31 protein-coding genes and 1 tRNA gene are annotated in these 40,625 nt (G+C 45.7%); 25 read left to right on the top strand and 7 right to left on the bottom strand.

Annotated elements, in window-relative coordinates:
* The first annotated feature begins 382 nt into the window (after positions 1-382).
* Positions 383-1,819: an FAD-dependent oxidoreductase gene (locus ABLA76_RS10120; RefSeq protein WP_348987830.1), complete on the top strand. Its 1,437-nt coding sequence runs from the start codon at positions 383-385 to the stop codon at positions 1,817-1,819.
* 88 nt (positions 1,820-1,907) lie between these two features.
* On the opposite strand, the gene ABLA76_RS10125 is transcribed toward ABLA76_RS10120, so the two are convergent.
* Positions 1,908-5,288 (bottom strand): indolepyruvate ferredoxin oxidoreductase family protein, encoded by a 3,381-nt coding sequence (locus ABLA76_RS10125; RefSeq protein ID WP_348987831.1) that lies wholly within the window; start codon positions 5,286-5,288, stop codon positions 1,908-1,910.
* Between the two features lie 384 nt (positions 5,289-5,672).
* Here ABLA76_RS10125 and ABLA76_RS10130 point away from each other — a divergent pair.
* Positions 5,673-5,748 (top strand) — tRNA-Gly (locus ABLA76_RS10130).
* 781 nt (positions 5,749-6,529) lie between these two features.
* Here ABLA76_RS10130 and queG read toward each other — a convergent pair.
* A complete protein-coding gene (gene queG / locus ABLA76_RS10135; RefSeq protein ID WP_285808790.1) occupies positions 6,530-7,687 on the bottom strand; it encodes a tRNA epoxyqueuosine(34) reductase QueG in 1,158 nt (385 codons plus the stop codon).
* A gap of 205 nt (positions 7,688-7,892) precedes the next feature.
* Here queG and tsaE point away from each other — a divergent pair, with 205 nt between their 5' ends.
* The 18 genes from tsaE (at position 7,893) to cysQ (ending at position 25,590) form a co-directional block, all read left to right on the top strand.
* On the top strand, positions 7,893-8,357 hold the full coding sequence (tsaE, locus tag ABLA76_RS10140) for a tRNA (adenosine(37)-N6)-threonylcarbamoyltransferase complex ATPase subunit type 1 TsaE (protein ID WP_348987832.1): 465 nt from the start codon (positions 7,893-7,895) through the stop codon (positions 8,355-8,357).
* A gap of 17 nt (positions 8,358-8,374) precedes the next feature.
* Positions 8,375-9,688 carry an N-acetylmuramoyl-L-alanine amidase AmiB gene (gene amiB / locus ABLA76_RS10145; RefSeq protein ID WP_348987844.1) on the top strand — a complete coding sequence of 438 codons (1,314 nt, stop codon included), beginning with the start codon at positions 8,375-8,377 and terminating at the stop codon, positions 9,686-9,688.
* A gap of 60 nt (positions 9,689-9,748) precedes the next feature.
* Positions 9,749-11,614: a DNA mismatch repair endonuclease MutL gene (gene mutL, locus ABLA76_RS10150; RefSeq protein ID WP_348987833.1), complete on the top strand. Its 1,866-nt coding sequence runs from the start codon at positions 9,749-9,751 to the stop codon at positions 11,612-11,614.
* Positions 11,607-12,548 carry a tRNA (adenosine(37)-N6)-dimethylallyltransferase MiaA gene (miaA, locus tag ABLA76_RS10155; protein WP_348987834.1) on the top strand — a complete coding sequence of 314 codons (942 nt, stop codon included), beginning with the start codon at positions 11,607-11,609 and terminating at the stop codon, positions 12,546-12,548. Before mutL ends, miaA begins: the two co-directional genes overlap by 8 nt.
* A 121-nt stretch (positions 12,549-12,669) precedes the next feature.
* Positions 12,670-12,972, top strand: coding sequence for an RNA chaperone Hfq (gene hfq, locus ABLA76_RS10160; protein WP_047766282.1), 303 nt, complete (start codon positions 12,670-12,672; stop codon positions 12,970-12,972).
* Positions 12,973-13,067: 95 nt separating this feature from the next.
* Positions 13,068-14,348, top strand: a complete 1,281-nt coding sequence (gene hflX / locus ABLA76_RS10165) for a ribosome rescue GTPase HflX (protein ID WP_047766281.1) — start codon at positions 13,068-13,070, stop codon at positions 14,346-14,348.
* Between the two features lie 322 nt (positions 14,349-14,670).
* On the top strand, positions 14,671-15,882 hold the full coding sequence (hflK, locus tag ABLA76_RS10170) for an FtsH protease activity modulator HflK (protein ID WP_047766280.1): 1,212 nt from the start codon (positions 14,671-14,673) through the stop codon (positions 15,880-15,882).
* 2 nt (positions 15,883-15,884) lie between these two features.
* On the top strand, positions 15,885-16,874 hold the full coding sequence (gene hflC / locus ABLA76_RS10175) for a protease modulator HflC (protein WP_348987835.1): 990 nt from the start codon (positions 15,885-15,887) through the stop codon (positions 16,872-16,874).
* A gap of 191 nt (positions 16,875-17,065) precedes the next feature.
* Positions 17,066-18,364, top strand: a complete 1,299-nt coding sequence (locus tag ABLA76_RS10180) for an adenylosuccinate synthase (RefSeq protein ID WP_348987836.1) — start codon at positions 17,066-17,068, stop codon at positions 18,362-18,364.
* Between the two features lie 177 nt (positions 18,365-18,541).
* A complete protein-coding gene (nsrR, locus tag ABLA76_RS10185) occupies positions 18,542-18,961 on the top strand; it encodes a nitric oxide-sensing transcriptional repressor NsrR (RefSeq protein WP_047766277.1) in 420 nt (139 codons plus the stop codon).
* Positions 18,962-19,005: 44 nt separating this feature from the next.
* Positions 19,006-21,453, top strand: coding sequence for a ribonuclease R (gene rnr, locus ABLA76_RS10190; RefSeq protein ID WP_348987837.1), 2,448 nt, complete (start codon positions 19,006-19,008; stop codon positions 21,451-21,453).
* Positions 21,454-21,559: 106 nt separating this feature from the next.
* Positions 21,560-22,297 carry a 23S rRNA (guanosine(2251)-2'-O)-methyltransferase RlmB gene (gene rlmB / locus ABLA76_RS10195; protein ID WP_348987838.1) on the top strand — a complete coding sequence of 246 codons (738 nt, stop codon included), beginning with the start codon at positions 21,560-21,562 and terminating at the stop codon, positions 22,295-22,297.
* A 132-nt stretch (positions 22,298-22,429) separates the two neighbouring features.
* Positions 22,430-22,828 (top strand): 30S ribosomal protein S6, encoded by a 399-nt coding sequence (gene rpsF, locus ABLA76_RS10200; RefSeq protein ID WP_047766274.1) that lies wholly within the window; start codon positions 22,430-22,432, stop codon positions 22,826-22,828.
* Positions 22,829-22,833: 5 nt separating this feature from the next.
* A complete protein-coding gene (gene priB, locus ABLA76_RS10205; protein ID WP_047766273.1) occupies positions 22,834-23,151 on the top strand; it encodes a primosomal replication protein N in 318 nt (105 codons plus the stop codon).
* A 4-nt stretch (positions 23,152-23,155) separates the two neighbouring features.
* The gene (rpsR, locus tag ABLA76_RS10210; protein ID WP_000135199.1) at positions 23,156-23,383 is read left to right on the top strand and encodes a 30S ribosomal protein S18; all 228 of its coding nucleotides are present in this window, start codon (positions 23,156-23,158) and stop codon (positions 23,381-23,383) included.
* A gap of 38 nt (positions 23,384-23,421) precedes the next feature.
* Positions 23,422-23,874: a 50S ribosomal protein L9 gene (gene rplI, locus ABLA76_RS10215; protein ID WP_047766272.1), complete on the top strand. Its 453-nt coding sequence runs from the start codon at positions 23,422-23,424 to the stop codon at positions 23,872-23,874.
* A gap of 212 nt (positions 23,875-24,086) precedes the next feature.
* A complete protein-coding gene (locus tag ABLA76_RS10220) occupies positions 24,087-24,707 on the top strand; it encodes a peptidylprolyl isomerase (RefSeq protein ID WP_348987839.1) in 621 nt (206 codons plus the stop codon).
* A gap of 139 nt (positions 24,708-24,846) precedes the next feature.
* A complete protein-coding gene (gene cysQ, locus ABLA76_RS10225) occupies positions 24,847-25,590 on the top strand; it encodes a 3'(2'),5'-bisphosphate nucleotidase CysQ (RefSeq protein ID WP_348987845.1) in 744 nt (247 codons plus the stop codon).
* Between the two features lie 74 nt (positions 25,591-25,664).
* Here the strand turns inward: cysQ and ABLA76_RS10230 are convergent, their stop codons facing one another.
* On the bottom strand, positions 25,665-26,222 hold the full coding sequence (locus ABLA76_RS10230; RefSeq protein WP_348987846.1) for a YtfJ family protein: 558 nt from the start codon (positions 26,220-26,222) through the stop codon (positions 25,665-25,667).
* 339 nt (positions 26,223-26,561) lie between these two features.
* Here ABLA76_RS10230 and ABLA76_RS10235 point away from each other — a divergent pair, with 339 nt between their 5' ends.
* Positions 26,562-26,768: a DUF1107 domain-containing protein gene (locus tag ABLA76_RS10235; RefSeq protein ID WP_047766268.1), complete on the top strand. Its 207-nt coding sequence runs from the start codon at positions 26,562-26,564 to the stop codon at positions 26,766-26,768.
* Positions 26,769-26,872: 104 nt separating this feature from the next.
* Here ABLA76_RS10235 and msrA read toward each other — a convergent pair whose 3' ends face one another.
* Positions 26,873-27,520, bottom strand: a complete 648-nt coding sequence (gene msrA / locus ABLA76_RS10240; protein WP_047766267.1) for a peptide-methionine (S)-S-oxide reductase MsrA — start codon at positions 27,518-27,520, stop codon at positions 26,873-26,875.
* 138 nt (positions 27,521-27,658) lie between these two features.
* Between msrA and ABLA76_RS10245 the strand changes: the two genes are divergently transcribed.
* The 3 genes from ABLA76_RS10245 to ABLA76_RS10255 are packed head-to-tail and all read left to right on the top strand — an operon-like array spanning position 27,659 to position 33,533.
* The gene (locus tag ABLA76_RS10245; protein ID WP_047766266.1) at positions 27,659-29,401 is read left to right on the top strand and encodes an autotransporter assembly complex family protein; all 1,743 of its coding nucleotides are present in this window, start codon (positions 27,659-27,661) and stop codon (positions 29,399-29,401) included.
* The gene (locus ABLA76_RS10250; RefSeq protein ID WP_348987840.1) at positions 29,398-33,183 is read left to right on the top strand and encodes a translocation/assembly module TamB domain-containing protein; all 3,786 of its coding nucleotides are present in this window, start codon (positions 29,398-29,400) and stop codon (positions 33,181-33,183) included. The genes ABLA76_RS10245 and ABLA76_RS10250 overlap by 4 nt, the downstream gene beginning before the upstream one ends.
* Positions 33,184-33,185: 2 nt before the next feature.
* Entirely contained in the window at positions 33,186-33,533 is a 348-nt protein-coding gene (locus ABLA76_RS10255; RefSeq protein ID WP_047766264.1) for a gamma-glutamylcyclotransferase, read from the top strand.
* A 90-nt stretch (positions 33,534-33,623) separates the two neighbouring features.
* Here the strand turns inward: ABLA76_RS10255 and ppa are convergent, their stop codons facing one another.
* The 3 genes from ppa to fbp all read right to left on the bottom strand — a co-directional run bounded on the left by ppa (position 33,624) and on the right by fbp (position 39,049).
* Positions 33,624-34,154 carry an inorganic diphosphatase gene (gene ppa / locus ABLA76_RS10260; protein WP_285808774.1) on the bottom strand — a complete coding sequence of 177 codons (531 nt, stop codon included), beginning with the start codon at positions 34,152-34,154 and terminating at the stop codon, positions 33,624-33,626.
* Between the two features lie 168 nt (positions 34,155-34,322).
* Positions 34,323-37,646 (bottom strand): inverse autotransporter beta domain-containing protein, encoded by a 3,324-nt coding sequence (locus tag ABLA76_RS10265; protein ID WP_348987841.1) that lies wholly within the window; start codon positions 37,644-37,646, stop codon positions 34,323-34,325.
* Positions 37,647-38,044: 398 nt separating this feature from the next.
* Complete coding sequence (fbp, locus tag ABLA76_RS10270; RefSeq protein WP_348987842.1) at positions 38,045-39,049, bottom strand: class 1 fructose-bisphosphatase; 1,005 nt, start codon at positions 39,047-39,049, stop codon at positions 38,045-38,047.
* 184 nt (positions 39,050-39,233) lie between these two features.
* On the opposite strand from fbp, the gene mpl reads away from it, so the two are divergent.
* The gene (gene mpl, locus ABLA76_RS10275) at positions 39,234-40,604 is read left to right on the top strand and encodes a UDP-N-acetylmuramate:L-alanyl-gamma-D-glutamyl-meso-diaminopimelate ligase (protein ID WP_348987843.1); all 1,371 of its coding nucleotides are present in this window, start codon (positions 39,234-39,236) and stop codon (positions 40,602-40,604) included.
* Positions 40,605-40,625: the final 21 nt, after the last annotated feature.

Consider the following 40,625-nt stretch of genomic DNA (forward strand, 5'->3'; position numbering starts at 1 on the left):
TCTCGTTTCCCGCTCCAAATTCAAGACTGTAGATTGCTAGCAAGGTCTGCAAGTCATAAGAAAAGCGCCTAAGCGCGTTTTTTTTGTTTTCAAAATTCCAACCAAAGCCAACAACTTTCTGAATATTCAGCGGTACTGAGATTTGCTCAGTAACAATGTTACGATTCTGTCATATTCATGTTGACGAATATTAAAATCCTTTGGTAGATTGAATTGTTCGTTATAATCACTTATCGAAATCAATTTGACGTGATCTCCCTGCAATGGGAGTGAACGTATGATGGAAGCTCTCCATAATCCAGTTGTCTGCAAAGCATCTCTAATCTGTCCTTAAGGGTTTCTTAAGGATGTTTATCTGTCAATGTGAACAAGGATAGAGCCGATGAAGTATGATGTTATTGTTGTAGGATCTGGTGCCATTGCAGGTTCAATTGCTTATGAACTGGCTAGTCGCCAATTGAAAATATGCAGGTTGGGACGTCTTGATCGTAGCAATGCAGCGTCAAAAGCTGCGGGGGCAATGAATGGCTGTTTTGGTGAAGTGACCAGCGGGCTGATTGCGAGCGATTATGGAAAACTGAAACTCAAAATGGATTGTATCGCGAAAGCGCGTTGGTCAATATGGGCACAGCGTTTAATCGCATCTTCGGGAGATCCCCGTCCTTTATTTACTGCAAAAGGTACTCATGTCATTCTCAATACCGCAGGAATGGCTGCTGTTGATAGTGTTAATTATGATGCGATAGAAAGTATTCTTCGTGAATATAATGAACCCTATGAGGTTGTCGATCCGCAATCGATTAAGGGAATGAAAGCTAACGATTTGGTACGTTCGCTCAAAGGAATTTATATTTCAGAAGAAAATGCCCTTAATTCTCATATATTGCTTGAAATGCTGGATGCTGCTTTTCTCAAGGAAGGGGGAGAACTTATTGATAATAATGTTAAACGTGTTCTTACAGAAAAGGGGGCTATAACCGGTGTTGAAACCATCGACGGAGCGCGTTTTACAGCAAATAAAGTAGTGATTGCAGCAGGAGTGCAGTCACTTGATATATTATCAGACCAGCTTTCTATCGTGCAGAAGATCCCTCCGCTTTTTGCGGGTCATGGAGTTTCTGTTTTACTCAAAGTTAAAAATCCCGATGATTTACCAACATCAGTTATTCGAACACCTAACCGCGCATTTGCTTGTGGATTACATTGTGTTCCGCGTGGTGATGGTATTCTCTACGTTGGTGCGACCAATCTTGTATTCAGCCAACCTCGTAAATATGCAACAGTTGCTACCACACAGTTCCTTTTAGAATGCGCTTACAATCAGATAAACGTTGATTTATTTGCATCTGAGATTATTGCTGTTCAAGTGGGCAATCGACCCATCTCAGCAGATGGCTTTCCCTTGATTGGGGAGTGTGGCATAGATGGGTTGTGGCTTGTGACGGGAACATATCGGGACGGTTTGCATCAATCTCCGCTTTTAGCGGATTATGTTGCAAATGCACTTATGGGGCGACCTAATCTGGATATTGATCTGGGGGATTTTATACCTATCCGTCGGCCCTTAGTGGGACTTAACCGAGAGAAAACTATTTTAGAAGCGGCGCAGCAAACAGTCGCGATGGGTTATGAATATCTCTGGAATATTAAGCCAGGATGGGATGAATTAATCCATGAAGGTTTATACAATAAGTATCGTGCTCACGTTGAATCTATTGATACGATCTATACGCCTCCTCCTGATTTGGTTGCATTCTCTTGCAATGATGAGCAGATAACTAAGCGGTTACGTGATTACTATCGTGTTTGGAAGGGATAGTGTTTGGAAGGCATGAACATTGTATCTATAGTTACTCGCTGTTCGAAAAGTGTTGGACATCATTATTGATAATGTCCAACACGCTTTATCACATCACTTTTTGTAATTCTTTCAGCAATATTTCCTTACGTTCCATCATGTTTTTCATCGCTTTTTGTTTCACATGCCCAAAACCGCGCACCTGATTGGGAAGCTCCGCAATTTGCCGACAGATTGCCAAATTATTGCGTTCCATTTTTTCGATTAAAAAATCAATTAATCGCTCATACTCAAGCAGCAGATTTCTTTCCTGTTTACGCTCTTCCTGATAGCCAAAAATATCAAAAACAGTGCCTCGTAGCGATTTACATGCGGCAAGAAAGCGGAATACAGGGACGATCCACAAGCCATATTCCTTTTTTCCTCGTTGGCCTGTACGGGGATCTTTGCGACTGAAGAGAGGAAGGCTAAGGTGAAAGCGGAGGGTATCTGTATTATCAAATTGTGAGCGGAGCTTATCGAAAAAACCGGTTTTGACGTAGAGTCGGGCGACTTCATATTCATCTTTATACGCCATTAACTTGAATAAGTTTTCAGCAACGGATTGAGTGATTTCTTCTGTATCGATCTGTTGAGCCACCATTTGAACCTGAGCAATACGGTTGAGATAACGCATCGCATATCTTTCATTTTGATAATCAACCAGAAATTGATACCGATGCATAATGAGATCGTCCAGACTTTTTATATTTTCTTGCGGCATAATATTGAGGTGTTTTTGCAGAATATCGGGTTGGGCTGCCGCGATGCGGCCCAGACAGAAAGCTCGTCGGGCATTATCTGCTGAGGCTCCCAGTTCTTGCATCGCATTGTTGATGGCAGTTAATGTGATTGGAATCTTGCCGAGCTGCCAGGCATAACCCATTAATATGATATTGGTTTGGTCTTTGTCACCGACCAGATGTGCAGCCATGATTTCTGCATCAATGGCGTGTAATACTTGTGTATGTTGACTCAGGGTGTCCAGCATTTTGGGGTGATCCAAATCCAGCATAGGGGAGCGAAGCATAGTGCCGACTTGGGTTTCATGGGTGTTCAGTATGCATTTTGTTGATCCCCTTGACATCACTTCCCGTGCATTTTGCCCCGTTGCAGCCACCAAATCGGCGGCGATAACCAGATTAGCGCGCCCGCGATCAATCCTGACTTGATGCAGTTTATCCTGGTCATGGCATAGCCGAATATGGGTTATGGCTTCCCCGCCTTTTTGCGCAAATCCGGTAAAATTGAGCAGACTGACAAAGCAGCCGTCTAATTGCGCCGCATTGGCAAGTAGATGTCCTGCGGTGACGATACCAGTACCGCCGATACCGACTAACAGGATTTCATAAGGTATTTCGGCAGAAGCCAGTGTCGGTTGAGGTAGTTTGTGGATAATTTTATCTAACTCAGTCTGTGTGATGATCTTACTGAGATCCGCACGTGGGTTGGCATTTTCGACAGTGATAAAGCTGGGGCAGAATCCTTTCAGGCAGGACAGATCTGAATTGCAAACGTGTTGGTCTATCTTGCGTTTAGTGCCTAAAGGCGTTTTGACTGGAATTACGGCCAGGCAATTTGATTGTATTTGACAGTCACCACATCCCTCACAGACTAATTCATTGATGACGGCGCGCCGCGTTACTTTTGGCGCTAAACCCCGTTTTCTTTTACGACGTAATTCTGTGGCACAGGCTTGATCGTAGATGAGCACTGTGACGCCAACGATATCCCGAAGACGTTTCTGTACATCCTCCAGATAATCTCGTTCATAGAGTTTCACATTGGCAGGAAGGCAATTTTTATCTTTATATTTATCAAGATCATTTGTCACGACAACCACTTCTTTTACGCCTTCTGCCAGCATTAAAGAAACCATTTGTGCCAGAGTGATATTCCCATCCAGCGGTTGTCCACCTGTCATCGCCACCGCATCATTGAACAGCAATTTGTAAGTAATGTGGCTTCCTGCGGCGACTGATTGGCGAATGGCTAAGTGACCAGAATGGAAGTAGGTGCCATCTCCCAGATTTTGAAAGACATGGGAGCGATTGACAAATGGGGCATGTCCTATCCAGTCAACACCTTCTCCCCCCATTGGCAAAAGGCCGTTTCCGGTATTGCGATCCATCCATGTCGCCATAATATGGCATCCAATACCAGGTTGAGCTTGGCTATCGTCTGGTAAGCGAGTTGAAGTGCTATGGGGGCATCCAGCGCAAAAATAAGGTGTGCGTTTGGGTAAAGTTGCATCGTGCTGAATGGGCGTCGTTGACCATTCGGGTGGCACGGAGAGAAATAAATGGAATTGTTGTAACCATCCAGAAAGTGGGGCGGCAACCCGTGAAGGGCGTAGTTCAACGTCAGCGGGTAACAATTTCTGACCAAGCTGGTTATGCTTACCTATCAGATTGGTCATTTTCTGTAATTTAACCAATTGATGAGCCAGCAGCATCTCAACGATGGCGGCTTTTTCTTCAATAATAAAAATATGACTGACTTGGGTAGCTAGCTCGCTGAGCAGCGGTGATAAAGGATAAACCAAACGGATATGGAGAAAAGCGACGCCTTGTTGGGCCAGATCAGAAGGTGTAAGGCCCCCGACACGCAGGGCTTCCATAACATCCTTATGGGCCTTACCCACCGTTACCAACAAAGCGTGTGGATGTTCGCAGGGGGCGAGCAGGTAATCAATGGGGTTAAGTTTAGCAAACTCTTCGACGGCTTTTAGTTTATAGGCCAATCGCTTTTCAATCTGTGGGCCGGGGAGATCCGGCCAGCGCCAATGCAACCCATCGGGTCCAGGATCAACGTGGGGCACTTTATAATCAGGAAATGGCTTGCTTTCTCTGACGGCACCGCTTTCCACAACTTCACTGATTGCTTTAAAGCCAAACCATGCGCCGCTGACACGTGATGCCGCCCAGCCCCATAAACCGACACTCATATAATCGGCAACTGATGCCGGGTGCAAAACAGGCATACTCCATGCCATCATCGCGAGATCAGATTGGTGGGACATGGACGAAGAGACACAGCCGTGATCGTCTCCGACGATAACCAGCACACCCCCGTTTGGCGAGGAGCCGTAAGCATTGCCATGTTTAAGTGCATCACCGGAACGATCGACGCCTGGCCCTTTGCCGTACCACATACCAAAAACGCCGTTAACCTGTCTGTCAGGGTCTGTTTCGACTTTTTGTGTACCTATCAGTGCATCGGCTGCGAGATCTTCATTGACGGCAGGTTGAAAGCGAATGTTGGCTTGGATAAGTTCTTTGCTGTGTTGCCATAATGTTTGATCTAAGCGGGCTAAAGGAGAGCCACGATAACCTGAAACTAACCCCGCTGTGTTGAGATTGTGGATTTCATCCAACTTAGCTTGAGCGAGTAGAAGGTCAACCAGCGCCTCAGTGCCCGTGACAAATTTAGATTGATAATATCGAGCCATGTTCCTGACCCTCTCTTAAGAGAATAATTATCTAATTAACAACGAAAATTATTGTTAATCTATTTCCATAAAATCGTTAGAACAAGCACAAATCTTATTAGATGTTAGTTAATTGTTTACTTAATGTTAACTTCGTGCTGTTTGGTATTCCAGACAACTGTCGGGGTTATGGTAGGAATTTTTTGTGTCAAACGGGAGTGAATATCTTTTGAGCGTTTAACTCGGAAGTAAAAGCAAAGGGCTTGCCATCTTATCTGAACGCGTTCATAATGGCGCCCGTTCCTGATATGCAGGCTCTAAGAATGACCTATAACTCATAAGGTTAACAGGTATTCAAAATCAGCATTCAGGCATCTCAGGCTAATAATATTAGCTGTCAGCGACGCGGGAATAGCTCAGTTGGTAGAGCACAACCTTGCCAAGGTTGGGGTCGCGAGTTCGAGTCTCGTTTCCCGCTCCAATTTCCTCCATTTTGTTATCTTCTTTCTATAAAAATCTCGTTCAAGACAGATACTGTATCTCCTGTCGAAAGGGTCAGGTTGGTGTAGGATGTGGTTGGGTTAGCGTTTGCTTCAAGGCATCTCCAATATGAGTTGTTTTATGCAGGTGTCCCCTTATCAGACGTTAAGGTGCCTTTATAAGCAGTCCGATTGGGAAGCGTCCAGCACATTATTGGTTGAGAAGATAAGCGTACTTTAATTTGGGGCATAGAGACGCAGCTGGTAAGGCATAATGCGTAAGGAAAAGTGTCAGCGTGAAATGTTGGCACTTATTGCAAGCCTCACCAAAAATAAATTGACGATAAAGCCTTGCTATCCTGCTCCAACAGGTCCATAATGCCGCCTCATTTTTGAATGGGCAGAGGAAAATTTCTCCACTAGCGTCTAGAATGGATGAGTGGGCTATTGCCTTGCTGCTGATTTCTGGTGTTCGAGACTAGAACTCAATTCTTGTTTTTTATCCACAGTTTTTAACATTATCACTCTATTGAGTCACCTGATGATGCTCTACTTGTTACACAGAGTTATCCACAGGAGGATTCTTTGTGTTTGGTTTTCTTGACTTATCATTCACAACAACAGTTCAAACTTAACTTATTGATTAATTAAAGTAATTAACCTAATTTAAAAATAACATGATCAACATTTATTCTCTGTTTGTTAGTTGATCAGCAAAGTATTTTTATTTTATTCACAAGGAAATAAACGGTTTTTTTTACCATAAAACCGGATGGTTGATTATTAGGCGTCTCTGGGTAAGCCTTTGGTTATTGCCCTTATTAATCGTTTTTGTTGTGAGGTTTGAACCTCAATGGCATTCGCATTGCGGCGGGTCATTTGCTGGGCGATCGCCCAGTGGATATGTTCATCCAAAACTTCACTTAAGCCGAACTTTTTTTCCAACGCTAACACGATGTCATCTTGATACGGTGCATTACCTAAGGCGACGGAAATGTTGCGCAACCAGCGCAGATATCCAATACGGCGAATTGCCGAGCCTTCCGTGATACGCAGAAACTTCTCCTCGCTCCAATTGAATAGATCTAATAGCTCAGGAGTATGCAGTACGGCACGTGGGCTAAAATCAGCTTCATCTGTTAATTGAGAAAAACGGTTCCAGGGGCAAATAAGCTGGCAATCATCGCAGCCATAAATCCGGTTACCCATCAGTGGGCGCAGTTCTTCTGGAATAACACCTTCCAATTCAATGGTCAGATATGAGATGCAGCGTCGGGCATCAATGGTGTCAGGCGCAACAATAGCCCCCGTTGGGCAAGTTGTCATGCAGGCTACGCAGCGTCCGCATTGCTCCTCTTGTGGAACATCAATCGGCAGGGGAAGATTAATCAGCAATTCACCGAGGAAAAACCAGGAACCCGATTCACGATTTAATATAAGTGAGTGTTTACCAACCCAACCAAGCCCCGCTTTTGCTGCCAGTGGGCGTTCCATAATCGGAGCGGAATCGACAAAAGGACGAAAATTCAAAGTTCCCTGATATTCATGAGTGCTGCAATATTCTTGGATCTTGTCGCCCAGTTTTTTGAGACGCTGACGTAGCAGTTTGTGATAATCCCGGCCCAACGAATAGCGACTAATATAACCCATTTGCGGATTGTTAAGCGTACTGGCAAACGCGGCTTTAGCAGGCAGATAATTCATGCGTACGCTGATAACCCGCAAAGTCCCCGGCAGAAGCTCATGGGGACGGGCGCGCATCATGCCGTGACGCGCCATCCAGTCCATTTCGCCATGATATTGCTTATCAAGCCATTCTTGTAATCTCGGCTCTTCTGCCGATAAGTCCGTATCACAGATGCCGACTTGCTGGAAGCCAAGGGAAAGGCCCCATTGCTTGATGTTTGTTGCCAGAAGATTCAGATCGAGGGGGGTTGCCATGAAATATCAAATGACTGCTGAAAGAGAGGCGTTAGCTTAACACAGAGGGAATTGAATACAAAAAATGTAGCATGTAGTTGTTACGGTAGCACAGAAGAGACTAAATGATAATGTCTGAATTATGTTATGGTTACTGGTTAATCTATTTAACTGATATTCTACCTGACTAGTTTCTCATTCAATAAATCAAAACAGATATTTTTCAATGAAAGAACTCGTTTTATCACTCCCAAATGAAAATGCCACAGTTGCATTGGGTAATGCAGTGGCGGCAGTTGGCGATCGCGGCTATGTTATTTATCTGTATGGCGATCTTGGTGCAGGAAAAACCACATTCAGCCGTGGTTTTCTGCAAGCTCTCGGCCATCAGGGGCATGTGAAAAGTCCGACTTATACGTTAGTCGAGCCTTATGCCTTACAACCACGGCCTGTCTACCATTTCGATCTTTACCGTCTGGCTGATCCTGAAGAGCTGGAATTTATGGGGATCCGGGATTATTTCCATCAGGACGCTATTTGTCTGGTGGAGTGGCCTCAGCAGGGCACTGGCGTTTTGCCTGATGCAGATATTGAGTTGCACCTGAGTTATGACAGTGAAGGGCGCCAGGCTCGTTTTGTTGCGTCATCTCAATATGGTGAAAGTCTGTTGGATAATTTGAAGTCCTTATGAAGGAATACCCGACTATGATGAATGCCTTTTTCGTGGATGTGATAAAAAAATGGCGTGCCTATTGGGTAATGGCCTGTGTTTTGTTTTTCATGTTAAATCAGCTGGTTATGACGGCAGCATCTGCGGCTACGCTGTCGAATATTCATGTGAAGAATGATCCATCTGAGTCCGTAGTAACGTTGGAATTCACCGGCGGGCATCCTGATTATCGGTTCTTTCTTTTGCATTCTCCTGAACGGTTGGTGGTGGATATTCGCCAAGCCAGTAAGATTGTTGGATTACCGATGATTTTATCCGGCCAGAATCTGGTAAAACAGATACGTTCCAGCCAGCCATCTGATGCACATCATCAGCGCGTGGTGTTGGAATTAGCACATAAGGCTACAGTGACATCTACGGTGAAAAATGTCGGCAATCAATCGCAAGTGATGATGACACTGAAAGCCAATGGAGTGGCGAATAACTCATCGGTATCGAATAAGCCGGCCTTAAAAAATGAAAGTAAGCGCTTGCTTACAAATAATGCTCCCCTGACGGAAAAAGAAACTAAGCCAGTATCGAATCACCGTGAGCAAGGTGTGAAGAAACAGGCAGCTCAATCTGCGCAAGGAAGAGCATTCCACCCAGTTGTCGTTGCCATTGATGCGGGGCATGGCGGGCAAGATCCTGGGGCGATTGGGCAACGGGGGCTGAAAGAAAAGAATGTCACTATTAATGTTGCTCGTAAATTGGAAGCCCTTTTGCGCAATGATCCCATGTTCACGCCGGTGTTGACGCGAAATGGCGATTATTTTATCTCTGTGGCAGGGCGTTCTGAAGTCGCCCGTAAACATAAAGCCAATATACTGGTATCCATTCATGCCGATGCCGCTCCTAATCGCGGTGCCAGAGGTGCTTCTGTATGGGTGCTCTCCAACCGACGTGCAAACAGTGAATTGGGGAACTGGCTGGAACAGCATGAAAAACAATCGGAATTACTGGGCGGTGCGGGAGATGCTCTCGCCAACGGCACTGATCCTTATCTGAGTAAGGCCGTGCTGGATTTGCAATTTGGGCATTCACAACGGGTTGGCTATGATGTTGCCATGCAGGTATTGAGCCAGCTAACCAGAATTGGTTCCCTGCATAAACGTACACCAGAACATGCAAGCCTTGGTGTTTTGCGCTCGCCGGATATTCCGTCCATTTTAGTGGAAACGGGCTTTATCAGTAATGTGTCTGAAGAAACGTTATTAGGCTCCAATCAGTATCAGGAGAAACTGGCACAGGCCATTCATTTGGGATTACGTCACTATTTTCTGGCTAACCCGTTGCAGTCTGCACCAAAGTAACTAAATATACGCCTATCAGAATAGGTTTGACAGGCTCTGAATTGTAAGTAAGGTCACATTATGGCTATCAAGATATTACCCCCACAATTGGCAAACCAGATTGCTGCGGGTGAAGTGGTTGAACGCCCTTCTTCTGTAGTGAAAGAGTTGGTGGAAAATAGCCTTGATGCCGGTGCAACCCGTATTGATATTGATATTGAACGGGGTGGCGCAAAGCTTATCCGTATCCGCGATAATGGCTGTGGGATAGCCAAACAGGATTTGATGCTGGCACTGGCGCGCCATGCGACCAGTAAAATTGCTTCATTGGATGATTTGGAAGCGATTGCCAGCATGGGGTTCCGTGGGGAAGCCTTAGCGAGTATCAGCTCGGTTTCAAGGCTGACATTAACTTCCCGTCCTGAAAGTCAGGCAGAAGCGTGGCAATCTTATGCCGAAGGCCGTGATATGGAGGTCACGGTAAAACCTGCCGCTCATCCTGTGGGGACAACGGTTGAAGTGTTGGATCTGTTTTATAACACGCCTGCCCGTCGAAAATTCCTGAGAACAGAAAAAACGGAATTTGGCCATATTGATGAAATCGTGCGTCGTATCGCTTTGGCGCGGTTGGATGTCGCCATTAACCTGAATCACAATGGGAAATTGATGCGCCAGTACCGTCCCGCTAAAGAGGAATCTCAGCATGAACGGCGTCTGGCAGCCATTTGTGGAACCGCTTTTGTGCAACAGGCGCTGGCGTTGTCATGGCAGCATGATTCCTTGTCTATTAAGGGCTGGGTTGTCGATCCGGTGAATCCGGCCGTGAGCGAGATCCAATATTGCTATGTCAATGGGCGCATGATGCGGGATCGCCTGCTTAATCATGCGATTCGTCAAGCTTATCAGGATTTGATTAAGGGTGAGCAACAACCCGCTTATGTTTTGTATCTCGAAATCGATCCACGACAGGTGGATGTCAATGTACATCCGGCCAAACATGAAGTGCGTTTCCATCAAGCCCGCCTGGTACATGATTTTATTTATCAGGGGGTGGCTGCGGTATTGAAACAACGCGGCACGGGAGATGAACTGGCGCTTGGTTGTCAGGAGAGTGTTACAAGCTGGGTGCCGGAGAATCGCCCTTCTGCGGGAGAAAACCATTTTACCCGTAAGCGTGTTGAACAAGCGGATGAGGCCTCTTCACGACGTCATGAGCATCATGATCGTGGTATGCAACAAATACATCATGGGGAAAGCTACCAGAAAAAACAGGGGGAGTTGTACCAAAAAATGATGCAATTCTCCCCGGAAGAAAAACGCCCATTATTTCCAGAGCGGGGTGCGCGGGAAGGTGTATCGGTTTCTGCGACTCCTGTGCCATCGGGGCAGGGGAAACATAGCTTTGGAAAAGTATTGTGTATCTATGCAGGTTGTTATGCTTTGCTCGAATCGCCATTGGGAATCGGGCTGCTTTCTCTGCCAGTTGCTGGGCGCTGGCTGAAACAGGCGCAACTGACCCCCGGAGAACAGGGGCTGAAATCCCAGCCATTATTGATCCCGCTGAAACTTGCTCTCAATCAGTCAGAAATGCATGTCTTAAAGCAGAATAGTGACTTGTTAAAGACTTTTGGTATTGAATCGACAGTCGCACATGGAAAAGTAACCATTCATGCGGTATCGTTGCCTCTGCGTCAACAGAACCTGCCGAAACTCTTGCCGGAACTGTTGGGTTATCTTGGGGAACAGTCAGCCGCTTCTGTTGAGCAAGTTGCCAGTTGGCTTTCCCGTCACGTGGATAGTGAGCATGAAACGTGGAACATCGCGCAAGCTGTCCAGCTTTTGGCTGATGTCGAACGCCTTTGCCCTCAGCTGGTGGGATCGCCGCCGGATGGGTTATTACAGTTAATTGATTTACAAGCAGTGGTGGCATTCCTTAATCATGAGTGATTTAAAAACTCAACACCTGCCGACAGCCATTTTTATCATGGGACCGACGGCTTCAGGGAAAACGGCGTTATCGATCGCCTTGCGCTGGCATCTTCCGGTTGAATTAATCAGTGTCGATTCTGCGTTAATTTATCGTGGAATGGATATTGGGACAGCAAAACCTTCCGCAGAAGAGCAGGCACTGGCACCTCATCGTTTGATCGATATTCTTGACCCTGCGGCAGTCTATTCTGCTGCTGATTTTCGCCGTGATGCATTGCAAGAAATGGCTGAAATCACGGCGGCTGGGAGAATACCACTCCTGGTTGGTGGAACCATGCTATATTTCAAAGCATTGTTGGAAGGATTATCGCCTTTACCTTCCGCAGAGCCTGAGATGAGGGCGCAGATTGAACAACAGGCCGCAGAGCTAGGATGGGACGAATTACATCGACAATTACAGGAAATTGATCCCGTTTCTGCGGCAAGGATTCATCCTAATGATCCACAACGTCTTACTCGTGCACTGGAAGTTTTTCGGATTTCGGGTAAAACTCTAACGGAGTTGACTGAAACGTCTGGAGAAATATTGCCTTATCGAGTTCATCAATTTGCGATCGCGCCGACAAGTCGTGAAATGTTGCATCAGCGTATCGCAGCCCGTTTTGAACAAATGATCAAATCAGGGTTTGAAGATGAGGTAAAAGCACTTTATGCTCGTAGTGATTTGCATACCGATTTACCCTCCATTCGTTGTGTTGGTTATCGTCAGATGTGGTCTTACCTCGCGGGCGAAATCTCTCATGATGAGATGGTTTACCGTGGTATCTGTGCGACACGCCAATTGGCGAAGCGTCAGATCACGTGGCTCAGGAGTTGGGACAATGTGGCGTGGTTGGATAGCGATCAACCTAAACAAAACCTAAACACAGTCATGCAGGTTGTTAGTACATAAATTCATTGATTGTGTACAATTGATCAGTACCAGTGATCAATACAAAGTGTCATTTTTGAGTAGTTAATTTTTCGAACCAACAGGTTCTTAGTGAAAAACAACAAAATAAGGAAAATATAGAATGGCTAAGGGGCAATCTCTGCAAGATCCATTCCTGAACGCTTTACGACGTGAAAGGGTCCCGGTTTCTATTTATTTGGTCAATGGCATCAAATTACAGGGTCAGATTGAATCTTTTGACCAGTTTGTCATTTTACTGAAGAACACGGTGAGCCAGATGGTTTATAAGCATGCCATCTCTACTGTTGTACCTTCCCGTCCAGTGTCTCATCATGGTAACAACCCGAATGTGCCGACTGGCGTTGGTAATTATCATGCTGGCACGAACTCGGCAGTACAACAGGAAAGCGATGGCGCTGAATAAATCAGCCGCCGTGCCTGAAAATAAAAACATAGGTAGGGAGACTTTACCTATGTTTTTTCTTATTGGATTTTTACTCAGCCTGAGGGGTTGCACCGTTGTTTGATCGTTATGAAGGCGGAGAGTTAGCCGTTCTGGTGCATGTTTTCTTCTCACAGGAAAAAGATACGGAAAATCTCAGTGAATTCGAGTCATTGGTAACTTCCGCAGGTGTTTCTCCTGTGCAGATTGTAACCGGAAGCCGGAAGGCACCTCATCCGAAATATTTTGTCGGAGAGGGCAAGGCAGAGGAAATTGCTGAAGCTGTCAAAAACAGCGGTGCAGATGTGGTGTTATTTAACCATACCCTCAGTCCTGCTCAGGAACGTAATCTTGAACGCTTGTGTCAATGCCGTGTCGTTGATCGCACGGGCGTGATTCTGGATATTTTTGCCCAACGGGCAAGGACGCACGAAGGCAAGTTGCAAGTCGAACTGGCACAGTTGCGTCATCTGTCCACCCGTCTGGTTCGAGGCTGGACTCACCTTGAACGCCAAAAAGGGGGGATCGGGCTGCGTGGGCCTGGGGAAACCCAGTTGGAAAGTGACCGCCGTATGCTGCGTGACAAAATCAAACAGATTTTGGGGCGCCTCAACAAAGTTGAAAAGCAGCGTGAACAGGGGCGTCAGGCACGTAATAAAGCCGATATCCCCACCGTCTCTCTTGTCGGTTACACCAATGCCGGAAAGTCCAGTCTATTCAATAAAATCACTTCTGCCGATGTTTATGCGGCTGACCAGCTTTTTGCCACTCTGGATCCGACATTGCGCCGAATAGAGGTGGATGATGTTGGTACGGTTGTTTTGGCTGATACAGTTGGTTTTATCCGCCATTTACCCCATGATTTGGTGGCAGCGTTCAAGGCGACTTTGCAGGAAACTCGGCAGGCGAGATTATTACTGCATGTGGTTGATGCGGCTGATCCTCGCTTCGATGAAAACATTATCGCTGTTGACTGTGTTCTTGAAGAGATTGAATCCAATGAGATCCCTTCGCTGATGGTGATGAATAAAATCGATATGTTAGAAGATTTTATTCCCCGCATTGATCGTGATGAAGAAAATCGTCCGGTCAGAGTTTGGTTATCTGCACAAACCGGCGCAGGTATTCCTTTATTATTGCAGGCATTGACTGAGCGCCTTTCAGGTGAAATTGCGCACTATAAATTGCATCTTCCACCTGAAGCAGGGCGTTTGCGTAGCCGTTTTTATCAGCTTCAGGCCATTGAACGTGAATGGATGGAAGAAAATGGCCAGGTTGGTGTTGAAGTCAGGATGCCAATGGTCGATTGGCGCCGTCTGTGCAAACAAGAACCAAAATTACCCGACTATGTTGTCTGATTGATTGGCGCAGGACAACAAACAAGGTATCATTTTATCCGTCATTTCAAGGTGCTTATAGTGATGGAGTGGCAGAGATGAAATGGCGGTGATGAAATGACTGTGCCAGAATTGCAGTAACAGGATCAGCACTGTCAAAAGTTATCACCCAATAATATTGGTTGCTTACAAAAACGATGAAGTTCGTCGTTTCTGCCCACGGAGGCCGTTGTCAAACCTGTCAGGGACAGGCAACGGTCTGTGAAGTGGGAAGCCTCACCCATCTGGGTGGAGAGCAGTCACCTCTGAAAAACCAGTAAAAACTAGAAAGTGGAGCTAAAACATGGCGTGGAATCAGCCCGGTAATAACGGACAAGACCGCGACCCGTGGGGAAGCAGCAATAATAATGGCGGCAACTCCGGCGGCAACAATAAAGGTGGTCGTAACCGTGGGGCAACTGATCTCGACGATCTGTTCCGTAAGCTGAGTGAAAAACTCGGTGGTCTCGGTGGAAACAAAGGTGGAAATGGTTCTGGGCAGAACCCTAAACTTGGCGGGCGTCTTATTGGCCTTGCCGTTGCTGCTGCAATTGCTGTTTGGGTTGTAAGTGGTTTTTATACGATTAAAGAATCGGACCGTGGTGTCGTTACTCGATTTGGTAAGTTTAGTCATGTTGTACAGCCCGGCTTGAATTGGAAAATGACGTTTATCGATCAAGTCAGGCCTGTTAACATTGAGTCTGTGCGCGATTTGGCAACGACCGGTGCCATGCTGACCTCAGATGAAAACGTTGTATTGGCTGAAATGAACGTCCAATACCGCGTGACTGATCCATCCGCTTATCTCTTCAGCGTTACCAATCCTGATGATAGCTTGCGTCAAGCTACAGACAGTGCCGTGCGCGGTGTTGTTGGTAAATATTCGATGGAAACCAACCTGACGGAAGGACGTACTGTTGTCCGTAACGATACTCAGAAAGTGCTGGAAGAGACGATCCGTCCATACCATATGGGCATTACTGTGGTCGATGTAAACTTCCAGGCCGCCCGTCCGCCAGAAGAGGTTAAAGCTGCATTCGATGATGTGATCGCAGCACGTGAACAGAAGCAGCAAACCATTCGTGAATCTCGAGCTTACGAGAACGAAGTATTACCTAAAGCGAAAGGTGAAGCGCAGCGTATTATTGAAGATGCCAAAGCCTATAAAGTTAGCGCGGTATTAAATGCGAAGGGTGAAGTGGCGAGTTTTGCCAAAATCTTACCTGAATATAAGGCGGCGCCAGAAATTACGCGTGAACGTTTGTATATCGAGACGATGGAACGTGTGTTGAGCAATACACGTAAAGTCATTGCAAGCGACAAGAGTAACAACGTGCTGTTATTGCCATTAGATAACGTGGTGAAAGATCAGGCGAAAGTTCAGCAACATATATCCAGTAACACGGCAGTGCAGAAAATGATCCGTCAGAATCAACCTACGCCACAACGGGAATCTAACACTTATGGTGGTAGCGATAACCTGCGCGGTGATTCGGTCAGAACAGGGAGACCATAATCATGCGTAATTCATTCATTGTTGTAATTATTGCGGTATTGGTTGTTCTCTATTCATCAATCTTTACTGTAAAAGAAGGTGAACGTGGCATTGTACTGCGTTTTAGTAAGGTTGTACGTGATGCAGAGAATAAACCGATCATTTATGAGCCGGGCCTGCATTTCAAAATTCCGTTTGTAGAAACAGTTAAAACCCTTGATGCCCGTATCCAGACGTTGGATATCAAGGCTGACCGTTTCCTGACACGTGAAAATAAGGACCTGATCGTTGATTCTTATTTGAAGTGGCGCATTAATGATTTCAGCCGTTACTATCTGGCTACCGGTGGCGGTGATATTAACCGGGCTGAAATAATGCTGAGACGTAAATTCAGTGACCGCTTGCGTTCTGAAATTGGTCGTCTTGATGTGCGCGGTATTGTGACTGATTCCCGTGGTCGTTTAACTACCGATGTGCGTGATGCCCTGAACCAGGGGACTCACGAAGAGAATGATGCAACAGATGTCGATACTGCCATTGCATCGGCTGCGGCCTTGGTAGAAAAAGAGACGAAAGGCAAGCAACCTGCCATCAATCCAAACAGTATGGCGGCGTTAGGTATTGAGGTTGTTGACGTTCGTATCAAACAGATCAACTTGCCACAGGAAATTTCAGAAGCGATTTACCAGCGTATGCGTGCTGACCGTGAAGCCGAAGCGCGTCTCCTGCGTTCCGAAGGTTCGGAAGAAGCGGAAAAGATCCGGGCTGCTGCTGATAAAACAGCAACTGAAATCAGGGCAGAAGCACAGAGTGAAGCACTGGTTTTACATGGTGAAGGTGATGCGGAAGCCACAAAACTCTTTGCGGATGCATTCAATCAGGACCCCGAATTCTATGCATTTATCCGTAGCCTGCGTGCTTACGAGAAGAGCTTCAAGAATGACGGTAATGATGTCATGGTACTCAGTCCAGATACTGACTTCTTCCGTTATATGAAAGCACCAGCGAAGTAATGTCCTCTTAACTTACTGTAAGCCACTGTAAAAAAAAGACAGTGGCTTTTATATACCGCTATAATTACCAATTGTTTATTTATCTCCCTATTTATATAACTAAACGAAATAACAAGAAGTAATAAAAAATACTGAAAGGTGCTAAATGAGATGGTAGAATCCATTTTTAAGCAACCGAGTGAACTTTTGAAATGGGTAAGAACGTTGTCGTATTGGGCACCCAATGGGGTGACGAGGGCAAGGGTAAAATCGTCGACTTGCTGACTGAACGGGCTAAATACGTAGTTCGTTATCAAGGGGGCCATAACGCGGGCCATACACTAGTCATCAACGGTGAAAAAACCGTTCTCCACTTAATTCCATCCGGGATCTTACGTGAAAATGTCATTAGCATTATCGCAAATGGGGTCGTTTTAGCACCAGATGCTTTGATGAAAGAGATGAAAGAGCTTGAATCACGTGGGATCCCTGTACGTGAGCGCCTGCTTATTTCTGAAGCTTGTCCGCTGATCCTGCCTTACCATGTTGCATTGGATAACGCCCGCGAAAAAGCGCGTGGAGCCAAGGCGATTGGTACAACAGGTCGTGGTATTGGTCCTGCGTACGAAGACAAAGTCGCACGCCGTGGCTTGCGTGTGGGTGATCTGTTTGATAAAGAAACTTTCGCTGTCAAACTGAAAGAAATCATCGACTACCACAACTTCCAGTTAGTTAACTACTACAAAGAACCTGCCGTTGATTACCAGAAAACCTTAGATGACATTTTGGCTGTTGCCGATATCCTGACGGGCATGGTAGTTGACGTTTCTGACTTGCTGTATAAAGCAACCCAGAAAGGTGAATTGGTAATGTTTGAAGGTGCGCAGGGTACTCTGTTGGATATCGACCACGGTACTTATCCTTATGTGACTTCTTCCAACACCACTGCGGGTGGCGTTGCAACGGGTTCTGGCCTGGGTCCACGTTATGTTGATTATGTACTGGGTATCATCAAGGCTTACTCTACTCGTGTAGGGGCCGGCCCATTCCCCACTGAGCTGTTTGATGAAACAGGTGAATACCTGCGTCAGAAAGGTCAGGAATTTGGCGCGACGACAGGTCGTAGCCGTCGTACTGGCTGGTTGGATATGGTAGCTATTCGTCGCGCGATCCAAATCAACTCTCTGTCTGGCTTCTGCATGACCAAACTGGATGTGCTGGATGGCTTGAAAGAAGTGAAAATCTGCGTGGGTTATCGCCTGCCTGATGGCACGGTCATTGACACGACGCCACTGGCCGCAGAAAACTGGGAAGGTCTTGAAGCAGTCTATGAAGCCCTGCCTGGTTGGGATGACAGTACTTTTGGCGTGAAAGATCACAGCCAGTTGCCACAAGCAGCATTGAACTACATCAAACGTGTAGAAGAGCTGACAGGCGTTCCTGTTGATATTATTTCTACAGGCCCAGATCGTGCGGAAACCATGATCCTGCGTGATCCCTTTGATGCTTAATCGATAGATTTACCTTTTATGCGCACATGACCGGGCTTATTGCCCGGTTTTTGTTTTCTCCCGTTTTGCTTAATTTTTAAAATACCCACATAATGATGATTAACTAACGAAAACCAATAAACATACATTTTTTGGTGCCAAATAAGCTCCGTTATATTCAGTCTCCCAGAGGTGAGTGTGCAGTTAACCAGTTTTACCGATTATGGATTACGTGCTTTGATTTATATGGCCTCTCTACCAGAAGGCCAAATGACGAGTATTACAGAAGTCACTGAAGTTTATGGTGTCTCACGTAACCATATGGTAAAAATTATCAATCAGCTGAGTCATTTAGGATTAGTGAATGCTGTCAGGGGGAAAAATGGCGGCATCAGTTTAGGGAAACCTGCCAACGAGATCAAAATTGGTGATGTAGTTCGCTCATTAGAACCTCTGTCATTGGTTAACTGTAGTGCCTGTCAAATCACGCCTGCATGTCGCTTAAAGTCGGTCTTGAATCAAGCGGTAGAAAATTTTTTGGAAGAGTTGGATAAACATACTGTGGCCGATATGGTCAAAGACAATCGTCCCCTTTATCAATTACTTTTGGTTAAGTGACGCAAGGGGATAAACAGCTTGCTGATGACAATAGAGGAATGATGATGTCAAAAGATCCTTTTCAGGAACGAGAAGCTGCAAAATACGAATCTCCTATCCCAAGCCGTGAATACATCTTGGATATCATTTCTAAACACGCCACGCCGGTAAGCCGTCAGGAACTCGCACAGGAACTTCAGTTAACCACTCCAGATGCACTGGAAGCACTGCGCCGCCGTTTGCGGGCAATGGAACGTGATGGGCAGTTGGTTTTTACCCGCCGGCAATGTTATGCGTTACCAGAGCGGCTGGATTTATTGAAAGGCACGGTGATTGGACACCGCGATGGCTATGGTTTTCTGCGTGTGGAAGGCCATAAAGAAGACTATTACCTGCCAGCCGACCAGATGAAAATGGCGATCCACGGCGAGGTGGTACTGGCACAGCCCTTGCAACCAGACAGAAAAGGTCGCGTTGAAGTGCGTATCGTGCGGGTTTTGGAACCCAAGAATAGCCAGATTGTTGGCCGGTATTTTATGGATGCTGGTATGGGATTTGTCGTCCCTGATGATAGCCGTCTCTGTTTCGATATCTTGATCCCAAAAGAAGCAACTTGCGGGGCAAGAATGGGGAATGTCGTGGTGGTTGAATTGACAAATCGCCCGACTCGTCGGACTAAAGCCATCGGTAAAATTGTTGAAGTGCTGGGTGAAACCATGGGAACGAACATGGCGGTTGAGATCGCACTACGTACCCATGAAATTCCCCATAGCTGGCCTCCGATGGTAGAAAAACAGATTGCGGGTTTGGCTGAACATGTACCGGAATCGGCCAAACAAGGCCGTGTAGATTTACGAGCGTTGCCGTTGGTGACGATTGATGGCGAAGATGCACGAGACTTTGATGATGCGGTGTATTGCGAAAGAAAACGGGGTGGCGGTTGGCGATTGTGGGTAGCGATTGCTGATGTCAGCTACTATGTTCGCCCGCAAACCGCTTTGGATATGGAAGCACGCAGCCGTGGTAACTCGGTTTACTTCCCATCCCAGGTTGTCCCCATGCTGCCGGAAGTACTGTCTAACGGATTGTGCTCCCTCAATCCAGAAGTTGATCGCCTGTGTATGGTGTGTGAAATGACGGTCTCCGACCAGGGCAAGCTCTCTTCCTACAAGTTTTATGAAGCGGTGATGAATTCACACGCCCGTTTGACCTATACCAAAGTCTGGAAGATTTTGCAGGGGGATCAAGAGTTGCGTGAGCACTATAAGCCGCTGGTGCAACCTATTGAATATCTGCATGAGCTTTATCAGGCACTGGAACAAGCGCGTGAACAGCGTGGCGCTATTTCGTTTGAATCGGAAGAAGCCAAGTTTATCTTTAATGCAGAGCGTCGCATTGAGCGCATAGAACCCGTGGTACGCAACGATGCGCATAAACTTATCGAAGAGTGTATGATCTTGGCGAATATTGCCGCAGCCCGTTTTGTTGAAAAACACCATGAGCCAGCGTTATATCGCATCCATGATCGACCAAGAGAAGAGAGTATCCTGAACCTGCGTTCAGTCTTCAATGAGTTAGGATTGAGTTTGTTGGGTGGCCTGACGCCAGAACCGAAAGATTATGCGCAATTGATGAAACAAGTCGCGGATCGACCCGATCACGAGTTACTGCAAACGATGCTGTTGCGCTCTATGAAGCAGGCGATCTATGAGCCGGAGAATCGGGGGCATTTTGGTTTAGCATTGCGCTCTTATTCTCATTTCACTTCGCCAATCCGCCGCTACCCTGATTTGGCTTTGCATCGTGCGATTAAGTACTTATTGGCACAAGAAAATGGTGTTATTGAGCATAACGGGACGCCAACAGGGGGTTGGCACAACGATATGGAGCAAATGCTGCAATTGGGTGACCACTGTTCCATGACTGAGCGCCGTGCTGACGAAGCGACAAGGGATGTGGCCGACTGGCTGAAATGTGATTTCATGCAAGATCAGGTGGGTAATGTTTTTACCGGATTGATTACCAGCGTGACAGGTTTCGGTTTCTTTGTTCGCTTAAATGATCTGTTTATTGATGGCTTGGTACATGTTTCGACGTTGAATAACGATTATTATCGATATGATAACGTCGGCCAGCGTTTGATTGGTGAGTCTTCTGGAACAACTTATCGCCTCGGTGATGAAGTCGAGATTCGGGTAGAAGCGGTTCATATGGATGAACGCAATATTGATTTTGCCTTACTTTCAACAACCCGTACAGCGCGTAATCAAGGCAAGACGGCACGCGATAAGGCGAAAAAAGGTACGCCAGAGCGTAAAAGTGGTAAAAAAGGTCGTGATCATAAAAAATCAGCCAATTTTGAGTCAGATAGCGCCTTTCGTAAAAAGAAAAGTACGGAAAAGCCTAAAGAATCTAAGCCAGGTAAAAAGAAAAAACCGTCAAGCAAGACTCAAAAAATTACGGCAAAACTGAAAGCGAAGCGTGCGAAAAAAACGCAAGCTGATCACGAGTAAAAACGAGCCGGTAAAAATTAATCCGTACAATCATCAAACAGGGCGGCTTCTGCCGCCCACTATTTTCGGTATCTTAAAGATATTAGTGAGTCAGGTATCAGTCGTCATGAGTGAAATTATCTACGGTATCCATGCCGTTAAAGCCTTGTTGGAGCGCGATCCACAACGTTTCATGGAAGTTTATGTGTTGAAAGGGCGTGAAGATCGCCGTTTAACCCCATTATTGCAGGAGTTGGAAAGTACCGGTATCGCAGTACAAATTGCCAACCGCCAATGGTTGGATGCCCAAACAGAAGGGGCCGTCCATCAAGGGATCATTGCTCGAGTCAAGCCAGGACGTCAGTATCAGGAAAATGATCTGCCGGATTTGTTATCTCGGCGGGAGCGCCCGTTTCTGCTGGTACTGGATGGTGTCACTGATCCCCATAACCTGGGTGCTTGCTTGCGTACCGCAGATGCGGCGGGGGTTGATGCCGTTATTGTTCCCCGTGATCGTTCTGCACAATTGAATGCTACCGCCAAAAAAGTGGCCTGTGGTGCGGCAGAAAGTGTACCGCTGATCCGTGTGACTAACCTTGCCCGAACCCTGCGTTTACTGCAAGAACACAATGTTTGGATTGTCGGAACGGCGGGTGAAGCCACGCATGATTTATACGAAAGCAAGTTGACGGGACCGATGGCGCTGGTGATGGGCGCGGAAGGTGAGGGAATGCGTCGATTGACGCGCGAACATTGTGACGAATTGATCAGTATTCCCATGGCGGGTTCAGTCTCTTCTTTGAATGTATCGGTTGCAACAGGGGTATGCTTGTTTGAAATTGTGCGCCAGAGAAGTGCCCGGTAATTCTTTATTGAGTTTTTTGTATTGTACGGGTATAGTGACGCGTCGATTTTTCAGCCGTACTAAACACGTTCCTTGCCTCCATGGGCCACGGCTGACCCTGACAGGAGGCTGAATAATCCGTAAGGAGCAATAATGCGTCATTACGAAATCGTTTTTATGGTTCACCCTGACCAAAGCGAACAGGTTCCGGGCATGATCGAGCGTTACAGTGCGACTATCACTAACGCGCAAGGTCAGATTCACCGTCTGGAAGACTGGGGTCGTCGTCAACTGGCTTACCCAATCAACAAACTGCACAAGGCTCACTACGTTCTGATGAACGTTGAAGCGCCACAAGAAGCGATTGATGAGCTGGAAACTAACTTCCGCTTCAACGACGCCGTTATCCGCAGCATGGTTATGCGCGTTAAGCACGCAGTAACTGAAGCATCACCAATGGTTAAGGCTAAAGACGAACGTCGCGGCCGTGATCTGGTCTTGGAAGAAGACTTGGTTGATGATGCTGATGAAGCTGGGGATTCTGAAGAGTAATTACCGTGACAACCAATCGTTTGGTGCTCACAGGCACAGTGTGCAAGGCACCGATACGAAAAGTCAGTCCATCTGGTATTCCACATTGTCAGTTTGTGCTTGAACATCGTTCACAGCAACAGGAAGCCGGATTCAGCAGGCAATCATGGTGCAGAATGCCCGTTATTGCCAGCGGACAGTTGTTACAGGAATATACTCGCAGTATAACGGTCGGCAGTCGAATAACTGTTTCAGGATTCATTAATGCCCACTATGGGCGCAATGGTCTTAGCAAACTGGTTCTACATGCCGAGCAGATTGAATTGATAGATTCTGGAGACTAGCCAAATGGCACGTTATTTCCGTCGTCGCAAGTTCTGCCGCTTCACCGCGGAAGGCGTACAAGAGATCGATTATAAAGATATTGCTACGCTGAAAAACTACATTACCGAAAGCGGTAAAATTGTACCAAGCCGTATTACTGGCACTCGTGCAAAATACCAGCGTCAGCTCGCTCGTGCTATCAAGCGTGCGCGCTATCTGTCTCTGTTGCCTTACACTGATCGTCATCAGTAATAGGCTCAGTCCATTAACGACTCTGAGAGGATAAGGTAATGCAAATTATTCTGCTTGATAAAGTAGCGAACCTGGGTAGCCTGGGTGACCAAGTTAACGTTAAAGCGGGTTATGCCCGTAACTTCTTAGTCCCACAGGGCAAAGCTGTTCCTGCCACTAAGAAAAACATCGAATTCTTCGAAGCTCGTCGTGCTGAACTGGAAGCTAAACTGGCTGACGTTCTGGCAGCAGCGCAAGCTCGTGCAGATAAAATCAACGCACTGGGTTCTGTCACTATCGCTTCTAAAGCGGGTGACGAAGGTAAACTGTTCGGTTCTATCGGTACTCGTGATATTGCTGATGCAGTGACTGCGGCTGGCGTTGAAGTATCTAAGAGCGAAGTTCGCCTGTCTAACGGCGTTCTGCGTACTGTTGGTGAACACGAAGTTCACTTCCAGGTACACAGCGATGTATTCGCACAATTGAACGTTAACATTGTTCCAGAAGCTTAATCGTTGATTAACTGAAGAACATGTGACAAAAAACGCCGGCAATGCCGGCGTTTTTTGTTTTGTGCCGAAAAAACTGCCCTAAATATCAGGCTCAGCAGTAGTTATACGCCAATAATTGGTGTTTACATTATTATTACCCACCTTCACGCGTTTACCCATCCGGACGGTGCTGTTATGCTTGAGTTTTCACTCATTTAATAACAGGTACTTTCATGACAAAACCTTCTTTTGAGTCTATTGAAGCGCGGGCAAGTTACGGTATTGGTTTGCAGGTTGGGCAGCAGTTACAGGAATCGGGTTTACAAGGGTTAGAACCCGCAGCCCTGTTGGCAGGACTGTGTGATGCGCTGGAAAGCCGTTCCCCTGCTATTCCTGTAGAAGAGCTGCATCGTGCGCTACGTGAAATTCATGAACGTGCTGATAGTGTTCGTCGTGAACGTCAGCAGGCGATGGCAGAAGAAGGCAAAAAATTTCTGGCAGACAATATTCAGCGTGAAGGCGTAAGCAGTACTGAGTCTGGCCTACAGTTTTCTGTCCTGACACAAGGTGAAGGCGCTATTCCTGCCCGTACTGACCGTGTTCGCGTTCACTATACCGGCCGCCTGATCGATGGCACTGTCTTTGATAGTTCAGTACAGCGCGGTACACCAGCTGAATTTCCTGTTAGTGGTGTGATTCCGGGTTGGATTGAAGCGTTGACCTTGATGCCAGTCGGTTCCAAATGGGAACTCTATATTCCGCACAATCTGGCTTATGGTGAGCGTGGGGCAGGTGCATCCATTCCACCTTATAGCACGCTGATTTTTGAAGTGGAATTATTGGAAATTCTGTAACTTATTGAATAGCCGGTTAACCGGCTATTTTTTAGATGTATTTGGGAATGATGAATAAAATATTCGCCATTCCGGTAAAAAATGCGTTAAAAATGGTGCTTCAAATGGTATAGCCAAACAACAAACGCAGAGGTGTATGATGCTACAACAGATCTGCCAATTGGCACGGGAAGCAGGCGCGGCGATCATGGAGGTCTATCAGGCTGAGAAACCGTTGCAAGTAAAGCATAAAATGGATGATTCACCTGTTACTGCTGCGGATATTGCCGCTCATAAGATCATTAAAGCGGGATTGTTGCGCATTGCACCTGATATCCCGTTGTTATCAGAAGAAGATCCACCTGCATGGGAAGAGCGGAAAAATTGGCAGCGTTATTGGCTGGTTGATCCATTGGATGGCACGAAAGAATTTATTCGCCGCAATGGTGAATTTACCGTCAATATCGCATTGGTAGAAAATGGTGTACCTGTGATGGGGGTTGTCTATGTCCCGGTACAGAATGTCTTATATTTAGGGCAAGGGCGCCAGGCATGGAAAGAGACCAATGGTCAGATGCTTCCTATTAAAATTATGCAGGCGAAGCCTCCCGTTGTGGTAGTCAGCCGTTCTCACAAGGACGATGAGGAATTGCAAGACTATCTTTCCCAGCTAGGGATACACAATACACTTGAGGTAGGATCTTCACTTAAATTTTGTATGGTTGCCGAGGGAAAAGCCCAACTTTATCCACGCTTTGGGCCGACTAATATCTGGGATACGGGTGCCGGCCATGCCATTGCTATTGCTGCTGGGGCACATGTGACGGACTGGGAAGGGAAAACCCTCAATTACACGCCGCGTGAATCTTTCCTGAACCCAGGGTTCAGAGTCAGCGTTTTTTAATACGAAAGCGATAATGTGAAGGTGATAATGGCTCACAATGGGAGAACCATTATCACTGTACGGTATTGAATAGGCTATTTTTCCAATTCTTCTTTAATTAGGCTGATAACGTGTGTAATGTCTTCGTCACTTAATTTGCCATCTTTGACGAATTTCACCTTACCGTTTTTATCCAGCACAATGATTGCCGAACTTTTGGGTTCCAGTCCCCAGGCCTTTTTAACCAGCCCGTTACTATCGACAATGAATTGTGACCACGGGAACTGTTTTTTGCTGTCTTCAATACTATTGCGAACAAAAATACCAGTACCAAAAATAGCATCATCGGTATTCACGATGCTGGTGGTTTGATATTTATCCTTGGGTAAATCAGCATCCTTCAATGCTTGAATCAAGGGATCATTCATCTCTTTTGCGGAACTACGACCGGCAATATGTTGGATAGTCCTGACTTTTCCCAGAAGTTCGGTACTGCTCCAATTTTGGTAGTTGAACTTACCCTCGTTTAGCAACAGCTCACCCTTATCTGTCACGCTGACAGCGGGAACAGGTTGTTCTAAGGTGATGTTATGAGCGAACGCAAATATTGACGTTATACTCAATATTGCAGATAACCCGATCTTTATTAACATATTGTTTTTTAACATATTTATTCCTTATTTGTCATGGCGAGGCATGTTATCAGGGAATGACATATTCAGCATAGCGCTTGTTAACTGGTCTGTCCTCAATAAAATAAACAATTTGATAACATTTGGAATAATGTATAAGTAAATAAGAGAGCGATGCAATATAATGCTCATTAATATCATTATATTATATCAAAATAGTGATTGAATCTTAATATTGAGGGGAACAAATTTCCATATATGTAGTCTATACAGTTGGCATAACAACGATGTATTTATGGAGTCACTAGATGCGATGCCGTAGCAATAGTACCGTAAGAAGCATGGGAGGAAAAAACAGAGATGAAAATTTTTCGCCATTATAACTCAATGAAAATTGCTCTCTACGTAAAAACCCTATTTCGTGGGCGGTTATACATTAAGGACATGGGCGCGTTTGAATTCAATTATGGAAAGATTTTACCCCCGAAAATCAAAGATAAACGCCATTTCCATGTGATGAGTGAAGTTAATCAGCAAGTATTACGTTTACAGACTGAAATGGGGTGATTGTTTGTCATTGCTCATCGGTTAATAGTAATGTAATAAAATCAATGCGATATATAAAATGAGTATAATAAACGGCCTTGCGGCCGTTTTTTGATGGTATTCAGCTAGTTTCTGAGTGTGGGCGGGAAGCAGATCCCCGTCCCCCCTAAGCCACAATACCCTTCGGGGTTTTTGTGGAGGTATTGCTGGTGATAATCCTCGGCAAAATAGAATGGCCCTGCTGCACGAATTTCCGTCGTGATGGTGCGTTGATCATTATTTTGCGTCAGCGCTTGCTGGTATTGTTCTCGGCTGGCAATGGCCTGTTCATACTGTTGTGGTGAAATCGGGTACAGAACGGAACGGTATTGAGTACCAATATCACCATGTTGACGCATACCCTGGGCAGGATCGTGATTTTCCCAGAACAGGGTGAGTAATTGAGAATAGGTAATTTGGGTTGGATCAAAGACGATCCTGACTACTTCTGCATGACCCGTCAAGCCAGTACACACTTCTTCATAAGTTGGGTTTGGGGTAGTGCCGCCGCTGTAACCTGCGGAAGTCGTATAAACGCCGTTCTGTTGCCAGAAAAGACGCTCTACGCCCCAGAAACATCCCATGCCTACATAGGCGATTTCCATCTTTTCAGGAATGTTCTCTATCGCATGCTGTGTAATGTCATGGTAGGGTGATACGGTTAATGGAGTGGTTCTACCCGGTATGGCATCTGGTGCAGAAACATGTTGTTTTTCATTGGTTGAATTTGGCAAGATTCTCTCCTCTATATCCACAAGTTTTATGATTATATGTTGCTTGTATATTGTTAAAACTTTACCAGAATTAATTCATTGCGGCATTTTTATGTTGTTGAATTTTATTCAACAGATAGATAAATATTAGGAGTTCGAGTGTCACGATATCCCCTCATATTTGCGCTTTTTTTCTCTATCGTCACGCCATCAGCTTATAGTGCAAATTTACGATTGAAACTGGAGGGGCTTTCTGGCGAATTAGAAAAAAATGCCAGAGTGCAACTTTCAAATATCAGTACCGATGAAGTTGCTCCTGATGGCCGTTTTCGTGCCCGTGTGGAGAAAGCGATACGACAAGGGCTTCGTCCATTGGGATATTATGCTCCCACTGTCGAGTTTACCTATCAAGAGAATATTCCTCCTGCCCGTCCTGTTTTAACTGCAAAGGTGACACTGGGTGAACCTGTAAGGGTCGCTAAAGTGAATGTTGCTTTGGAAGGCGGCGCTAAAACAGATAAAGATTATGCCGCCCTGATCAAAAAAAATAGGCCAAAAGAAGGGACAATACTCAACCACGGTGAATATGAAGATTTTAAAAGTTCATTGACGAATCTGGCAGTTAAGAAAGGCTATTTTGATGCCTTAATGAAAAGAAGTGAGTTGGGGGTAGCAAAAGATCTGCACGAATCTATTTGGGATTTTGATTTCGATAGCGGCCAACGCTATCGTTTTGGTCCAGTGGCATTTCACGGCTCGCAAATTCGTGAAACTTACCTGGATAACCTTATTCCTTTCAAATCAGGCGAATATTATACTTCAGAACAATTAGCCGAATTTAACCGTCGTCTGGTCGATACCGGATGGTTCAATTCTGCGGTTGTTGTGCCCGATTTTAAAACAGGGCGTGAGAGTAAAGATAAGGTATTGCCATTAAATGCGTCCTTAGTGCCTCGTTCTGCCAATTATGTTGAATTGGGGGGCGGTTATGGAACGGATGTCGGGCCTCGTGTTCAGGCTAAATGGAAAAAACCGTGGCTTAATCCGCGTGGACACAGTTTGAGTACCAGCCTTAACCTTTCTGCACGCGATCAAATCATTGACGCATCCTACAAAATGCCGCTTAAAGTCAACCCACTGGAAGAATATTATCAGTTACAAACGGGTTATCGACGTAAAGATATTAACGATACTATTTCGGATACGGCAACGTTGAATCTTTCCCGTAATTGGGATCGTTTTACGGGTTGGCAGTACAGCGTTAATCTGCGCTGGAGCCTGAGCCACTTTACCCAGGCTAAAGTCACCAATACTACCATGCTGCTTTATCCGGGATTCAGTCTCAGTCGCATTCGCCAGCGTGGCGGCACGATGCCTTATTGGGGGGATAGCCAGCGTTATTCGATTGATATTTCTGATACAACCTGGCAGTCCAATGTCGATTTTTTGGTGTTACAGGCACACCACGTCTGGATAAGAACTTATCGGGAGAATCACCGTTTTGTGGTACGGGCAGATTTGGGCTGGATAGAGACGAATGAATTCGACAAAGTACCACCGGATCTGCGCTTCTTTGCTGGGGGGGATCGCAGTATTCGGGGTTATGAGTACCAGAAAATCTCACCAAAAGACAGTGCAGGGAAATTAGTCGGGGCATCAAAATTGGCGGTTGGCTCGCTGGAGTATCAATACAATATTTATGGTAATTGGTGGAGTGCATTGTTTGTCGATTCCGGTGAAGCGCTGGATGACATCAGAAAGAATAATTTTAAAACCGGTGCGGGAATAGGCGTGCGCTGGGCATCACCGATTGGACCGATAAAATTTGATTTGGCAACGCCAATCGGAGATCCAGATAGTCATAATGTGGAATTTTATATTGGTTTAGGGGCCGAACTATGAAGTGGGCAAAAAGGGTGAGTATTGCTTTCCTGCTGATTGTTAGCCTGTTATTGGTGGCAGTTGCCGGGCTGGTTGGCACGCAAACGGGTTTGCATTTTGTGATCAACAGTGCAGCACGTTGGGTTCCCGGATTGGATATTGCGGGAGTCAGCGGAACCTGGCGCAATTTAACGTTAAAAGGCGTCAAATATCAGATGCCGGGGGTTAACGTTAATGCGGATAATTTGCACCTCTCTATCCGGCTCTCCTGCCTGAAACATAGCCAGGTGTGTGTCAATGCCTTGACTACTGAAGGTGTCACTGTTTCGGTGAATACCGCTGAACTTCCTCCATCGGCACCTGCGACTGAATCGGCACCATTGACTGAATTGCAAACACCGTATCCTGTCTCACTGGATTTGCTTTCCTTGAAAAATATTCATGTGCAGGTAGATGGGATCGCCATTGCATTGGGTGAGTTTAAAACGGCAGCTCAGTGGCAGGAAAAACGGCTGATATTAAAACCGACGGAAATTAATAACTTGCTGGTGACATTGCCAAAAAGCGCACCTGAAAAAACCGCTATAGCACAAAAAACTGAGCCGCAAGCTGAACCGGAAAAATCTTTGGGTGAAACGTTGAAAGCGCTGTTTGCCCAACCCCTGTTAGCGGAGTTGCCCGATATTCCCATTCCGCTTGATATTACGTTGGAAGGCATCCACGGCAGTCAGCTTCATTTAACCGGTGCTACCGATATCAAGATTAACGATTTGCGGCTACAGGCCAGTAATCAGGGGCAGGCAGTCGAGATAAAAACGTTAAGCGCACAAGCACCGGAAGGCTCACTGGCGATACAGGGGACGGCAAAACTGGCTGAACAATGGCCAGTGAATCTGGTGGTTAAGGGTCAGGTCGATAATTTAAAACATATCAATCTGGATGATTTAACAGGGCAACAGATTGATTTGACGCTAAAAGGTGCGTTATTACAGCAGCTTGATCTCGCATTGCATCTTTCCGGCCCTGTTGCCGCCAGTTTGACCGCCCAGACTGAATTGGCAAAAGCCGGCTTACCTGTACGTCTGACAGTGAAAAGCCCGCAACTGCAATGGCCGCTGCAAGGCAAGCCAGAATATCAGCTTGATGGCGTCAAGTTGCGCCTGAATGGTCAAGCCAGTCACTACGATCTTTCTCTCCGTTCGGATATTAAGGGCCATGATCTTCCGCCGGCATCGTTAATATTGGATGCAAAAGGCAATGAAGAATTACTGAAGTTAACGCGCCTGCGTTTAGCGGCTTTGCAAGGTAAAGCCGATATGGTCGGCGTGATTGATTGGAGTAAAGCCATTAGCTGGAATGCCAAACTCATTTTGGAGGGTATTAATACGGCCAAACAGTGGCCGGAATGGCCCGCCAGGCTAGACGGTAACCTGGCCGTGCGTGGCAGCCTGTATGGCGGAAGCTGGCAGCTCCGGATCCCTGAAATTGTCCTTGATGGTCATGTGAAGGAGAATGCCATCAAAGCCCGTGGCAAGGCATCGGGTAATGCAGCAGGCCAGTGGGATATTCCCCAACTCGATCTTGCGGTTGGGCGTAATACGCTGAATATACAGGGGCAGCTTACGGATCAGGCGTGGAAACTGGATGGTGAAATTAATGCACCGCAATTAACGGGCTTACTGCCGGGTCTGGCTGGCTTTATTACGGGTGAAGTTAAACTGCGCGGCAATATGCAAGCCCCCCAAATCATGGCGGATTTGAATGCACGTGGGTTGCGTTGGCAGAATGAGTTAAGGGTGGATAGCGCCACGATCAAAGGTAATGTACGTTCGGCTGAACAGCTCCAGGGGCAGTTATCGGTTGTTGTGCGGCAATTGCAGCAGGCGGATTTAACCATCAAGAACCTGACGCTCAACGCGCAAGGCACAGAAAGGAAGCATGATTTACAACTGAAAATCGAAGGAACGCCGGTATCAGGCCAATTGGCACTTCATGGCAGCTTTGATCGTCAAAAGGAACACTGGCAAGGCAGTATCAACCATACTGATTTTAATACGCCTGTCGGTGAATGGCGTTTAAGCAAAGCGATAGCCATTGATTACTTCAACTTGCAACAAAAGGCCATCGTGGGCACTCACTGTTGGCTTAACCCCAATGCACAACTTTGTATTGCAAAACCCATTGAGGCGGGAAGGCGCGGTCATGCTCAAGTGGCACTTGAACGCTTTGATCTGGCTATGATCCGACCATTCCTTGATAAAAGCACCCAACTTAAGGGCGTATTCAATGGTAATGCTGAGATCAGATGGACAGCAGAGCAGGGGTTGCCCCAGGTAAAAGTGGCTCTTCAAGGGAATGGGGTACAAATTCACCAGGTTGTGGAAGGTAATACATTACCGGTTAATATTGACACACTCACCTTGAATGCAGGGCTGGCAGATGGCAAAGCTAATTTGGCATGGTTATTCAAATTGGCGGGCAACGGGCAGTTAAAAGGCGATGTGCAGGTCGCTGATTTAGAAGGCAGCCGAAAATTAGCGGGCAATGTCGATATTCAGGCACTTTCCTTAGGATTGGTTAAACCGATTTTGGGTAAAGGCGAAAAAGCGGAAGGGGAATTAAGTGCGAATTTACGTATTGGTGGTAATGCCAAAAATCCGCTGCTATTTGGTCAACTTAACGCGGACGCCCTGCAAATGAGCAGTCATTGGCTGCCATTCGATATCACCCAAGGCCAGTTAGCCGTTCATTTTGCCGGTGCCAGCTCTGATATGCATGGCATGATTAGAACGCCCAAGGGGCAACTAAACCTGGATGGTTACGCTGATTGGCGCAACGTGAATGCCTGGTATGCCAGAGTGACAGCTAATGGTGACCAGTTACGTATCACGGTTCCGCCGATGGTGAAGGTGGATGTCAGTCCACATTTGGTGCTGGAGGCAAAACCAAACCTGTTGAAACTCGATGGTAATGTGGATATCCCATGGGCACGAATTACGGTTCAGGAGTTACCGGAATCAGCGGTAGGTGTTTCTGCTGATGAAGTGATGCTGAATAATCACCTCCAGCCAATTGAGAAGAAAAAATCACCAATTTTGATACAAAGTAACTTAAATGTTCATATTGGTAATGATGTACGCCTGAGTGCATTTGGTTTGAAGGCGCAGCTTAAAGGCGATCTGAAAGTCCTTCAGGATCAGCAGGGATTAGGCTTGAATGGCCAGATTGATATTCCGGAAGGGAATTTCCACGCTTATGGGCAAGATTTGCAAGTGCGTAAGGGTACTATTATGTTCTCCGGTCCGCCCGATCAGCCATTATTGAATATTGAAGCTATCCGTAATCCAGAGTCGACAGCCAACAAAGTCATCGCGGGTGTGCGTGTTACCGGATTAGCAGATAAACCGAAAGTAGACGTTTTTTCTGATCCGGTAAAATCTCAACAGGAAGCCTTGTCTTATTTGTTACGTGGTCAAGGGTTGGAAAAAGGGGATTCTGACAACTCACAAATGGCGGCTATGCTGATTGGATTAGGGATTGCTCAGAGTGGTCAATTAGTCGGTAAGATTGGGGAAACTTTTGGTGTCTCTGATTTGGCTCTGGATACTCAAGGGGTGGGTGATAAATCCCAGGTGGTTGTCAGTGGCAGAATTACCAACGACTTACAAGTGAAGTATGGTGTGGGTATTTTTGATTCTTTGGCAACATTGACATTACGTTATCGTGTTATGCCAAGATTGTATCTGGAGGCAGTATCTGGTATTGATCAGGCTTTAGATCTGCTCTATGAGTTTGAGTTTTAAAGATGCGAGTTATTGTTTATGGTAGCCTGAGGCGAAAACAAGGCAATCACCACTGGATGACGGACGCCCAATTGTTGGGAGAGCACCGATTAGCAGGTTATGAAATTTATGATCTGGGGCACTATCCGGCGGTTATCCGTGGCGAAGGAACAATCGAGTGTGAAATCTATCGTATTACGCCATCCATCCTGACAGAATTGGATGAGTTGAAAAAAAACGCTCAGGAGTACCAAAGAGAACTGATTGAAACACCGTATGGCAAGGCATGGATTTACCTTTATCAATTGTCTGTTGAGGGATTGTGTAGGATAAACTGCGGTGACTGGCTGAAACGCTACGAAGAAGAGTAACATTAGAAAACCGAACGACAAACCAAAAACCGCTGTTCCTGATTGGGGCAGCGGTTTTTGGCAATGAAAACCTGTTATTTCCTGTCAGGATTATTTTTTAGCGGCGCGTTCGAAAGAAGACAGGATTTCAGCCTTGGCAGCTTCAACATTATCCCAGCCCTCAACTTTAACCCACTTGCCTTTTTCCAGATCCTTGTAGTGTTCGAAGAAGTGAGTGATTTGGGCACGCAGCAGCTCCGGCAGATCGTTCACATCTTTGATGTGATCATATTCTTTGCTCAGTTTGGTATGAGGAACAGCCACCAGTTTTGCATCTTCACCGGATTCGTCAGTCATTTTCAGGACACCAACCGGACGACAGCGGATAACAGAACCTGGCTGCAATGGGTAGGGTGTCGGCACCAATACGTCAACCGGGTCACCATCAAGAGACAGGGTATTGTTGATATAACCGTAGTTACATGGGTAGAACATCGCACTTGACATGAAACGGTCTACAAACAGGGCACCAGACTCTTTGTCTACTTCATATTTGATGGGATCTGCATTTGCGGGGATCTCAATGATGACATAAATATCTTCAGGTAGCTCTTTGCCAGCCGGTACATTATTCAGGCTCATAAAACGGTTTCCTTCAATTTTAAACCAAAATGGAGTGCGGGGTATTATAGCCAAAACAGGCCAGAATTCCTCGGATTTTTCGGTTGTTGGCGATGGCTGAAAAGCAGAATAAAAAAAGCACAGACTCAACCCTGATTGAGCCTGTGCTTATTTTATATTAATGGTAGTTTAATTTGGGGAAACTTCCCCGTAACTACCAACGCGTATTATGCAAAGAAGTAACGACGGCTTGTTGAGAGGATATATAGTTGCCGGTTCGATTATCCTTTTAAGGTAGTCATAGGCATAAATAGTTTCATCTGATGGCGTATACGTCTTCAATATATTAACTCCTGTTGAGTTATTGAGAAGAGCTTTCAATCCGAAATAAGGGAAATTCTCTTTGTCATATTCATAACTAATTGAAGTCGGAGTAGTTGTTTGCGGAGTTGCTCCCATATCAGTCAGAGTCGGTGTGACAGCTTGCTGGTTATTGAGACCAGAATTGTTATTTCCATTCAGATAACTACATTCAGGGTAGTTGCCTAAGGGAACAGTATTCGAATTTGGAGCCGCAGGATCCGGATGCTCAGGGATCAATATGTATCTCCGTGGGTTGAAAGTATAGTAATAACTAGACTTTATTCCAGTATCCGAAACTGTTTTGGTTAGTGTCACTGTTACCGGCCATTGCTCAATAGAGAAGTTATCCAGGAGGAATGTGATATTCCCTGTATTTCTGTCTACTTTCACTAAATTAGGATTGGAAGATCTGATGTCTGATCCCGAGAACCCGGCAGAACCCCCATTTGGTCTGGAAATGTCTGTGCCATCAAACAAATTCGTTTTTCCATCCTGTGTCAGTTGAACGATGAGATCTTTATGTACGTTATAGGGCCTTCCCTGCTGAGAAATATATTTAGTTTTAGGTGAGTTTTCGGTTCCCATCAGAATTCCCACGGATATTGGAACAGTATCGAAATTTACCGGTTCGGATTGTATGCTATTAGCATCATCTTCATTGGGTGTATCCTGCAATAGTTTGAAATAAATACCATCCATACCGACGAGACTTGTCATATAGAGCGTCAAATAACCCTCAGCATCTGTGGTTGGATTCGCAGGGATCTCAAGCTTAACTTCGTCCGGAACATCAAGTAGATTAGAAATAACTGTCTTCTTCTCCGCTTTAATTTTACCAAGAGATTGATTCTTCAGAGGAAGCTTGCTTTCTGTATCGATGGCTCGCACTTTATAGGTATAGCGATCTTTTCCGTTGGCAATGAGTGGTTTCATCGGGGATTGCGATATTGCATCGAATGCGAACTTCAGGCTTTCTGGAGTGACAAAATCGAATGGCTCAGAGAAGCTTTGATGTTTTTCATTAATCAATACCCCAACCTTACCCCCTTTTACTCTCTGGGTACTGGTCACAATCGCCTTGATTTTACCCTCTTCATCAGAGGTGTTCTCATAGCCAGGTGCGGGCGTAACAGATAATCCCGGTAGGTCAGAAGGCGCTGTACTCCATTGTAAGTTCATCTCCATTTTTTTCTTGATTGGGTTGCCATCTAAATCGAATACTGTCGCAGTCACAATGACCGGCTTTTGTTCCGTTGCCTCATAAGGCGTTTTTTGGTCAAAGACAAAGTCCTTGGCCTGAATAGCATCACCAAGATGAGTGAGATTCAGCGGTTTGTCGCCTTTTATCTCCAGCTTGGGTTGAGCATCCATTGACAGATAAATCTTTGTCTTCGGATCAAGCGGCTGAGTACTGCTCAACGTTGCAGTTAACTGACCGTTATCATTGGTCGTTCCTGCTGAATCCCAGTTCAATATTGCATGTTTATTTTCTGGTTCCATGCTCCATTTTACGTTTGGTATTACCTGGTTTTTAATCGGTGGATTATTTTTATTACCATAGGTGATTGTTGCTGCCAGATCATAAGCGGGTTTGCCATTGGAAATAACAGGGCCCGCACCACTTGGCTTGATGCTTTGGTCTTTAATAGCAAAAGGTTCAACAACTACATCCATATGGGTTGTCATGGGCTTATTGCTACCCGTTATTTCAGAAATAGCAGACAGGGTATAGTTGTTTATCCCCTTGATAGAATATTTTGGCAGCTCCAGTTCAACAGACGAGCCATGGGGTGTGATAGCGCCTCCGTTTTTACGGAATTCTTCATTAGTCTGCCATGATATCTTTTTCAGGCGATGTTCAGCAGTAATGTTAGGGGTAATTTGAACATGCTGGGCACTGTATCCGCTTAACGTATTTGGCAGGGCGAGATTGAACTCCGGTTTTTTCTTGTAGTCCAACACGATATGATTGTTTCTTTCTACGAGTTCATAACGGCTTCCGGCCAGTGTACGTATAGCAGCAACACTACGCGGTGAAATCTGATCGCCAAAAGGGATCCCGAAACGATAATTCAGATTGGCCTGGAAGAGAGTTTCGCTGTGTCCACTGCTTCCGAACTTATAATCCACACCCATTGTCATCAGCGGAATAGGGGTATAATTCAGGCCAATTCGGGCAAGGTTAGGATTCTTTTGTTTGGTCTCCCGATTGAACAAGGCAACGTTATCGCCGAAGTACTGTTCATAACTCAGTTTACCTCCCAGGTTTGGATAAGCGGGTAAGAAAAATTCACCATTGATATCGTAGCCGTTAGCGGGTCGTTCTTCATAATCCAGCTCGTTGGGTGATATACGCCATTTACTCAAGCGCCAATAAGTGTTGGCAGACAATTTAACATAATCCGTCCAGATTTCGCCTCCAACACCCAGCCGTTGATGTTGTCCTGTGAAATCTTTGTCAAAGAAGGTATTTAAACCATACATCCATTTAGGCGTGAAATAACGTCCACCAAAGCCGAGGTTCAGGGTATTACGGCTGTCGTGACGGCGATAACCTAACTGTGAGAAAAATAGCCAATCTGCTTTGTTATCATAGAGAGGGACTAGCAGATCCAGAGAGCTGGCATCCAGTTTCCCTTTTTTATCGATGGAAAAATTAATCCTGCCGGTACCAAATCGGGTCAACCATTTTTGAGCTTCCGTGTTTATCGCACCATTGATTTTCCCCAACGCGTAGGATTTTACCTGCTCGGTTAATTGGGATGGGGAAGAGGATAAGATATTACCTACCTTATGGATGCTTTGTGTGATGGCACCCACTTTCTGATCAATAGCCTCTTGATTATCCCGTGCTTTATTAGCGTTATTTTCATTTACTGGTTTTTGTAAGAACCTCTTTCTTTCTGTTACTGTCACTTTATTGATGTGATTTTCATTTGTTGGTTTTTGTAAGAACCTCTTTCTTTCTGTTACTGTCACTTTATTGATGTGATTTTCATTTTCTGGTTTTTGTAAGAACTTTTTTCTCTCTGTTCTATTTTCTTGAACTTTTTCACCCGCTGAAAGCGCACTCGTAGGAGTAAAGGGTAAAAAAAGCGAATACATGAGAATAGAAAGCCGAAAAACTTTATGATTTATAAACGAGTCCATATATGAATTCCTCATAAAATATGGGCTGTCGCCAGCGCTTTAGCGTTACACCTTTGATGTTTAAAACTTCAGTTTTATTGGGTATAGCTATCTAATTAATATAAAAAAGATAATATTTCCCATACCTACATACATTAGGAAAAATTTTGTTGTTATGCGTAATGAAAAATTATTATCAGCAGATAACAAAAAGCTATCGCTTTATTTCCGCTGAAATTAGGTTTTATTTTTCATGCAAAAAGAGGTGTTTTTTCAGGAATGACGATGGCGTATCAAGAGGAATATATGATTATTGGTTGCAAGGTGAGCGTCATTGAAATAGGAAAAACTGAGGTTTGTAAAAAAATGGAATAAGAGGTGGAAACCCACCTCTTTAAATTATGGCTTAATCATACTGTTTATTGATCAGGAAATTCCGCCATAAAACTTTCGGCTTTTTCTACCATAGACTTGGTGCCGACAAAAAAAGGTACGCGCTGGTGCAGCTTATTTGGCACGATATCCAGAATACGGTTTGCGCCATCGCTGGCTTTACCACCGGCTTGTTCAGCCAGAAATGCGATTGGGTTGCATTCATAAAGTAAGCGGAGTTTGCCCGTTGGATGGCTTGCTGTACTTGGGTAGATATAGATCCCGCCTTTTAACAGATTGCGATGGAAATCAGCAACCAGAGAACCGATATAGCGGGTAGTGTATGGACGTTGGGTTGCTTCGTCTTGTTCCTGGCAATATTTGATGTATTTTTTCACACCCATTGGAAACTTGATGTAGTTCCCTTCATTGATAGAGTACATATTGCCCTTGTTCGGGAATTGGACTTTCTCATGGGTCAGACAAAATACCCCAAGGGAAGGATCATAAGTAAAAGTATGGACACCACAGCCTGTCGTGTAAACCAGCATAGTGGATGAGCCATAAACCACATAACCGGCTGCAATCTGACGATTCCCCGGTTGCAGGAAGTCTTCCTCGGTTACAGGCTGACCGATCGGGGTAACTCGATGGTAAATTGAGAAAATAGTCCCGACGGAAACGTTTACATCAATATTCGAAGAACCATCCAGTGGATCCATCAAAACAACATATTTTGCATTTTCTGCCCGGTTGCCATCAAAAATAACGATGTCGTCTTCCTCTTCGGAAGCAATGCCTGCGACTTCGCCGCGTGCTTTCAGTGCTGCCTTGAGTTTTTCATTGGCATATAAGTCCAGCTTCATCTGAACTTCACCCTGCACATTAGATACGCCACTTGAGCCTAAAATATCCACCAGACCGGCTTTATTGATATCCCGATGGATAATTTTGGCACCTAACTTGATGGCAGACAGCAGTGCAGTCAGTTCACCTGTAGCATGCGGAAAATCTTGCTGCTTTTCGACGATGAATTCGCCCAATGTTTTCATGACAAAGGCCTTGAATTTGGTTGTGGTTTTCGGAAGCGTGCTTCACTGATGTGTCGCACTTCTGTGCCGCACTTAGGCGCGGGCAGTTTAGCTAAAGAATCTGCTGATTCATAGGTTATTGCATTTTTAATCTCTGATTTGGTAGTTAGAATAGTGATACAGTTCATGAATCAGGTAGAAATAAATGCGTATTCATATTCTTGGCATTTGCGGTACTTTCATGGGTGGGTTGGCGATCCTCGCCCGCGCACAGGGGCATGAAGTGACTGGCTCTGATGCTAATGTTTATCCCCCAATGAGCACGTTGCTGGAAAAACAAGGCATTGAGTTGATCCGGGGCTACGATCCGGCCCAGCTCGATCCTGCTCCGGATGTGGTGATCATTGGTAATGCCATGACACGTGGCAATCCCTGCGTAGAAGCTGTGTTAGATCGTGGCATTCCTTATACTTCTGGTCCGCAGTGGTTGCATGATCATATATTGCCAGAGCGCTGGGTATTGGCAGTCGCGGGCACTCACGGTAAAACAACGACGGCGGGTATGGTGGCCTGGATATTGGAAGAGTGTGGCTATAAACCCGGGTTCCTTATCGGTGGTGTGCCAGGGAATTTTGACGTTTCAGCACACATTGGTGAAAGCCCATTTTTTGTGATTGAGGCGGATGAATATGACTGCGCTTTCTTTGACAAGCGTTCGAAATTTGTCCACTACAGCCCCCGTACATTGATCATGAATAATCTTGAGTTTGATCATGCCGACATTTTTGAAAATCTGGGCGCGATTCAAAAACAGTTCCACCATCTCGTCAGAGTTGTGCCGAGTACCGGCAAGATCATTGTTCCTGATAATGATATTAATTTGAAGCAAGTACTCTCAATGGGATGTTGGAGTGAATTGGAACAGATAGGGGAAAACGGTCATTGGCAGGCGAAGAAAGCCAGTCAGGATAGCAGTCACTATCAGGTATTCCATCAGGGGGAGCGGGTGGGGGAAGTGATGTGGTCATTAGTCGGTGAACACAATATGCATAATGGTTTGATCGCAATTGCGGCAGCCTATCATGTGGGAGTGCAACCTGCGGATGCCTGTCAGGCACTAGGCCAATTTATTAATGCCCGTCGTCGCCTTGAATTACTCGGCGATGTTAATGGCATCTCGGTGTATGATGATTTTGCCCATCATCCAACGGCTATCCTAGCCACACTGGAGGCGTTGAGAAGTAAAGTGGGCGGCATGGCTCGAATTCTTGCCGTGCTGGAACCGCGTTCGAATACCATGAAAATGGGCATGAGTAAAAATGATATTGCCCCTTCTTTGGGGCGCGCTGATGAAGTTTTTCTCTATCAACCCACCAATATTCCGTGGCAGGTTGTTGAAATTGCTGAACAGTGTATTCAACCCACTCGTTGGAGTGCTGATATTGATACTTTGGTGAAAATGATTGTAGAAACGGCACAGCCCGGTGACCATATTCTGGTGATGAGTAATGGTGGATTTGGCGGTATTCACGAAAAACTACTGGCTGCATTGACGCAAAAAACCAGCGCATCTTAGTTAACCCGAATTCTGCTTAAG

The organism is Xenorhabdus sp. SGI240, from assembly GCF_040081915.1.
GTDB classification, from domain to species: domain Bacteria; phylum Pseudomonadota; class Gammaproteobacteria; order Enterobacterales; family Enterobacteriaceae; genus Xenorhabdus; species Xenorhabdus bakwenae.

Bases quoted from the DNA above. Each gene is read 5' to 3' on its own strand.
- ABLA76_RS10120 (WP_348987830.1), top strand. From the start codon at position 383: ATGAAGTATGATGTTATTGTTGTAGGATCTGGTGCCATTGCAGGTTCA.
- ABLA76_RS10125 (WP_348987831.1), bottom strand. From the start codon at position 5,288: ATGGCTCGATATTATCAATCTAAATTTGTCACGGGCACTGAGGCGCTG.
- queG (WP_285808790.1), bottom strand. From the start codon at position 7,687: ATGGCAACCCCCCTCGATCTGAATCTTCTGGCAACAAACATCAAGCAA.
- tsaE (WP_348987832.1), top strand. From the start codon at position 7,893: ATGAAAGAACTCGTTTTATCACTCCCAAATGAAAATGCCACAGTTGCA.
- amiB (WP_348987844.1), top strand. From the start codon at position 8,375: ATGAATGCCTTTTTCGTGGATGTGATAAAAAAATGGCGTGCCTATTGG.
- mutL (WP_348987833.1), top strand. From the start codon at position 9,749: ATGGCTATCAAGATATTACCCCCACAATTGGCAAACCAGATTGCTGCG.
- miaA (WP_348987834.1), top strand. From the start codon at position 11,607: ATGAGTGATTTAAAAACTCAACACCTGCCGACAGCCATTTTTATCATG.
- hfq (WP_047766282.1), top strand. From the start codon at position 12,670: ATGGCTAAGGGGCAATCTCTGCAAGATCCATTCCTGAACGCTTTACGA.
- hflK (WP_047766280.1), top strand. From the start codon at position 14,671: ATGGCGTGGAATCAGCCCGGTAATAACGGACAAGACCGCGACCCGTGG.
- hflC (WP_348987835.1), top strand. From the start codon at position 15,885: ATGCGTAATTCATTCATTGTTGTAATTATTGCGGTATTGGTTGTTCTC.
- ABLA76_RS10180 (WP_348987836.1), top strand. From the start codon at position 17,066: ATGGGTAAGAACGTTGTCGTATTGGGCACCCAATGGGGTGACGAGGGC.
- rnr (WP_348987837.1), top strand. From the start codon at position 19,006: ATGTCAAAAGATCCTTTTCAGGAACGAGAAGCTGCAAAATACGAATCT.
- rlmB (WP_348987838.1), top strand. From the start codon at position 21,560: ATGAGTGAAATTATCTACGGTATCCATGCCGTTAAAGCCTTGTTGGAG.
- rpsF (WP_047766274.1), top strand. From the start codon at position 22,430: ATGCGTCATTACGAAATCGTTTTTATGGTTCACCCTGACCAAAGCGAA.
- rpsR (WP_000135199.1), top strand. From the start codon at position 23,156: ATGGCACGTTATTTCCGTCGTCGCAAGTTCTGCCGCTTCACCGCGGAA.
- rplI (WP_047766272.1), top strand. From the start codon at position 23,422: ATGCAAATTATTCTGCTTGATAAAGTAGCGAACCTGGGTAGCCTGGGT.
- ABLA76_RS10220 (WP_348987839.1), top strand. From the start codon at position 24,087: ATGACAAAACCTTCTTTTGAGTCTATTGAAGCGCGGGCAAGTTACGGT.
- cysQ (WP_348987845.1), top strand. From the start codon at position 24,847: ATGCTACAACAGATCTGCCAATTGGCACGGGAAGCAGGCGCGGCGATC.
- ABLA76_RS10230 (WP_348987846.1), bottom strand. From the start codon at position 26,222: ATGTTAATAAAGATCGGGTTATCTGCAATATTGAGTATAACGTCAATA.
- ABLA76_RS10235 (WP_047766268.1), top strand. From the start codon at position 26,562: ATGAAAATTTTTCGCCATTATAACTCAATGAAAATTGCTCTCTACGTA.
- ABLA76_RS10250 (WP_348987840.1), top strand. From the start codon at position 29,398: ATGAAGTGGGCAAAAAGGGTGAGTATTGCTTTCCTGCTGATTGTTAGC.
- ABLA76_RS10255 (WP_047766264.1), top strand. From the start codon at position 33,186: ATGCGAGTTATTGTTTATGGTAGCCTGAGGCGAAAACAAGGCAATCAC.
- ppa (WP_285808774.1), bottom strand. From the start codon at position 34,154: ATGAGCCTGAATAATGTACCGGCTGGCAAAGAGCTACCTGAAGATATT.
- ABLA76_RS10265 (WP_348987841.1), bottom strand. From the start codon at position 37,646: ATGGACTCGTTTATAAATCATAAAGTTTTTCGGCTTTCTATTCTCATG.
- fbp (WP_348987842.1), bottom strand. From the start codon at position 39,049: ATGAAAACATTGGGCGAATTCATCGTCGAAAAGCAGCAAGATTTTCCG.
- mpl (WP_348987843.1), top strand. From the start codon at position 39,234: ATGCGTATTCATATTCTTGGCATTTGCGGTACTTTCATGGGTGGGTTG.